The sequence below is a fragment of the Kocuria varians genome (assembly GCF_006539885.1).
Classification (GTDB): Bacteria; Actinomycetota; Actinomycetes; order Actinomycetales; family Micrococcaceae; genus Kocuria; species Kocuria varians.
Genome location: NZ_BJNW01000004.1, coordinates 1 through 57,671 on the forward strand (window position 1 = coordinate 1; position 57,671 = coordinate 57,671).

A 57,671-nucleotide genomic window follows, 5' to 3' on the forward strand; every position below is an offset into this window, starting at 1 on the left:
ACATCGAAACCGACGACTCACACACCGTCCGGACCGAATAACGGGGGCGGCCCAACGGCGGATGCGACTCAGCTGCACGCCCATTACTTGAAGGGGACGATCTACTGCGGCGCGTGCGGTTCGCGATTCATCATCGTGAACGCGAACAACGTCAAGGGGCGGATCTACCCGTACTTCGTGTGCAACGGCCGCCACTCGAAAGCGACGTCCTGCACCCGCCAGGCGATCCTCATCGAGGACGTCGAGCGCCTGGTCGAGAAGTATTACGAGTCGATCCAGATCTCAGGCGAAATGCGCCAGTCGCTCGCGGGCATGGTCCACGCTGAGTTCGATCATCTTCTGGCCGAGGACTCGGGTGAGCTGGAGTCGTTGGCGAAGGAGCGTTTCGGTCTGGAGGAGGAGCGGCTCGTCGTGCTGCGTGCTCATTACTCGGGTGCGATCTCGTTGGAACTACTCAAGGAAGAGCAGATGCGAATTGAAGCCAGGCTTGATGACATCAAGGGGAGGCTGTCTGCCCATCACGACGAGTACGCGGCAGCCCGAGAGAACTTGGATGATTGCTTGACGTTGCTGGCAAACGTCTCGCTGATCTACAGCCGGTGCGATAACCAGAACAGGAGGCTGTGCAACCAGGCGTTCTTCCGGAAGATCTTCATCGACCAGGATCGGGAAGTGCGGGTCGAGTACCAGCCGTCCTACGAAGCGCTCTGCGATATCGAGATCCAGGGCAACGCACTCAACTGGGCCGAGCAGGCAAAGAAAAAGGACGAGGTTCAGACTTTCTCAAGAGTGGAAACTCTTGTCGAAGGTTTGAACCTCGCCCATATGGGGTGAGCGACGGGGGTTGAACCCGCGACCTCCTGGACCACAACCAGGCGCTCTGCCGACTGAGCTACGCCCACCATGTAACCCGCGACGGGACCGTTCGATCCCTCCGGGCAACGACGACCACTATAGCGCACGTGGGCGCCGTTGCGCGCATCGGGGTTCGCCGCACGGCGGCGTGCACGAGCGCGGACCGTGGCACGGACGGCACCCCGCGCCCGTCGGGAGCCGCTAGTGCCGCGTGGCCGTGCGCGTGGGGGAGGCGGAGATGAGCGCGGCAACCCGCCGGGCGTCGTCGGACGTGGGGCCGGGATCGCCGGGGAAGAGGACGTGGCGGTAGTAGCGCAGCTCGTCGATCGAGTCCTCGATGTCCCCGAGCGCACGGTGGTTGCCGGTCTTCTCCGGTGCCTGGAAGTAGGCGCGCGGGTACCAGCGGCGTGCGAGCTCCTTGAGGGTGGAGACGTCGATGATCCGGTAGTGCAGGTGGTCCACGAGCTCGGGCATGTCCCGGGAGAGGAACGTCTTGTCCGTGCCCACCGAGTTGCCGCCCAGGGGAGCCTTGCCGGGCTCCGGCACCCACTCGCGAATGTAGTCGAGGACCTGCTTCTGGGCGGTGGCTATGTCCGTGCCGCGCTCCAGCTCGGGCAACAGACCCGAGGTCTCGTGCATGTTCCGCACGAAGTCGTTCATCTGCTCCAGGGCGGCCTGCGGGGGCTTGATCACCACGTCCACGCCGTCACCCAGCACGTTGAGCTCGTCGTCCGTCACGAGCGCGGCCACCTCGATCAACGCGTCCTCGGACAGGGAGAGCCCCGTCATCTCGCAGTCGATCCACACAATTCTCCGGTTTCCAGTCGTCACGCCCCCCAATCTATCGTGTCGTTCCCGGCGGGCTCCCACGGCGGCACCGCGCGCGCTGCCCCGGCCCGGGCGAGGTCGCGCGATAGGATCGGGGCCCGACGTCGCCCCCGCGCCCCGAGCGCGGGCGGCACCCTCGCGGCGCGTTCCCACCGCGACCGGCCCGACAACCACCGGGAGGCCCCCGCAGTGCGTACCCCGTCCAGGACGGCTCGAGTCCCCGGTCCGCCACAAGCCGCAGGCCACGGCCGGAACCTGCTGCTCCGCGACGACGCCATGACCTCCTCCCTGCTGCGGACCGTGCTCATGGGGGCCCTGGGCTCGCTCATGCTCGCGTTCGGCTCGCTGGGTGTCGGCTGGCTCGCCAACGTCTCCGCGCTGCGCCGCACCCCGCTGATCATCTGGATGCGCTTCGAGACCGTGGGTGTGGTGGTCTCCGTGGTCGCCCTGGCCCTGGGTGCCATGCTGCTCGTGCGGCAGTGGCTGCGACTCGGCCAGAAGCTCACGCCCTGGGGGCCCTCCAGCGCCCGCTGGGTGCTCGTGGCGATCGGAGCGTGGGCGGCGCCCATGCTCGTGAGCATCCCGCTGTTCAGCCGGGACGTGTACTCGTACATCGGCCAGGGGCGGGTGATGCTCAACGGGCTGAACCCCTACGAGTCCGGCGTCTCCGCGATCGACAACTTCTTCCAGCTCGGGGCGGACCAGCTCTGGGCCCAGTCGCCGCCCCCCTACGGGCCGGTGTTCCTGTGGCTTGAGGAGCTCGTGGTCGTCCTCACGGGCGCGGATCCGGACGCCTCGGCGCTGCTGTTCCGGGCCATGTGCGTGCTTGCGGTGATCGCGTGCATGTGGGTGATCCCGCGCCTGGCGCGGCTGCACGGCGTGAACCCGCGCCGTGCGCTGTGGCTGTCCGTGGCCAACCCGCTGTTCCTCACGAACTTCGTGGTGGCGGCCCACAACGACGCCATCATGCTGGCCCTCGCGCTGCTCGGCACCTATGCGGCGGCGGTGCAGCGCAACTGGAAGGGCGGGCTGATCGGCACCACGCTGGTGACGCTGTCCGTGGCCATCAAGCCCATCACCCTCGTGTTCCTGCCCTTCGTGGGGCTGCTGTGGGCCGGAAAGAACGCCTCGTGGCCCCGCCGCTTCGTGGTGTGGGTGCTGACCCTCGCGTACTCCCTGGCCCTGCTGGGGCTCATGGGTGCGGTCAACGGCTTCGGCTTCGGCTGGGTCTCCGCCGTCTCCACCCCGGGCACCGTCTATATCTGGTACGCGCCCATCGGTCTGCTGGGACTCTTCGCGCAGCTCGTGGCCAGCTCGTGGGGCCTCAACGGCTCCGCGTGGATGCACGCCGTCCACTCGGCAGGTACGGCACTTGCCGCCCTCACCACGGTGGTCCTGATGTTCGTGGGCCGCGACTCCAGGATCTTTCGGCGCCTCGCGTGGTCCCTCGCGGCCTTCGTGCTGTTGTCCCCGATCATCCAGGCCTGGTACGTGGTGTGGCTGATCCCGCTCTTCGCGGTCACGGGCATCCGCGACGACTGGCAGGTGGACGTGCTGTTCTTCATCACCGTGTTCTTCACGGTCTACGCGGTGGCGGACCAGCTGGACATCTTCCCCTACCTGGACCTCAACCTCATCGCCGCGCGCGTGATTGCCGCGCTCGTGGCCTTCACCTACGGCGTCTACCTGTGGGTGCTCGATCCTGCGACCAGACGCATCGCGCGCAACCAGGCGCTGCACCGGGGCCGGGAAGCGGTGCTGTAGCGGGCGACGCCGTCGGCCCCGGCCGTGCTGCGGCCCGCACCGCAGCGGCGGCTGGGCGCCCGCTCGACGCCGTGCCCCAGCGCCCCGCGCGGGCGAAAGACCCGCGCCTCAGGCGGACCGAGGGCCCCGCTCGTGACGAGCGGGGCCCTCGGTGTGCCGCGTGGGATCACACGCCGTAGTACAGCTGGAACTCCAGGGGGTGGGGGACCAGGGAGAGCGGCTTGAGCTCGTTCTCGCGCTTGTACTCGATCCAGGACTCGATCAGGTCCTCGGTGAACACGTCACCGGCGAGCAGGAACTCGTGGTCCTCCTCGAGCGCCTTCAGGGCCTCATCGAGGCTGCCCGGGGCCGTCTTGATGTCCTTGGCCTCCTCCGGGGGAAGCTCGTAGAGGTCCTTGTCGATCGGGTCCGCCGGCTCGATGCGGTTGCGGATGCCGTCCAGGCCGGCCATCAGCTGCGCGGCGAACGCCAGGTACGGGTTGCACGAGGGGTCCGGGGCGCGGAACTCGAGGCGCTTGGCCTTGGGGTTCGTACCGGTGATCGGGATGCGGATGCCCGCGGAGCGGTTGCCCTGCGAGTACACCATGTTCACCGGGGCCTCGAAGCCCTTCACCAGGCGGCGGTAGGAGTTCACGGTCGGGTTGGTGAACGCCAGCACGGCCGAGGAGTGCTCGAGCAGGCCGCCGATGTACCAGCGGGCGAGGTCCGAGAGACCCGCGTAGCCCTTCTCGTCGTAGAACAGCGGCTCGCCGCCCTTCCACAGCGACTGGTGGCAGTGCATGCCGGAGCCGTTGTCGTTGAAGACCGGCTTGGGCATGAACGTGGCGGTCTTGCCGAACGCGTCCGCGGTGTTCTTGATGACGTACTTGAACTTCAGCAGGTCGTCCGCGGCAGCGGTGAGGGTGGAGAACTTGTAGTTGATCTCCGCCTGGCCCGAGGCGCCGACCTCGTGGTGGGAGCGCTCGACCTCGAGGCCGATCTCGTCCAGCGCCACGCACATGGCGTCACGCAGGTCCGCCTGCTTGTCCACGGGGGACACGGGGAAGTAGCCGCCCTTGACCGCGGTCTTGTTCGCGAGGTTGCCGCCCTCCTCCTTGCGACCGCTGTTCCAGGGGGCTTCCTCGGAGTCGATCTTGTAGAACGTGGACTGCGGCTCCACCTGGAAGCGGGCGTCGTCGAAGATGAAGAACTCGGCCTCGGACGCGAAGTTCGCGGTGTCCGCGATACCCGTGGACGCCAGGTACGCCTCGGCGCGCTCGGCCACACCGCGCGGGTCGCGGTGGTAGGGCTCACCCGTGCGGGGGTTCACGATGGAGCACGTGACCACCAGGGTCTTCTCCACGCGGAACGGGTCCACGAACGCGGACTGCGGGTCCGGGATGAGCTGCATGTCGGACTCGGCGATGCCCTGGAAGCCGCGGATGGAGGAGCCGTCGAACAGCTGTCCGTCAGTGAAGAAGTCCGCGTCCACCGCCTTGGCCGGCAGGTTGAAGTGCTGCTGCACGCCGGGCATGTCCGTGAAACGGAGGTCGACGAACACGACCTCTTCGTCCTTGATGTACGACAGCACTTCGTCGGCTGATTGGAACATGGACCTGTTCTCCTTCTCTGTGGGCGTCCGATCGACGCCGCGGCGGCTGGAACCGCCGTGGCCGTCCGGTTCTGGTGTCCAGCGTAGGAACCTGGCGTTGCCCGGCCGTGTCACCGGTGTTTCGAGCGTGTAACACGGGAGGAACGTGGGGCGGGGCTCCGCCGATCGGTCAGTACACGTGCCATTCTACCGGCGTCCCGGGGAGGTGCAGGGCACACAGGACCCGCGCGGCTGCCGGGCGAGCCCCGGCTGTGGGGCCGATAGGCTGGGGGCATGGTTTCACGGCAGGACATGGGCTCGTGGCTGGACGGCCCGCCCCGCGACGGCTCCCAGTACCCCGGACAGCGCTGGGGACGCCCCGAACGCGGCCCGGGCTCCATCGCGCGCTTCGCGCCGCGGCTGATCGCGCTGGTGATGGACTGGTTCCTGGCCATGGTGCTCGCCGGGCTCTTCTTCTCGCGCTGGAACGGCTCCGGGCTGATGACGCTCGCGGTCTTCTTCGTGCTCACCGCGCTCATGGTCGGCTTCTTCGGGCGCTCCCCGGGCCACTGGCTCCTGGGCCTGCAGGTGCAGACGATGGACGGCCGTCCCGCCGGATTCGGCAGAGCGGTCCTCCGCACGCTGCTGCTGTGCCTGCTGATCCCCCCGCTCGTGGCGGACGAGGACCAGCGGGGGCTGCACGACCGCGCGGTGGACACCGTGCTCGTGCGGGTGCGCTGAACACGCCCGGCGACCTCCACCCCACCGCGCCGGGGACCCGGGGGGTCCGCGTACGAAAAACGGGCCGGACACACAGTGTCCGGCCCGTTCGGCGTCGTCCTCGGCTCAGCGGCCGCGCATGGACTTGCGGTCCGGGCGGCTGCGCATGGGATCCACGCCCTTGGGGATCGGCAGCTTGTTCTTCAGGGTGTTCATGCGGCGGTGGACCACCTGGACCTCCTGCTTGGTGAGGGCGTTGTCCAGGCCGCGCATCTTCTTCGCGAGCTTGTCCAGGGGCACCTGCCCCTCCCCGTTGCCGGACTTGATCACGTGGATCGGGACGTTCTGGATCACCGGGCCGATGCGGCGGCGCTCCTTCTGCACGAGCTTGTCCACCCGGTTCACGGGGCCCTCCGTGATGAAGACGACGCCGGGGCGACCGACCGCGCGGAAGAGCAGGTCCTTGGACTTGGGGTCCATCGCGGCGGGCTCCTCCTCGACGATCCACCCCCGCTTCAGCGTGGACAGCGCGGCGCCGGCGGCCCCGGGCTGCCCCTCGATCCGCGAGAACGCCGCCTTCTCGGCGCGGCGCGAGAGCAGGATCACCGCGGCCAGCACGGCGAACGGGATGCCGATCAGCAGCCACGTGATCCAGTTGCCCAGCAGGACGCCCACGATCAGGAACACCAGCAGCACACCGAGGCCGAGCAGGATCATCCACCACAGGATGTTCGGCTCCTGCTCGCGGGTCATCTGGAAGACCTGCTTCATCTGCGCGAAGACGCCGGGGCCCTTCGCGGCCTTGCGGCGGCGCTTCTCCTCGCGCTTGCGGTCGCGCTCGGCGGCCTTGGCCTGGGTGGACGTGGCTGGTGACACGGTGCTTCCTCGCAGTTGCTGGTAGGGGATTGCGGCCATTCTATCCGCTGGGCGCGCACACGCGGAGACGACGACGCCGCCCGGGTGCGCGGGCGGCGTCGTCGTCGGGTCGTGGGCCGAGCCCCGTGGGCCCGGGCAGGAACCCGCCGTGGTGTGCGACCGGTGCTCAGCCCAGCCGGGCGAGCAGGCTCGAGGCCTCCTGGGTGGCGGAGCCGGAGTCGTCGATGTGCGAGAGGTGCTCCGGGATCTCGCGGCCCATCTTCTTCATGGCGCGCGCCCACAGCTTGCCGGCGCGGTAGCTCGAACGGACCATGGGACCGGCCATGACACCCAGGAACCCGATCTCCTCCGCCTGGCGGGAGAGCTCCACGAACGTCTCCGGTTTCACCCAGCGGTCGATGGGGTGGAACGTGGGGCCGGGGCGCAGGTACTGGGTGAGGGTGATGATGTCGCAGCCCGCGTCGTGCAGGTCGCACAGTGCCTCGTAGGCCTCCTCGTCCGTCTCACCCATGCCCAGGATGAGGTTGGACTTCACGATCATCCCGTTCTCCTTGCCCTGGGTCAGGACGTCTAGGGAACGCTCGTAGGAGAAGGCCGGGCGGATCTGCTTGAAGATGCGCGGCACGGTCTCGAGGTTGTGCGCGAAGACCTCGGGCTGGGCGTCGATGACCTGCTGCAGCGCGTCCGGCTGGCCCTTGAAGTCCGGGATCAGGATCTCCACACCGGTGCTCGGGTTCATGGCGTGGATGGCGCGGATGGTCTCGGCATTGAGCCACGCCCCGCCGTCCGCGAGGTCGTCACGGGCCACGGAGGTCACGGTCGCGTAGCGCAGACCGAGGTCCCGCACGGACTCCGCGACCTTGCGGGGCTCGGCCACGTCCACCATGCCGGGCTTGCCGGTGGCGATGTCGCAGAAGTCGCAGCGGCGCGTGCACGTGTCCCCGCCGATCAGGAACGTGGCCTCACGGTCCTCCCAGCACTCGTAGATGTTGGGGCACCCGGCCTCCTCGCACACCGTGTGCAGACCGCGGCCGCGGGCCATGGACTTCAGCTCGGTGAACTGGGGGCCCATCTTGGCCGTGTTCTTCATCCACGACGGCTTCTTCTCGATGGGCACGGTCGCGTTGCGTGCCTCGACGCGCAGCAGTTTGCGGCCTTCGGGGGCGATGGTCATGGGGTCTCCTCGCTGGTGGCGCTGGCGTGGCCCTGGAGCACGCGGTGCGGTAGGCCGGGGCCGTTCTCGTCGTGTGAGTCTGGCTCGTCAGGGGGCGTCTGGCGGGTGTGTCAGGACACGGGGGTGGACCGCGGCGCCGCGGCCGTTCTGCCGTGCAGGGTCAGCGGCGGGGCGGGCGTCTCCGGCTCGAACGGGACGCAGAGGTCCGCCTCCCGGGCCGCGAGTTCCTGCTCCATACGCGCCACGACGTCCACGGGGTCGATCCGATTCCCGGTCTCCTGGCTGAGGGAGGTGACGCCGGCGTCCGTGATCCCGCACGGGATGATCTTCCCGAACGGGCGGAGGTCGTTGGAGCAGTTCAGGGCGAAGCCGTGCATGGTCGCGCGTTTGGACACCTGAACGCCGATCGCGGAGATCTTGCGGTCCGGGCCGCGCTCGTCCGCGAGCACCCAGGCCCCGGAGCGCCCGGCGACGGTGGTGGCGGGGACCCCGAAGTCGCGCACGACGGCGACGATCACCTCTTCGAGCACACGCACGAAACGGACCACGTCCAGCGGGATGGGCAGCCGGACGATCGGGTAGCCCACGAGCATCCCGGGACCGTGGTAGGTGAGTTTGCCACCGCGGCCGATGGGCACGACCTCGGTGCCGTCCCACGGGTACTCGTGCTTCTCCGTGCGGCGCCCGGCGGTGTAGACGGGGTCGTGCTCGACCATCAGGACGGTGTTCCCGCGCGTTCCGGCCACGACCTCCTGGTGGACCTCACGCTGCAGGTCCAGGCACTCCCGGTAGTTCACCAGGTCCGGTGCCAAACCGATGCGTTCGAAGTGCAGAGCCATTCGTCCAGCCTATCCCTTGGTCCGGTCTGTGGATAACCCGGGCGGACACGGTGACGGACGGGCACAGTGGTGCCATGAACGAACAGCGCGCACACGGTTCTGAGAGCCGCACGGAGCCCACGTCCGCAGCCTCGGGGGCTCGCCCCGCGCCACCCCGTGAACGCCGCGGGGTCGAGGAGCGGGTGCGGGCGGCACGCCGGACCGCCGCGCCCGCTTCCGCTCCGGCTTCCGCGTCCGATCCGGGGGAGGAGGCCGTGGGAGCAGCGGATGCCGAGCGGGACCGGGTGGAGCGTGCCACCACCGGTGAGGGGCTCCAACTCGTGGCGAAGCTCGCCGAGGGCGCGGGCACCCGGACCTGGCTCGCCCGGGAGAAGACGTCACGTGAACAGTTCACCGTCACGTTCGCCGTGTCCGAGGACCCTGCGCGACGGCACGCCGTGGAGGCGCGGTTCGCGGCCGTGGCGGAGGCCTGGTCCGTGGGCGAGCACCCGGGACTCGTGGGAGTGCGTGCCACGGTCGACGACGCCGGGCAGCCGTGCGCCCTCGTCGCTGCCCATGTGAATGCGCGCCCCCTCGCGGAGCACATGCGCGCGGACGGACGGGTCGCCCCGGAGGCGCTGCTGCCCGTGCTCGCGGACGCCGCGCGCGGCCTGTCCCAGCTGCACGACCGCGGGTGGGTGCACGGTGCACTCGCTGCGCACCACGTGCTCGTGACCCCCAAGGGTCGGGGTCTGATCGACGGGTACGGGGTCCCCGCCGGGACACCCGGCGGCCCGGCCGCGTGGGGGCAGGGGGACCGGAGCGGCCTGCCCGACGCGGTGGTGGACGGGGCCCACGGCAGCGGACGGCGCTTCGGCCATGAGACCGACGGGCACGGCGATGGCCCGGCCGACGGTGCCGACACGGGTACGACCCCCGCTGTGGCTGCGGGGGCGGTGACGAGTCCTGCGGAGGACGTCCGTGCACTGTCCGTCACGGGGTGGCTCGCTCTGACGGGCCGCTACCCGGGACCGGACTCGCACCGGGTGCCGCTGGCGCTGATGTGTCCCGCGGCGCCGCGCCACCTCGTCCTGCTGCTCGAAGCCGCCCTGTGCGACGATCCCGCCGAGCGGCCCTCCGCCCTCGAGCTGGCCACAGGTTTCGACACGCCCGTGCGCCGACCCGCACCCGCTCGTCGCCCGGCCGAGCGCATGACGCCCGAGGTGATCCGGGCGGACGGCACGGTGGTGCGGTCCCGGCGTCGGCTGGCGTTCGGTGGCGGACGCTCCCGTGGCACCGGATCTGCTGCCACGGCGGCCCTGGTGGACTCCCCGCGCCGAGGGCGCGTGCTGCTCGTCGTGGCGGCCGCCCTGTGCCTCGCCGCGCTCGCGTGGGGCGGCGTGTCCTGGGCGGGGCAGGGGAGCACGACCGCCACGAACGACGACGCCGCGGCGTCGGCCGCACCAGGGGCGGTGAGCGAACCCACGGGGAGTGCGAGGACCGGGAACGGGACGGCTGGGACCGGAGAACAGGCAGGGAGCGCCGCGGGAGCCGGCGCCACCGGGGCCTCTGACGGTGCCTCACCGAGCTCGTCCCGCGCCGGAGCAGCGGGCGGTGAAGGCGCGGGGGCGTCGGCAGCGGCGCCCGGTGAGAGCATGCAGGAGAAGGACCGTGCGGCCCGGGACGCCGTGGCAGATCTCGTGGCACGGCGAGCTCGGGCGCTCGCTGCGGGGGACGAGGCCGCTGTCGAGGCGGTCTACGTTCCGCAGTCCGGGCTCGCCGCCCGCGACCGGGACCTGATCCGCAGGGCCGCCGCGCAGAGCGGCAGCGGCTCCGGGCCCACGGCGCTGACCGGGATGAGCATGGAGGTGGCGTCCCTCGAGGAGCAGGAGCCGGACCCGGGCGCCCACCTCACTCCCACGGAGGCCGCGCGGTCCAAGACCTACGACGCGGACGTCGTCACCCGCGGCTGGAACGGCCCGCTGCCCACGGGGGCGGCCGTGGCGAAGGACGGCGACCAGGTCCGGCAGCACCTGCGGCTCACGATCGTCCGGACGTCTCAGGGCTGGCGGCTCGCGGACGTCACACCCGTGGCGCCCGACTCCCACTGACCGCGATCCCCCTGGGACACGAAGAACGCCCGGGTGCGAGCACCCGGGCGTTCGACATGGTTCCTGGACTCACCAGAAGACGGCCACCGCCGCGTTGATCAGCGCCATGCCGCCCACCGCGTGCGCAAGGCCCGTGGAGACGGGCTCGCCGCGACGGGTCTTGCGCATGCCGATGAACGCGGCCACCAGCACGATCAGCAGGATCACGATCTTCACGCCGATCTTGGCGTAGTTGATCTCGTGACCGCTCATCTCGTGGATGCCCACGAGGCCCACGCCGGTGAGGAGCATCAGTACGGCGGCCCAGAACTGGGCAACCGTCACGGTGGGACGCTTCATGGTGTAGATCCAGGTGCCGACGATGATCGCGACACCCACGATGTGCAGGAACAGCAGGAGGTTGAGCAGAAAGGTCATGCTACGAGGGTAGCCGAGTTTCGTCACGCCCATTGACAGTCGACGGTGGCAACGAGTAAAAGACTGCGGGCCCGGACCCACCGGTGCGTGCTGCACACGGTGGTCCGGGCCCGCGGGCTCCGACGGTGGTGTGGTCGGCGGCTCGAGACCGCCCGTCACACCGTCACGCGGTCAGGCTCAGAGACCCACCTCGGACTGGAACTGCCCGGCTTCCAGGCGCTTCTTCAGCGTGCTCAGGAAGCGGCCGGCGTCCGCGCCGTCCACCAGGCGGTGGTCGTAGGTCAGGGACAGGTAGCACATGTGCCGGATGGCGATGGTGTCGTTGCCGTCCGCGTCCGTGACGACCATGGGGCGCTTCACGATCGAACCGGTCCCCAGGATGCCCACCTGCGGCTGGTTGATGATCGGGGTGTCGAAGAGCGCTCCGAAGGACCCGATGTTGGTGATCGTGAACGTGCCGCCGGTCAGGGCGTCCGGGGAGATGCTGCCGTCCTTGGCCGCGCCGCCGAGCTCGGCGATCTGCTTGGCCAGGCCGCCCAGGTTCAGGTCGCCGGCGTTCTTCACGACCGGGACGAGGAGACCGCGCGGGGTGTCCACGGCGATCGCGATGTCCTCGGAGGAGTTGTAGACGATCTCCTTGGAGTCTTCCTTGAACGTGGCGTTGAGCACGGGGTGGGCCTGCAGAGCCTCCGCCACAGCCTTCGCGAAGAAGGGCATGAACGTGAGCTTGGCGCCCTCGCGCTTCTGGAACTGGTCCTTTGCCTTCTGGCGCAGCTGCGCCACGCGGGTCATGTCCACCTCAGTGACCTGCGTGAGCTGCGCGGAGACCTCGAGGGACTCGCGCATGCGCTTGGCGATGGTCATGCGGATGCGCGGGGCCTTCTCCGTGGTGCCGCGCTTCGCGTCCGCGGCCGGAGCCGGAGAGGCAGCGGGCGCACCGGAGCCCTGCGTGGACACGGCCGGAGCCATGTCCGCACCGGTGTCGGCGATTTTCGGCGCGGCCGAGGACTCGGACTTCTCCGCGGCGGCGAGGACGTCCTGCTTGCGGATGCGGCCACCCACGCCGGTGCCGGTGAGCGTGGAGAGGTCCACGTTCTTCTCGCGGGCGAGCTTGCGCACGAGCGGGGTCACGTAGCCGGAGACGTCCTTGGAGCCGGAGGCTGCGGAGTCGTTGGACGGCGCGGCCGGGGCGGGCTCGGACTTCTCGGCGGGAGCCGACGTCTCGGCGGGAGCCGGGGTGGACTCCACCTTGGCCTCGGCGGCCTGCTCGGTGTTCTCACCGGAGTCGGCGCTGGCGGCGGCGTCCTCCACGGCCTCGGCCGCGGTCTCACCGGACTGGTCCGAGGAGTCGTCGGAGCCGGAGTCGGCGGAACCGGCGGCGGCCTCGTCGCCCACGATGGCCAGCACCTGGCCGACCTCGGCGTCCTCGTCCTCCTGGACCTTGATCTCCAGCAGGGTCCCCGCCACGGGGGAGGGGACCTCGGTGTCGACCTTGTCGGTGGAGACCTCCAGCAGCGGCTCGTCCACCTCGATCTGCTCGCCGACCTCCTTGAGCCAGCGGGTGACGGTGCCCTCGGTCACGGACTCGCCCAGTGCGGGGAGGGTGACCTCCACGGAGTTGCCGGAGGACTGCTTGGTCTCGGCCTTGGGGGCCTGCTCGGGCTCGCTCTTCTCCTCGGCGGGGGCGGCCTCGGGCTCCGGCTCGGCCTCGGCCTGGGCGGGCTCGGTGGCGTCGTCGGAACCGGAGTCACCGGAACCGGAGCCGTCGCCGATGACGACCAGCGGGGCGCCGACCTCGACGTCCTCGTCCTCCTCGACCAGGATCTGCTCGACCACGCCGGCCACCGGAGAGGGGACCTCGGTGTCGACCTTGTCCGTGGAAACCTCCAGCAGCGGCTCGTCCACGGCCACTTCGTCGCCCACCTGCTTCAGCCAGCGGGTCACGGTACCTTCGGTGACAGACTCGCCCAGTGCGGGCAGGTTCACGGTTTCAGACATTGTTTCGTCCGTCCCTCTCTCAAGATCAGAAATGTTCAACGTGCCGGGTGGCGGCCCGGCTGGTGTGGCACCGGGTGCCCGCGCACGTTCGCGCGGGCACCCGGTGCCAGTGGATCAGCCGTGCAGCGGAACGCCGGCCAGTGCCATGGCCGCCTCGCCGATGGCTTCGTTCTGCGTGGGGTGCGCGTGGATGAACGCGGCGACGTCCTCCGGGTGGGCCTCCCAGTTGACCATGAGCTGGCCCTCGCCGATCTGCTCGCTGATGCGCGTGCCGATCGCGTGGAAGCCCACGATGGGTCCGTCCTTCTCGCGCACCAGCTTGATGAAGCCGCCGGTGCCGAGGATCGAACTCTTGCCGTTGCCGGCGAGGTTGTACTCGAAGGTCTCCACGTTGTCCTTGCCGAACTTCTCCTCGGCCTTGGGCTGGGAGTAGCCCACGGAGGCGATCTCCGGCTCGGTGAAGGTGACCTTGGGGACGTTGATGTCCGGGACGACCACCGGGTTCAGCCCGGCGATCTCCTCGGCCACGAAGCGGCCCTGCTGGTATCCGCGGTGGGCGAGCTGCACGCCGGGGACGATGTCGCCGATCGCGTAGATGTTGCCCACGCCGGTGTGCAGCCGCTCGTTCGGGGTCACGAAGCCGCGGTCCATGGGGATGCCCTGCTCCTCGAAGCCCATGTCCGCGGTGTTCGGTCCGCGGCCCACGGCCACGAGGACCACCTCGGCCTCGAACTCCTTGCCGTCCGCGAGGGTGACCTTGGCGCCGTCGTCGGTCTGCTCGACCTTCTCGAAGAACGTGCCGAGGTTGGACTTGATGCCGCGCTTCTTGAACTCGCGCTCCAGGGTCTTGACGACCGCGGGGTCCTCGTTGGCGACCAGGTGGGGCAGGCCCTCGATGACGGTCACGTCCACGCCGAAGGAGCGCCACATGGAGGCGAACTCGCAGCCGATAACACCGCCGCCCAGCACGATCGCGGACGTGGGGACGAAGTCGATCTCGAGGGCTTCGGTGGAGGTCATCACGCGACCGCCGATCTCGATGCCCAGGGTCTTCGAGACGGAGCCGGTGGCGAGGATGATGTGCTTGCCCGTGTAGGTGGTGCCGTCCACGTCTATGGTGTTCGGGCCGGTGAGCTTGCCGTTGCCGGCAACGACGTCCACCTTGCGCATCTTCATGAGGCCGGTGAGGCCCTTGAACTTGCCCTGCACGATCTTGTTCTTGTAGTCGCGCACCGCCCCCATGTCGATGGAGTCGAGGGTGGCCTTGATGCCGTACTTCTCGGACTCCCGGGCGCCCTCGGCGAGCTCGGCCGAGTGCAGGTACGCCTTCGTGGGGATGCAGCCCCAGTGCAGGCACGTGCCACCGAGCTTCTCCTTCTCGATCAGCGCCACGCTGAAGCCCAGCTGCACCGCACGCAGGGCGGCGGAGTATCCGGCGGATCCTCCGCCCAGTACCAGGATGTCGTATTGGTTGTCGGCCACGTTGGCTCCTCGGGGTTCGAGTGCTTGGTTCGGGATGCCCGCCAGAGGCCCGATCCTGGGTCTGCGAAGGGCGGTCACGCTTGGGTCCAGCCTAACGCCCCACGCGGGGGCCCACCATGTATTGCTCGTGGCGGGCGCCCCGCGTGTGGCGGTGCTCGCTGGGGAGAAGCCTACTTCGCGTGGTCGGCGACGAGCGCCAGCATGGTCCGCACGCCGAAGCCCGTGCCCTCCTTGGGGGTGTAGCCCCACGGCTGGGACTCGTTGAACGAGGGCCCGGCGATGTCGATGTGCGCCCACGGCACGCGGCGCCCACGGTGCTCGGGCACGAACTCCCGCAGGAACAGCCCGGCCACGAGCATTCCGCCGTGCTTGTCGCCCATGTTCTTCAGGTCGGCGACGAACGAGTCGAGCGAGGGCCGCAGGTGCTCCGGCAGGGGCATGGGCCAGGCCGGCTCGCCCGCCGTGGTGGCCGCGCTCACGACCCGGTCGCGCACCTCGTCGTCGCCCATGATGCCCGCGGTGCGCACGCCGAGGGCGGCCATCTGGGCGCCCGTGAGGGTCGCAATGTCCACGAGGGTGTCCGGCTGCTCCTGGCCGGCGGCCCACAGGCCGTCCGCGAGCACCAGACGCCCCTCGGCATCCGTGTTCAGCACCTCCACGGTGTGGCCGCTGTGCATGGTCAGGACGTCACCGGGGCGTGTGGCGGAGCCCGACGGCAGGTTCTCCGCGAGGCACAGCCAGCCCGTCACGGCTACGGGCAGCGCCAGGGCGGCGGCCGCGAGGACCGTGCTGAGCACCGCGGCGGCACCGGCCATGTCCGACTTCATGGTCATCATCGAGGCCGGCGGCTTCAGCGAGAGCCCGCCGGAGTCGAACGTGATGCCCTTGCCCACGAGGGCCACGTGCTGCTTCGCGCCGGACGGCGCCCAGCGCAGCTTCACGAGGCGTGGGCCGTTGACCGAGCCGCGCCCCACACCGAGCAGACCGCCGTAGTTGCCGCGGCTGAGCTCCTTCTCCGCGAGCACGTCCACGGTGACTTTCGTGCCCTTGGCGGCGAGCTTCGCCACGTCCGCCACGAACTCGGGGGTCGCGGTGTCGGGGGAGACGTCCACGAGCGTGCGCGTCAGGCGCACGGCGCGTGCCACGTGGGCGGCGCGTCCGACGGCGGCGTCGGCGTCCTTGCCGAGGGCCTTCGGGACCGCCACGGCCGCCGAGCCGAGCGGCGCGTCGTCGTCCGAGAGGGCGCGTGCCTTCTGCGCGGTGTAGCGGAACGCCCCCAGGGCGACGCCCTCGGCGACGGCCTGGGCGTCGTCGGCGTCCGTGACCGGCAGGGCGACGGACGCGGAGTCCGCACGGCCCTGCAGGGCGCGCGCGGCGGCACCGGCGGCGCGGCGCAGGTTCTCGCGCCGCTCGTCGCCCTCGCCACGGCCGAGGCCCACGAAGACGACCAGGTCGGTGCGGACGTCCTCGGGTGCGGGCACGACGACGACGCGCTCCAGCGCACCGCGCGCGCCGGCACGCTCGGCGAGGGTCTCCAGACGGCGCCGCGCACCGCCCTTGACGTCGGCGGGCACCGCGAGGGCGCCGTCGTGCGAGACGCCGAGGACGAGCGCGTCCGCGCCGGCGTCCCCGAGGGGCTTGGTCGTGACGGTGAGTTGCACCTCGTGGGTGTCGAGGATCTCCTGGGCAGTGGTCACGGTGTCGTCCTTTCACGGGTGGAACGGGGAACGGGAGGCGACGGCGCGTGGCCGGCACCCCGGGCGCGATGGCGCCCACGTGGCTCCGATCCTAGCGACCGGCCGCGTGCGGTGGCCGGGAATAGCCGACGCCGCCGGGTGCGTTGCACCGTCACGAGCGGTATGCGCGTGCCGAGCCCGGCGCGCGCGGCGTACGAGCCCTCGAGGAGGAAATGTGCTGGATCCCACGGCCCTGTATCTGGGCAACCCGGCGTTGCTGAGCGACGAGAGGCTGCGCGGGCTGCCCCTGATCGTGGCGCTGTCCGGCTACGTGGAGGCTGGTCACCTGGCCGGTCAGATCGAGGCGGTGATTCTCGAGTCCATGCCGAGCGAGACCGTGGTCCGCTTCGACCTGGACCAGCTCTACGACTACCGCTCCCGCCGCCCGCGCGTGAAGTTCGCCGAGGACCACTTCGAGGAGTGGGAGGCCCCCGAGCTGACCCTGAACGTGGTCACCGACGGCCTGGGCCGGCACTTCCTGCTGCTCACCGGCCCCGAGCCGGACACCCAGTGGGAGCGCTTCAGCGCTTCGGTGGTGGGTCTGGCGCAGCGGCTGGAGGTGAGCCTGGTGGCACTGGTGAGCGGGATCCCCATGCCCGTTCCCCACACGCGCCCGGTGCTCGTCTCCGCGCACGGCCCCCGCGCGGACCTGCTGCCCCGACCGGAGGGCGACCGGCCCACGTTCGAGATCAGCGCCTCCGCCTCGCACCTGCTGGAGCTGCGGCTGCAGGAGGGCGGGATCGACCACGTGGGGCTGTCCGTGCACGTGCCCCAGTACCTCGCGGAGTCGTACCTCCCGCAGGCCGCCGTGGCCGCACTGGAGCACCTGAGCGCCGTCACCGGACGCACCCTTCCCACGGACGAGCTGCGGGAGGCCTCGCGGGACGTGATCCGCCAGATCGACGAGCAGGCGGGCTCCTCCCCGGAGGTCCAGGCCGTCATCGAGAACATGGAACGGCGATACGATGACGTGGTGGATGCGTCCGCCCGCCGCTCGATCCTCGCCGGGCCCGACGACGCCGACCTCCCGGACGCGGACGACCTCGGCGCCGCTGCGGAGGCGTTCCTGGCCGCGCAGAGCGAGCCGGACGACCACCTCGAACAGTAGGGCCTGTGGCGTTCCCGCGGGCCGCCGTGAACCAGCCCGTGGAGTACTTTCCCGCATGTCGGATGCCGTGGCACCCCCTCCGTCCAGCTACAAGGACTCGCCCACCGCGTGGGCGATCCTGGCGGTGGGGGTGTTCGCGTACTTCTCCGCCGTCGCGCAGCGCACGAGTTTCGGCGTCGCCTCGGTCGAGGCCGCGGACCGCTTCCACACGGCGGCGGCCGGGCTGTCGATGTTCTCGATGATGCAGGTGCTCGTCTACGCCGTGTTGCAGGTGCCCGTGGGCGTGCTGGTGGACCGGTACGGGCCACGCATCCTCATCACCATCGGCGCGGTGGCCATGGCGGCGGGACAGTTGCAGCTCGCCGCCGCGGAGTCCGTGACCGGAGGCGTGGTGGGGCGCATCCTCGTGGGTGCCGGTGATGCCGCGACCTTCGTGTGCGTCATGCGTCTGCTTCCCGTGTGGTTCTCCGCGCTGAAGGTGCCCATGCTCACGCAGGTCGTGGGCATGACCGGCAACCTGGGGCAGCTGTTCTCCGTGATCCCGTTCGCGGTGCTGCTGCACGCCACCGGGTGGGTGCCCTCGTTCGTGGCCATGGCAGGGATGTGCGTGCTCGCCGCAGTCCTCTCCGGCCTGGTGCTGCGCAACAACCCGCCGGGGGTGCGCGTGCTCAACGACAGCATGTCCCTGGCCTCCGTGCGCGCCTCCATGGCGGAGTCCCTGAAAGAGCCGGGCACGCAGCTGGGCTTCTGGGTGCACTTCACCGTGCAGTTCGCCGGCAACACCTTCGCCCTCATGTGGGCGTACCCCTACCTGCAGAACGCCCAGGGCCTGGACCCCACGCAGGCCTCGTTCGTGATGACCGTCTACGTGGTCTTCAACGTGGTGGTCGCGCCGCTCGTGGGCAAGCTCAGCGCGCGCTTCGCCCGACGCCGCTCGGCCCTGGTCCTGACGTTCTGCCTGGTCGCGTGGTCCGGCTGGGCGGTTCTGCTGCTGTGGCCCGGCCACGCGCCGATCGCGGTGGTCTACGTGTGCGTGTGCATGATCGCCCTGTCCCTGCCGGCGTCCATGATGGCGTTCGACATCGTGCGCGCCTTCAACCCGCCCCGCCGCGGCGGCACGGCCACGGGGCTCGCGAACGTGGGCGGCTTCGCGGCCTCGCTGCTCGCGATCTACGTGACCGGGCTCGTGCTCGACCTCCTCTACGGCGCGGGGATCTCCCCGCGGCTCTACGACGGCGAGGCGTTCCGTCCCGCGATCGCGGCCCAGGGCGTCGTCGCCCTCGTGGGCACGATCGCCATCCTGCGCTGCACCCACAAGGTGCGGAAGGTCCACGGGCCGGACGCCGTCTGAGCGCGCGGCGAGCGGGCTCCACAGCCGGCTCCCGCCCACCCCGGCGCCGCGCACCATCCCGTGCACGGCTCCACACGCTGATCCTCGTGCGGGAACCCGCCACGCTGGGGCCATGACCGTCACCCACGAACCCCGCCCCGCCGTGACCCTCCGTGGCCCCGAGGACGTCCTCGCACTGATCCCGCACCAGCTCGGGCGCGCACCGCGCAACGAGGTCGTCCTCTTCCTTCCCGGAACGGACACCGGTGCCCTGTGTCTCGTGGCCGACCACCCGCCGCACGACGCGGAACCGGCCGCACTGGGCGAGACGCTCGTGGACTCCTTGGCGCACGTGCGCGTGGGACGCGACGTTCTCGTGGTGCTCTACTGCGACGACGCCCGCGACCCCGCCGAGCCGGGCCAGGCGCTGCTCGCCCGGGCGGCGCTGTGGTGGGAGGCGGCGGAGGCGGCAGGGCTCTCCCTGATGACCGTTGTCGTGGTGGGGCCCACGCACTGGTGGGACGTGCTCGCAGCGAGTGAGCCCCTGCCCGTCGAACGGATCGAGCGCAGCCCCGTCAACGCGCAGATGGTCGCCGATGGCAGCGGGGTCGAGCCGCCCCTGCTGGCGGAGGATCCGCGGTGGGCCGCCCGACTGGAGCAGCGGGCCGGCTGCCTGTCCCGGACCTGGGCGGTGCGCTCGGGACAGCCAGTGACGGTCGTGACCCAGCCCGGCCGGCCGGGACAGGCCGACCACACCGTGAGCGGGTGTCCCGCGCTCGCCGCGTGGGAGCGCGTGCTCACTCGCGTCGGCGCCTGCAAAACCGACTGGGTGGAGATCGTGCTTGACTCGACCGACGACAACCTGCTGCTCCTGCTCGACGGACTGGGCGAACGGTGCAGTCGCGATGCCCTCTACTACTCGTGGTTGTGCGGTGAGTCGAGCAGAGCCGTCCCGGCGCTGGTCGGGCTGCGGGCGGCGGTGCAGCACATGACCGGCGCGTCGTCCCGAGATGGGGCACCGCCCGCGGCGCTCCACGAGGCCCTGATGTGCGTCACGGCCGTTGCGGGGGAGTGGGACGGTCCGCCCGAATGGGAACGGGTCGAGTCCGCGCAGCGGGTCCTCCAGGTGCTGGACGGGCTGCTGAACGCCGAACACTTCGCGGCAACGGCATCCCTTTCGCCCTGCGCCCAGAGCCAGGAGGCCAGGGCCATCGTGGCCGCCGCACTGGCACAGGTCGAGTACTTCCGGGGGAGGGCACACACGGGAGCCAGGCTGCTGGAGCGCCGCGGCGTCGTCGTCCTCGAAGCAGGGCCCGGGCAGGCCGTGAGGGACGTGCTCGTGCGGCTGCACCGGCAGCCCGTCCCCTGGTGGTGCGCAGACCCTTCGACGGCGTGGCCCGGTCCGCGCTGGTGGGACCGCGGACGCACCGCCTGAGCACCGGCCGGAAAAGATTTTCCCGCACCGGGAACAATCCCGGCGCGGGGTGCGTTGGCGAATGTAGGACCCTCAGAGTCCCGGCGATCACCGCGCGCAGCGGTGCCGGACTTGACAGGGTCATAGGTGTGTTGGCCGCTGGTGCGGCACGCACCCTGTGTCTGTCCAACGAAAGGCTTTCCGTGTCACCAGCTGCCAGCAAGACCGCAACCGGATCCCAGGCCCCCGAGGCGGGGACCGACTCGGCTGAGACCGCCACCTCGAACGGCACGACCGGCGCCGCCAAGAAGCCCGCCGCGAAGAAGTCGACCGCGGCCAAGAAGACCGTGGCCCGCAAGACCACCGCCGCCAAGCGCACCACGGGGGCAGCCGCCGAAGGCGCGGCGTCCACGACCGCGGCCACCGCGCCGAAGACGAGCGCGTCCAGGTCCACGGCCACGAAGGCCACCGCGACCAAGACCACCGCCACGAAGGCGACCGCGTCGAAGGCCACCGCCTCCAAGGCGGCCGCGTCCGCTGCGGCTGAAGCGGCGTCGTCGTCCCAGGAGAGCGCCGAGGCTCCCGCGGAGACCAAGACCGCCGCGAAGAAGACCACCACCCGCAAGACGGCTGCGCCGAGGAAGACCGCTGCGCGCAAGACCGCGGCCACCAAGACGACCGGCGCGTCCAAGACGGCTGCCTCCAAGACGGCGGCGTCGAAGACCACGGCGTCCGGCACCGCCAAGCCGGCCACGCGCAAGACGGCCGCCAAGGCCGCTGCCAAGCCCGCCGGTCCCGGCCGCGGCCGCAAGAAGGCCGATCCCGTGGACGAGGTGCTGGCCGAGGACGAGCTGACCACCGAGGAGCCCCAGGAGGACGAGGACGACTCGCAGGAGTCGCAGCAGGCCTCCGCGGAGGAGTCCGCGCAGCTCATGAAGGGCCGCCAGGACAAGAGCGCCCGCGGCTTCGTGCTCACGGACAACGACGACGACGACGCCCCGGCTCAGCAGGTCGTGGTGGCCGGCGCCACCGCGGACCCCGTCAAGGACTACCTCAAGCAGATCGGCAAGGTCGCGCTGCTGAACGCGGAGCAGGAGGTGGACCTCGCCCTGCGCATCGAGGCCGGCCTCTACGCCGAGCACAAGTTCGCCGAGGAGCAGGACTCCATGGACGCGGACACCCGCCGGGCCTACCGCTGGGTGATCCACGACGGCCGCCGCGCGAAGAACCACCTGCTCGAGGCCAATCTGCGCCTGGTCGTGTCCCTGGCCAAGCGCTACACGGGCCGCGGCATGCTCTTCCTGGACCTGATCCAGGAGGGCAACCTGGGTCTGATCCGCGCGGTCGAGAAGTTCGACTACACCAAGGGCTTCAAGTTCTCCACGTACGCGACCTGGTGGATCCGCCAGGCCATCACCCGTGCGATGGCGGACCAGGCCCGCACCATCCGCATCCCGGTGCACATGGTGGAGGTCATCAACAAGCTGGCCCGCGTGCAGCGCCAGATGCTCCAGGACCTGGGCCGCGAGCCCACCCCGGAGGAGCTCGCCAACGAGCTGGACATGACGCCCGAGAAGGTCGTGGAGGTCCAGAAGTACGGCCGTGAGCCCATCTCGCTGCACACGCCGCTGGGTGAGGACGGCGACTCCGAGTTCGGAGACCTGATCGAGGACTCCGAGGCCGTGGTGCCCGCGGACGCCGTGTCCTTCACGCTGCTGCAGGAGCAGCTGCACTCGGTGCTGGACACGCTCTCCGAGCGGGAAGCCGGTGTCGTGGCCATGCGCTTCGGCCTCACGGACGGCCAGCCCAAGACCCTGGACGAGATCGGCAAGGTCTACGGCGTGACCCGCGAGCGGATCCGCCAGATAGAGTCCAAGACCATGTCCAAGCTGCGCCACCCCTCGCGGTCCCAGGTGCTGCGGGACTACCTGGACTGATCCGCCGGTGGACGAAGGAAGAACACACACGATGAGCGAGCGGGACACGCAGGTGCAGGGGCTCTTCAACCGCATCACCGCCTCCTACGACCGTATCAACGGCCTCATGACCCTCGGGCACCACGCCCGGTGGTGCCGCGAGGTGGCGGCCCGGGCAGGTGTGCCGCCCCGCGGTCGGTTGCTCGACATCGCCACCGGAACGGGCGAGATCGCCCTGGCCGCGCGGCGTCGAGAGCCGCGTGCGGAGATCGTGGGTGTGGACTTCTCCGAGAAGATGCTCGAGGAGGCTCGCACCAAGCCGGGCGCCAAGAGCATCACGTGGGAGTTCGCGGACGCGCACAGCCTGCGCTTCGAGGACGCCTCGTTCGACGCCGTGACGCACGGCTACCTGCTGCGCAACGTGAGCGACGTGCCCCGTGTGCTCGCGGAGCAGGCGCGTGTGCTCAAGCCGGGTGGGCGCGTGGTGGTCCTGGAGACCGCGCCGCCGCGCGGTGTGCTGCGGCTGGCCGTCTCGGCGGGCATGGGCGTGGTGCTGCCGCTGCTCGGCCGCCTGGTGGCGGGGGACCGGGACGCCTACAGCTACCTCAAGGACTCCACGCTGGGCTTCGTCCCGCCGGAGCGGGTGGCCGAGCTCGTGCGCGAGGCCGGTTTCGAGGACGTGGGCTACGAGCGCAAGTACCTCGGCACCAACGTGATCCTGTGGGGTCGAAAGCCGGCCGCCACGAACTGACCGGCCCCGGTCCGGCTTCGTCGGTGCGAGGAACCGGACACGAGAGACCGGGCACGGGACGCCGGACACGAGACGCCGGACACGAGAAGAGGCACGCATCCGCGGATGCGTGCCTCTTCTCGTTTCCCCGAAGGTCGAGTGCCTCGGTGCGGCGCTCGCCCCGGGTGTCGGCCCCTCACACACGGGGGACCACTGCTCGACGGATTCCGAAGTCCAGGGCGGTGCCCCGGATCGTGTGGCGCCAGGTCAGGCGCCGATGTGCTGCGTCTCGTCCTGCCACTCGGAGGCCAGGGGACGCAGCTTGTCCTCGTTGACGCGGGCGTGGTGGGCGCAGAAGAGCAGCTCACCGCCGGTGGACTCGAGGACCACGCGCACGTATGCCTGGGCACCGCAGGCGTCGCAACGGTGGGTTGCGTTCAGTTCACGCGCTTCGACGGTCGCGTTCATGGGATCCTCCTCACAAGTACGGGATGCGGCCTCGCACGCTGGTGCGGCCGCAGCGCGCACCCGGGGCACCCCGGGTCGCACGTACCAGTACAACCCACCGGCACCCGGTTTGCTTCCCCGGTTCCCGCGGTTTCGCCCACCGCGCACAAACGTCGGGGGCTCCGTCTAGAGTGAGACCGACCCGCGCCAGCCCCCAACCTCCGGGAGAAGCTCCACCGTGACACCGTCTCGCTCCGAATACAACGCCCGTCACCTCTCCGTGCTGGAGGGGCTCGAGGCGGTGCGCAAGCGCCCGGGCATGTACATCGGCTCCACGGACTCGCGCGGTCTGATGCACTGCCTGTGGGAGATCATCGACAACTCCGTGGACGAGGCGCTGGCCGGCTACGGGCAGGACATCGCCGTGATCCTGCACAGGGACGGCTGCGTGGAGGTCCACGACGACGGCCGCGGCATCCCCATCGACACCGAACCGCGCACCGGGCTGACCGGCGTGGAGGTCGTGTTCACCAAGCTGCACGCCGGCGGCAAGTTCGGCGGCGGCTCCTACTCGGCGTCGGGCGGTCTGCACGGTGTGGGCGCGTCGGTGGTCAACGCGCTCTCCGCGCGCCTGGACGTCCAGGTGGACCGGGGCGGCAAGACCTACCAGATGTCCTTCAAGCGCGGTGAGCCGGGCACGTTCGCGGACAAGGGCGCGCCCTCGCCGAACGCCCCCTTCGAGCCGTTCACCACGGACTCGCACCTGCAGGTGGTGGGCAGGGCCAAGCGGGGCGTCACGGGCACACGGATCCGCTACTGGGCGGACGACCAGATCTTCACCCCGGACGCCAAGTTCTCCACGGAGGAACTGGTCCGCCGTGCCCGTCAGACCGCGTTCCTGATCCCCGGGCTGCGCATCACCGTCACGGACGAGCGTCGGCTGCCCGGCACCCCGGGCGCGGACGGCCCGGTCGAGGAGGTCTTCCAGTACGACGGCGGCATCTCCGAGTTCGCCGAGTTCCTGGCCCCGGACGCCCCGGTCACGGACGTGTGGCGGCTGCAGGGGCAGGGCACGTTCAGCGAGCGGGTGCCGGTGCTGGACGGCTCCGGCCACGCGCGGCTGCAGGACGTGGAGCGCACGTGCGAGGTGGACGTCGCCCTGCGCTGGGGCGTGGGCTACGACACCGCGGTGCGCTCGTTCGTGAACATCATCGCCACGCCCAAGGGCGGCACACACCTGAGCGGTTTCGAGAACGCGCTGCTGAAGACCCTGCGCAAGCAGGTGGAGACGAACGCGCGCAAGCTCAAGACGGGCAACGACAAGCTCGAGAAGGACGACGTCCTCGCCGGGCTCACGGCCGTGCTCACCGTGCGCCTCGCGGAGCCCCAGTTCGAGGGTCAGACCAAGGAGGTGCTAGGCACCCCGGCGGTGCGCCAGATCGTCGCCAAGGTGATCGAGGCGGAGCTGACCAAGCAGCTGACCTCCAAGAAGCGCGACGACAAGACCCAGGCCAACCAGCTGCTGGAGAAGGTCGTCGCGGAGATGAAGTCGCGCATCTCCGCGCGCGTGCACAAGGAGACGCAGCGGCGCAAGAACGCGCTCGAGACCTCGTCCATGCCCACCAAGCTCGTGGAGTGCCGCTCGGCGGACGTCGCCCGCTCGGAGCTGTTCATCGTGGAGGGCGACTCCGCCCTGGGCACCGCCCGGCTGGCGCGCAACTCCAACCACCAGGCCCTGCTGCCGATCCGCGGCAAGATCCTCAACGTCCAGAAGGCGTCCATCACGGACATGCTGGCCAACGCGGAGTGCGCCGCGCTGATCCAGGTCATCGGCGCGGGCTCGGGCCGCAGCTTCGACCTCGACGCCGCCCGCTACGGCAAGGTCATCATGATGACGGACGCGGACGTGGACGGCGCCCACATCCGCACGCTGCTGCTCACGCTTTTCTACCGCTACATGCGCCCGCTCGTGGAGGCCGGCCGGGTCTACGCGGCTGTGCCGCCGCTGCACCGCGTGCAGATCGTGAACCCCGGTTCCAAGGCGAACGAGATGGTCTACACCTACTCGGAGCGCGAGCTCGAGACCCTGCTGGACAGCCTCGAGGAGCAGGGCAGGCGCTACAAGGAGCCCATCCAGCGCTACAAGGGCCTGGGCGAGATGGACGCGGACCAGCTGGCGGAGACGACCATGGACATCCGCCACCGGCTGCTGCGCCGCGTGCGCGTGGCGGACGCCGAGGCCGCGGAGCACGCGTTCTCCCTGCTCATGGGTTCGCAGGTGGCCCCGCGCAAGGACTTCATCGTCGCGGGAGCCTCGCACCTGAACCAGGACCAGATCGACGTCTGAGCCGCGCCGGGCCCGACGACGCCTACCTTCACCGCGCACCACCGTTGTGCGGCGGCGTCGGGCCCGGCACCCAACGGTGCGCGTGACCGGGTGCCGCCGCCTACGGGGCCTCGGGGGCGTCGTCGTCGGACGACGCCGCGGCGCCGGGTGCCGCACCGAGCGGCAGCCCCGTGAGCGCCGGGCCCACCGCGGCGACGGCGCGGTCGATCCCCACGCCGGAACCGTCGCGGCGGCCGTACTCCGTGGGCAGCGAGCGAGCCACACCGGCGGCGGAGACCGCCTTGGCCGGACCGTGGCCCACCCACGCGAGCGTGAGGGCGTCCTCGCCGGTGAGCAGCCGCTGGGCCCGCACACCGGCCGTGGCGCGGCCCTTCGCGGGGAACTCCGTCAACGGCGTCACCTTGATCGAGGCCTCACCCATCTCGGGCAGCTGCCCGTCGCTGCGGGCCTGCGTGACCACCACGGTGGACTCCTGCACGGGCACCGCGGCGAAGAAGATCACGCGCTCGCCGTCGGCCAGTTTCATGCCCGCCACACCGCCGGCGGTGCGTCCCTGGGGGCGCACGGCGGAGGCCGGGAAGCGCAGCAGCTTGGCGTCCGAGGAGACGAGCACGAGCTCGGCGCCGTCCGGGGCCGGGCTGACGCCCACCACCCGGTCCTTGTCCTTGAGCTTGATGGCGGGCCACTGGTCCAGGTTCAACGGGTAGTCCGGGTTCACACGCTTGACCACGCCCTGGGCGGTGCCGATCGCGACGACCTCGTTGAGGGGCACGAGACCCACGAGCTCCTCGTTCTTCTCCAGTCCCAGGAAGTCCGCGGCGGGCACGCCGTCCGCGAGGCGGGGAACGCCGTCGAAGTCCTGCAGCACGGGGATGTCCACGCACGAGACCCGCAGCATCCGCCCGGTCGAGGTGATCGCGGCGATCTCGCCGCGCGCGGTCGCGGGCAGCACGCTCGTGAGAGCGTCGTGCTTGAAGCGCCGGGAGGCGTTTGCGAACGGGGCGCGCACCGCGCTGCGAGCGATCCGTCCGGTGGTCGAGAGGAAGACCCAGCACGGGTCGTCGCTGATCTCCAGCGCCACGGAGGTCGCGGCGGCCTTCTTGCCGCCGGTCTGCGCGGCGGTCACAGCGGGCAGGTCCTCGGCCTCGAGCAGGACCGTGCGGCGGTCGTCCCCGTACTTCTTTGCGGTCTCCGCGAGCTCGTCCGCGACGACGCCGCGCAGCGTCTCCTCGGAGCCCAGGATCGCCTCCAGCTCCGCGATCTCCTTCTGCAGCTGGTCGCGCTCGGCCTCGAGCTCGATCCGCGAGAACTTGGTCAGCTGCCGCAGCCGCAGCTCCAGGATGTGCTCGGCCTGCGCGCGGGAGAGGTCGAACACGGCGATCAGCCGGTCGCGGGCCTGAGCGGTCTCCTCCGAGGAGCGGATGATCTGGATGACCTCGTCGATGTCCACGATCGCGATCAGCAGACCCTCGACCAGGTGCAGCCGGTCCTGGCGCTTGGCCAGGCGGAAGGTGGTGCGCCGGCGCACCACCGTGATCCGGTGGTCCGTGTAGACCCGCAGCAGCTCGAGCAGCCCCATGGTGCGGGGCTGACCCTCGACGAGCGCCACGTTGTTGATCCCGAAGGACTCCTCCAGCGGGGTGTGCTTGTAGAGCTGGGCGAGCACGGCCTGCGGGTTGAACCCGTTCTTGAGCTCGATGACCAGGCGCAGCCCGTTGGTGCGGTCCGTGAGGTCCACGACGTCCGAGATGCCGGTGAGCTTCTTGGCCTGGACGGCGTCCTTGATCTTCTGGGTGACCTTCTCGGGGCCCACCATGTAGGGAAGCTCGGTGACCACGATGCCCTGCTTGCGGGCCGAGACCTGCTCGATGGCCACCGTGGCCCGGGTGCGGAAGGAGCCGCGACCGGTGCGGTAGGCGTCCCGGATGCCCTCGAGGCCCACGATCCGCCCGCCCGAGGGCAGGTCCGGACCCGGGATGAACTTCATCAGCTCCTCGAGCGTGGTCTCCGGGTGGAGCACGAGCTGGCGGGCGCCCGCCGCGACCTCCCGCATGTTGTGCGGCGCCATGTTCGTGGCCATGCCCACCGCGATGCCTGTGGCGCCGTTGACGAGCAGGTTGGGGTAGGCGGCCGGGAGCACGGCCGGCTGCTGGAACTGGTTGTCGTAGTTGGGCACGAAGTCCACGACGTCCTCGTCGAGGTCCCCGGTCAGGGTGCGCGCGGCGGCGGCCATGCGGGCCTCGGTGTAGCGCGGGGCGGCGGGGCCGTCGTCGAGCGATCCGAAGTTGCCGTGCCCGTCCACCAGGGGCACACGCATGGCGAAGGACTGTGCCATGCGCACCATGGCGTCGTAGATCGCCGCGTCCCCGTGCGGGTGCAGCTTGCCCATGACCTCGCCCACCACGCGGGCGCTCTTCACGTGGCCGCGGTCCGGGCGAAGTCCCATCTGGTCCATCATGAACAGGATGCGGCGCTGCACGGGCTTCAGCCCGTCCCGCGCGTCCGGGAGGGCGCGCGAGTAGATCACCGAGTAGGAGTACTCCAGGAAGCTGGTCTCCATCTCGTCGGTGACGTCCACGTCCACGATGTGCTCGACGAAGTCCTCGGGCAGGTCGTCCTGGGGGGAACGGGTGGCTGAGCGGCGGCGAGCCATCGAGAGGCAACTCCTTGAAATCGGTGCGTGCTCCTGTGACCGGGGCAGGCGGTTGACTACTCTGAAGTCTATGGGTTCCACCGACGAAGCTCCGCAGCCGCAGGCCTACCCCGAGTACTGGGAGGCGGACGTGATCCTGCGCGACGGCGCGACCGCCCACCTGCGCCCCATCAGCCCGCAGGACCAGGACCTGCTGCAGCAGCTGCACTCCTCCCAGTCGGAGGACAGTATCTACCTGCGCTTCTTCTCCTACAAGCCCAAGCTCTCGCAGCGGGAGCTCGAGCGCTTCACCACTGTGGACCACAAGGACCGCGTGTGCTTCGTGCTGATCCTGGGCGGGCGGATGATCGGCGTGGGCCGCTACGACCGCGTCACGCCGCGCGTGGCCGAGGTCGCGTTCATGATCTCCGACCACCACCAGGGCCGCGGCATCGGCTCCATCCTGCTGGAGCACCTGGCCGCCGCCGCCCGGGAGAACGGGATCGACCGCTTCACCGCGGAGGTGCTGCCGGAGAACCGCAAGATGCTGCACGTCTTCGTGGAGGCAGGCTACGACGTCTCCCGCCAGTTCGAGGACGGCGTGGTCATGGTGGACTTCGACATCGATCCCACGGAGCGGTCCCTCGCCGTGATGGCGGCGCGCGAGCACCGCGCGGAGGCCCGGTCGCTGCAGCAGCTGCTGACCCCGGGGACCGTGGCGGTCGTGGGGGCCTCGGCGAACGAGGACCACGCGGGTCACCACGCCGTAGAGGCGATCCTGGCAGGCGGCTTCACCGGCGCGCTCTACGGCGTGGGTCACTCGCCCTACGAGCGGGAGGGGCTCACGTTCGTCTCGTCCCTGGAGGAGATCGAGCAGACGGTGGACCTCGCCGTGATCGCGGTGCCGCGGGAGGCCGTGGAGGAGGCCGTGACCCAGTGCGGGCGGGCCGGCGTGCGCGCCGTCGTCGTCATGACCGGGGGCTACGCCGAGGACGGCACCGCCGGTGCCGCGGACCAGCGCAGGCTCGTGCGGATCGCCCGCGCGGCGGGAATGCGCGTGGTGGGCCCCGCGAGCCTCGGGCTGATGAACACGGACCCGGGGGTCTCGCTCAACGCGTCCGTGCTGCGGCAGATGCCGCGCCGGGGCGGGCTGGGGCTGTTCTCGCAGTCCGGGGCCGTGGGCTCCATGCTCTACGGCGCGGCCATGCGCCACGGAGTGGGGCTGTCCAGCTACCTCTCCGCGGGCAACCGCGCGGACGTCTCCGGCAACGACCTCATGCAGTACTGGGAGGACGACCCCGCCACCACGGTGTGCGGGCTCTACCTGCAGTCCGTGGGCAACCCGCGCAAGTTCTCGCGCATCGCCCGCCGGCTCTCGCTCAGCAAGCCGGTGATCGTCGCGAAGTCCGAGGTCACCGGGCTGCGCCTGCCCCCGGGACACACCGGGCGCGTGACCCAGGCCCCGGCGGGCGCGCTGGACGCCATGTTCCGCCAGGCCGGGGTGATCCGAGCGGCCACCGCCGAGGAGCTCATGGACATCGCCGCGATCACCGAGAGCCAGCCGCTGCCGGGCTCCGCGCGGATCGCCGTGGTCTCCAACGCGCTCGCCCTCGCGCAGCTCACCGAGGACCTCGCGCTGCGCCTCGAGCTCGAGCCCACCGCGGTGGACGGCACCGTGGACACCACGCGCGGCGCGGCGGAAGCGCACGACGCCGTCGTGGCCGCCGTGCGCGCGCAGCTCGCCTCCGAGGACGTCGACAGCGTGGTGCTCGTTCTGATGCCCGTCCCGGGCCTCGACCAGGACGCGCTGCTGGGCGCCGTCGCGGAGGAGGCCCGCGCGGCGGGACGCACCACCGTGGCCGTGTTCACCGGACAGCACGGGGCCGACGCCGTCACCACCTCCGTGCGCGCGGAGGGCCACGCAGCCCTGCCGTGCTTCGACTCCCCGGGCGCGGCCATGCACGCGCTGGCCCGGGTGATCGGCTACACCGCGTGGCGCTCGCAGGACCAGGGCGTGCTCGTGGAACCGGAGGAGTTCGACTTCGACGGCGTGGAGAAGTTCCTGGAGCGCGAGCGCGGGAAGGTCACGGGGGACTCCCTCTACGAGCTGGGCATCGCCGAGCGCAACGAGCTGCTCGCCCTGGCCGGGATCCGGGTGCTCGACGCCGTGCGCTTCCACGACATCGAGGAGGGCGTGGCGGCCGCCGCCCGGCTGGGCTACCCCGTGGCCCTGAAGACCACGGACCCGTTCCTGCGCCACCGCCTGGACCTGGGCGGAGTGGTCCTCAACATCCAGGACGAGGCACAGCTGCGCGCCACCATGGACACCATGCGGCGCACGCTCTCGGGCTGGGACGTCACGGACTTCGAGGTCCAGCCCATGGCTCCGACCGGCCAGACGGTGGTGCTGCGCGCCGCCGAGGACCCGCTGATCGGCCCGGTGCTCTCCTTCGGCATGGCCGGCGACGCCGTGAACCTGCTCGACGACTGGGCCCACCGCGTCCCGCCGCTCACGGACCGCGACATCACCCGCGTGGTGCGCGCCCCCAAGGCGGCCCGCAAGCTCTTCGGCTACCAGGGCGTGGCACCCGTGGACACGACCGGTCTGGAGCAGCTCGTCAACCGCGTGGCGTTCCTCAAGGACCGCTTCCCGGAGATCGCGTTTCTGGAGCTGAACCCCGTGATCCTCTCCGGCTCGGTGCTCACGGTGCTCTCCGCCACGGTCAAGCTCGGCAACCCCGGGCAGCGCACGGACAGCGCGCGCCGCGCGATGCTCGGATAGGCGCCCGCCCAGAGTGCGGGACACGATCGCCGGGCGCTTCGAACTGCTCACACCCATTGCGGAGGGTGGCAGCGGTGCGGTCTGGCGCGCCCAGGACCTGCGGCTGGGGAAGGTCTGCGCCGCCAAGGTGCTGCGCCAGCGGGACTCCGCGGACCTGCTGAGGTTCGTGCGCGAGCAGTCCGTGCACCTGGAGCACCCGCACGTGGTGGCTCCCTACGGGTGGGCCGCGGAGGACGAGCACGTGGCCATCGCCATGGAGCTCGTCTCCGGCGGCACCCTGGAGGCCGCGCTGCAGGACAACGGCCCGGTCTCGGACGCGCTCGCGGAGGAGTTCGTCTACCAGCTGCTGGAGGCCCTGCAGTTCGTCCACGCCCGCGGCTGGGTGCACCGGGACGTCAAGCCCGCGAACGTGCTGCTCGAGCCCACGGGCTCCGCGCCCCCGGTGTCCCGGCTCGCAGACTTCGGGATCGCGGTGCGCACGAGCGATGCCCGGCTCACCCACACGGGCACCGTGGTGGGCACCCCGGGCTACCTCCCGCACGAGGCGTACGCCCCGGGCAACCCCTCGCCCGCCCTGGACCTCTACGCCGCCGGGGTCACGGCCGTGCGGCTGGTGCTTCCCGAGGTGGACCTCAGCGGGGACCCGCTGGGCCCGGACGACGTCGCCCGGCTGGGCCTGTTCGAGCACTCCCCGGTGCTGCGCTCGGGTGTCGCAGGACTGCTCAGCCGCGACCCGGAGGAGCGCGTCCGGGCGTCGGAGGAACTGGTCACCGCGCTGCTGGAGACGGCTCCGGAGCGCGAGGGACGCGAGAGCGAGACGGCGGACGGCGAGCCCTTCGAGGTCTTCGACGTCCTGGAGCCCACCACCGAGCGGGAGCTGTCCCCGGTGGCCGACGCCGCCCGGCTGCCCTCGGCCGCGGGGGCGCCGGAGGGGCCGATCGCGTGGCACGCCGTGCACCGCAAGGCCCTGCTGAGTGCGGAGCACCCCGTCCTCGCGGAGCGCTCGGGGGACCCGCTGCGACCGTTCGGCCCCGCCGATCCCACCGAGGAGATCGGTGCCGTGCCCGGGGAGCTGACGGTGGCGGAGCCCGTGGCGGCCACCGCGCTGGCGGACGATCGCACGGACCCGCCCGCCGTCACCCCGCTGGGGGGCGCTTCGGACGACGCCGCGTCCGGTCTGGACGGAACCCTCATCGACACCTCCGCACCGGGAGCCGCCGGGCTGGGCGGCGCCGGACTCACGGACGCCCATCTCGTCGGCTCCGCCCGTGGCGGGTCTGGCGGGGGCTTCGATGCCGCGGCGCCCGGCGCCGGGCCGGGAGCCACCCGCGAGATCGACACGGGGGTTCCGGGGCAGCCGGCACCCCCCGGAACCGGGACGGACGCGGCCGAGGCGCGCGTGCGGCGTCGTCGTCCGGCGCGGTGGTCCTGGTGGCTGCTCGCCCTCATGCTCGCCGTCCTTGCCGTGGTCGCGGGCTACGTGTGGCTCGGGCCCGTGCTCTCCCGGTGGGGCGGGGGCGCGGACCCGGCCGGGAGTACGCCGTCCCCCACGGCCCCGGCGGGGTCGACCACCCCCGCCACCGAGGAGCCGGGCACGCAGAGCACCGAACCGCAGCCGACGACGGACGCAACGTCAGTGTGCACGGAGCTGGACGACGGCACGGTCTCGTGCGTGGTGACCCCGTGAATGTGCTCGTACCCCGACCGTGGAGGACAATGACGCCATGACTTACTCAGCACCCGATGGTTCACGGCTGATCCAGGACATCGAGAAGGCGGGGTTCTACCCCCAGCTCGTCACGGACGTGGTCAGGGACTCCCTGGACGGCAGGCGCCCGGTCTCCCACCTGGTGCAGCTGGAGACGCACTTCACCAACACCGAGCTGCACCGCCACATCACGGCGCTCGTGCTCGCGGAGGACGTCCTGCACATCACGCACGTGGACGACCAGCAGTACGACGAGGCGGGCGCGGAGACCGTGGCCCGCGTGTCCACCGAGACGGTCCCGATCTCGCAGATCCGCTCCGTGACGCTGAGCTACGCATACCACCAGCCGGAGAAGTACACCCCGGGGACGCCCATCATGGAGCTGAACCTCGCGGTGAGCTGGACCGGCACGCAACAGCTGGAGCTGTACCCGGCCATGTGCGAGGACCCGGACTGCCAGGCTGACCACGGCTACACGGGCACGGCCGCGAGCGAGGACGTGGTGATGCGCATCAGCTCGGAGGCGGACGGCCAGGACGCCGTGGAGGGCGCGCGGGAGTTCGCCCGCACGCTGCGCCGCGCGAACGTCGCCCCGCTCACGGACTCCGGGGCCCAGCTCGCGCAGGCACCCCAGCACCAGGGGAGTGCGCGCCCGGAGGCCCCGGCGCCGCGCACGCGCTTCGGCCACCGGCACAACGGGCGGGACACGGGGCGCACCTCGTGACGGGGCAGGACTCCGTGGCGGTGCGGGGGAGCGGCGAACCCGTGGAGCTCCCCGCGGCCCCGCGCTACGGCAGCCGCAGCGTGGGTGAGGTCATGACCTCGGCGGCCGCGGCCCTCGGCGTGCCCGGCTTCGAGAACGCGCTGAGTCTGCCCGCAGCGCAGCGCTTCGTCGTGGTGCTCGTGGACGGTCTCGGCTCCCGGCTGCTCTCGCAGGTCCGCGGCTACGCGCCCACCCTGCGCTCGGCGCAGTCCCTGGGCGAGCTCGACGCCGCCTTCCCCTCCACCACGTCCGTGTCCCTCTCGTGCCTGGGCACCGGACGCACGCCCGGACGCCACGGCATGCTCGGCTACGACGTCCTGGACCCGGACACGGACCGCGTGGTCAACATGCTCGGGAACTGGCCGGCCTCGCTCGACCCGCTGGCGTGGCAACCCGGTGCCACGGTGCTGGAGCGCACCGCGCAGCACGTGGACACGGTGACCGTGAGCTCCCCGCGCTTCGAGTCCTCCGCGCTGACGCGTGCGGTGCTGCGCGGCGGCCGGTTCGTGGGTGCCCAGGGGGTGCACGCGCGCACGGCACGGGCGCTGGAGCAGCTGAAGGAGGGCCGCCGCGGGCTCGTCTACTTCTACTGGGACGACCTCGACAAGACGGGGCACAAGCAGGGCTGGCGCTCGGACGCCTGGCTGCACGCGCTCGAGGAGCTGGACTCGGCGCTCAAGCGGCTCGTGACCAGGCTGCCCGCCAACACTCGAGTGGTGCTCACCGCGGACCACGGCATGGTGGACGTGGCACTCGAGGGGCGGATCGACGTCTCCGCGGTGCCGGAGCTGATGCGCGGGGTGCGGAACACCGCCGGGGAACCGCGCGCCGTGCAGCTGCACCTGGAACCCGGGGTCTCGCCCGAGGACGTGGTGGGGCGGTGGCGTGAGCACTTCGGCGACGCCGTGTGGCTCGCCACGCGGGACGAGCTCGTGGGCTCCGGCCACTTCGGCCCGGATCCGGAGCCCGCCATGCTCGCCCGTGCCGGGGACGTGTGGGTGCTGGGACGGGAGGACATCGCGCTCTACGACGTCGCCCGCCAGGGCACCCGCCCGCTGGCCATGGTCGGTCAGCACGGCTCCCTCACGGAGCAGGAACGGGCCGTCCCCGCACTGCTGTGGTGATGACGTCGCTGCGGTGACGCAGTCGGGGCGCCGTCGCAGGGAACTCCGTCTCGTGGGGCAGCGGTGACGCCTTGTAGCGGAGGCCGGGGGTACGGCTCAGCGCGAACCGCCGACACCCTGCGTCGCCCTGCCACCGGCCCCACCCCCGGAACTGCCCTTCTGCGAGCCCTGTCCCGCGCCGTTGCCGGAGGTGCCTCCGCCGGTGTTCCCGGCGCCCGCGCCGCCACCCGTGGAGCCCTGGCCCGTGCCACCGTTGGCAGGCGGTGTGGCCGGTGCCTTCGCGGGCGGTGGGGTGGGCTTCGGAGCCTGGGTCTTCGCCGGCGTGGGAGCGGGGGTCGGCTGCGCCGTGGTGGGCGCGGGCGCCGGCACGACCGGCTGCGGCACCGCGGGCTGGACGGGCGCCACCGGCTCGGGTGCGGGCACGAAGTACTGCTCCGCCGGCTGGGTGGGCTCGGGGACCACGCTCGGCGTGGGTGAAGGCGTGGCCGACGGCGTGGGCGAGACGCTGGGCGTCGAACTGGGCGAGTCAGACGTGAAGGTGGCCGGCCCCTGGTCGTCGCGGTGCCCCGTCAGGCCGGTGAACGCCACGGCGCCGACCCCGGCCAGGACGAGCAGTGCCGCGCCGCCGAGGGCCACTGGCGCGAGGTACTTGCGCACCCCGGACGGCGAGGCTTCTGCCGCGCCGTCCCCGGCCGCGGCGTCATCGCCGAACAGATCGTCCTGGATGGAGTTGCTCATGCAAGAATTCCCTAAAGATCGCCCGAGAGTGCGCGTGACCGGGGCGTCTCTCCCCTGGACCCGGTCCGCTCCCGTGACCTTACCGCGTGCCGTGCGCTTCGCGCATCACCGCACGTGAGAGCCGGGGAGGGGAGTCACGGGCGGTTGCCGAAGACGATGTCGTCCCAGCTCGGCACGGAGGACCGCTTGGCGCGCGGGGTCCGGCCACGGGGCCCCGGTGCCCGCTGCTCCTCGGAAGGGGTCTCCTCGTTCCCGGCGCGGGAGGTCTCCTCGGTCTCGTCGTCGCCCTCGGCCGTGACGGCACCGTCCGAGCGGCTGCCACCGGCCTCGGCCGGGGGGGCAGGGGTCTCGTTGCCGGCGCCGTGCTGGTTTGCACCGGGCAGCCGGTGCACGACCGCCTCGGACTCCGGGGCGGGGGCGGACGTCGTCTCCCGAGCTTCGGTGTCGCGGTCGGGTGCGTCGGCGGCGAGGTGATCCGGTGCCGACGACTCCGGAGCGGCTGCCGCGGCGTCGTCGCCCTCCGATTCCGCGCCGGAAGCACTGTGTGAGTCCGGGGCGTGGTGCTCCGGTCCGCGGTGCTCGGTCTCGTCCCGTCCGCTTGGGGGGGTGTCCTCGCCGTAGGTCGAGGAGTCGTCGAGGATCTCGATGCCCTCACCCTGCAGGGCCTGCTCCTCCGCAACGCGGGACGCGGCGGGCTGGATGGGGCGGTCGAACACGGGGGAGTCGTCCGGGGCGTCGATGGGCCGGGGCCGCTGCTCGACGCCGCCCATGCCGCGCCCGAGGATCTCGGCGAGGCGGTCGTCGGCGTCCTCGTCCGTTCCGAGGCGCCGCCCGCGGCGGGACTGCAGGACGTCCAGGAGGTCGTCCGCCTGGCTGGCCTCGTGCTGCAGGTGGCGCAGCTGCGCGGCGGGGGAGACCGCTGCCGGGGGGGAGGTGACGGGCGCGGCCGGGGCGGTCACGCCGAGCGGGCCGGACTCACGGGGCTCCTCGCCGAGCGCCCGGGCCCAGTCGTTCTCCGGGCGCACGGTCTGGCTGACCGGGTTGTAGCTCCAGCGCGCGGGGCCCTCGCCCTGGGGCCCGGCCGCCGGGTCCGTGACGGTGAAGCTCAGCTGCAGGTTCCACAGCTGGTCCTCGCGCAGCCACGCGTCCCAGTCGAAGCTGTGGCGGTCCACGCCGAGCTGCGCGGCGCGGTCCGTGACGGTCTCCTCGAGCGTCTTGGGCTCGCCCTCGAACACGGAGCGGTAGCCGTCGTGGGACGGGTTCGTCCCGGAGACCTTCACGCGGCACGCGGCGGTGACCATGTGGGAGCGCTCGGCGAGGATGGGCCACTCGTAGCGGCGCACCCGTTCCGCTTCCCAGCCGGACTCCGCGACGATGTCCTCCACGCTCGCCCCGGCGCGGAAGCGCGCCTGGATGTCGCGGGGACCGAAGGACGAGCCGCCGCGGCCGCGTGCGGGGGGCTTGCGGCGGGCGTGCTGGATGGTCTGACGCAACTGCTGGTCGATCTTCACCCGGTACCGGGTCGAGTCGGGGGTCTCCACGATGAGGTGCTCACCGTCGTCGTGCACTCCTACCAGGCGCAACTGCTCCATGCTGTCCTTCCCTCACGGGTGTCTGCGCCCCGCGTTCGGTGGTGCGCTCGGCGCGTTCGTGCGCCAGTCTAGTGGCAGCCCGCTGCCGCGGGCCGAGCGGTGGAGACCGGGCGCGGCGCAGGGGCGACGTCGACGCCGCGCGAGAGGGTCGGCAAGGGGCGTCCGGGCCACCCTCCAGGCGCGTTCCAGGCCCCGTCAGGACACGAATCTTGCTCTGCGAGAAACGCTTGCCACGGCCACTGGCTTTTTACGGCACCATGGTGAACAATCTACGCGACACGGACCCGGGGGAGATCGCCCGGGAAACCGTTTCACACAGCGATCTCGTGAAGAACGGTTGGAGAGCGGACAGACACATGGCCACAGACTACGACGCGCCGCGCAAGCAGGACGAGGACCTCAAGGAAGACTCCATCGAGGAGTTGCAGTCCCGGCGGTCGGACCACCAGTCCGGAAGCGTTGACGAGGACGAGGCTACGGCGGCGGAGAGCTTCGAGCTCCCCGGCGCGGACCTCTCCAACGAGGAGCTCTCCGTGGTGGTCCTCCCGGCCCAGGACGACGAGTTCACGTGCGGCTCGTGCTTCCTCGTGCGCCACCATTCGCAGCTCGCGGAGGAGCGCAACGGTGTGAAGTACTGCCACGAGTGCGTGGGCTGACCACACACCTTCCACCCCGGTGCGGACACCGGGAACCCCGGCCCCGCGACGGCCAGGACGGCGCCGGGCACGAGAACGGGCGGTCACCGACACGGTGACCGCCCGTCGTCGTGATCGGGGCGTTTCTCAGGAGCGGATCTGGTCCGCTCCGTGGTTGATCGCGCGGGCCAGCTCGTCCGGGTGCCGCGTGGCGGTCAGCCAGTAGGGGGTGGGGTCCACCGGGTCCACGATGCTGATCCGGCACAGGTCCGGGATCGAGACCCGGAAGTTCATGAACGCGCGCCCGTCAAGGCCCGGGCCGCGTGCGGTGCGGGCGGCGTCGCCGCGCAGAGCCTCCGCCCCGCCCACGTAGCGGCGCTCGATGTAGGCGCGTCCCACGCGCAGGTCCTCGTCCGTGAGCACGATGGTGGGCGTGCCCAGCTGCACGACCACCGCGATCACCACCACGAGCACGAGCCCCACGACCACACCCATCGCAATGCTGATGGGAGCCAGTGCCACGAAACCTGCCCCGCCCACGAACAGCACGATGAGCCACACCCACCACGCCACGGACAGCCGCTCCTGGTAGCGGACCTGGGATGCCTCCGCGGGGGAGGCGTGCTGCGAGGAGGGCTCCGGGGTCTCCGGGGCGGTGTGCTGGGAACTCATGGCACCACCTTGGCACACTCCGGCTGGGGATTGCCTGCCGCGTGCCGGACCCCGGTGCGCTCGGAGCGGTGGCGGTGGGCCGGGGCCTGGGCGGCCGTGCGGACCTCGGCGCCGTCCCGGGGCGGGCGCGTTAGAGTGGAGGACTGTGACTGACGTGAGGGAACCCGCCACCGTGGCCGTGCCGCTGCAGCTGCTGGACGCCGAGCTGCCCGCCCCCGCCTACGCCCGCGCGGGCGACGCTGGAGCGGACCTGCGCGCCCGGCACGAGGTCCATCTGGCTCCCGGTGAGCGCGCGCTCGTGGACACCGGTGTGGCCGTGGCCGTGCCCGAGGGGCACGTGGGGCTCGTGCACCCCCGCTCGGGGCTGGCCGCCAAGCACGGCATCACCGTGCTCAACGCCCCGGGGACCGTGGACAGCGGCTACCGCGGCGAGCTCAAGGTGTGCCTGCTGAACACGGACGCGCGCGAGGCCTACACCGTGCAGCGCGGTGAGCGGATCGCGCAGCTCGTGGTCCAGGAGGTGGTCACCGCCCGCTTCGAGACCGTGGCTGAGCTGCCGCCGAGCGAGCGCGGCGACCGCGGGTTCGGCTCCTCCGGGACGCACTGATTCCTCCGCGGTGGGCGGAGCCGGTCGGGACGCGCCGGACCCCCGCGCCGGACCCCCGCCCGCCGAGACGCACCGGTACCCCTCTCGACCTTCCCCAGACGATTTCCAGACGACACCTTCCGGGAGCCAATGATGTTCGGACGCAAGAAACGCAACCGCGCGGACGCGGAGGAGACCACCGGGGCCGCGGCACAGCCCGACGGCACGGCGGGAGAGCGGGACGCCGCCGCGGCGTCGGCCGAGGACCGCGAGAACCACCGCGCGCGCGGGCCGTGGGACGAGAGCGAGCTGCCCGGTGAGCGCGGCGAGTACCTGGACCTCGGGGCGCTGCTCGTCAAGCCGGTGGCCGGCGTGAGCGTGCGTCTGGAGGTGGACCAGCAGACGCAGGAGCCGCGCGCGGTGAACCTGGACTTCCAGGACGGTTCCGTGCAGCTGCAGGCCTTCAGCGCCCCCAAGTCCAGCGGTCTGTGGGACGAGGTGCGCGCCGAGCTGATCGCCGGTCTGCGCAACGACAACGGGGACCCGAGCGTCTCCCGCGGCTCCTTCGGCCTGCAGGTGGACGCCAGGTTCCCCGCGACCACGCAGGACGGTCGGCCGGGCTACCGGCTGGCCCGCTTCGTGGGCATCGACGGCCCGCGCTGGTTCCTGCGCGCCGTCTACACGGGCGGCGGGGCGCTGCCCGGGCCCACCGCGGAGGTGCTCGACGACGCCGTCCGGGCGCTCGTCGTCGTCCGCGGCCAGGATCCCCATCCGCCCCGCGACCTGCTGACGCTCAGCGTGCCCGAGAACGCCACCGTGCGCCGCGTGGACGAGAACGGTGCGGAGCCGGAGTCCGCTCCCGCCGCGGACGACGCCCCCGCCGTGCAGCCGCCGCGCCGCGGCCCCGAGATCACCGAGATCGGCTAGTGGCGCCCCCGAACAACCCGCTGACCGGGTCGATCGACGTCCTGGGCGAGCCCGGGGCGGTCGCCGCTGACCTCGATCCCGCGCACCGCGAACGGCACCGCCGCCGGGCGGTCGTCGAGGGCGTCGTCGTGGAGGTCACGATCACTCCCGTGACGCAGTGCCCGCACTTCCGCGCGCTGCTGAAGGTGCCGCGCGTGGATTCGGCCGTGCCGTGCTCCCTGGAGCTGCTGTGGAACGGCCAGCGCACGGTGCCGGGCGTGATTGCCGGCACCAAGCTGCGCTGCCTGGGCGTGGTGTCCTTCCCGGACGGGATCCCCACCATGTACAACCCGCGCTACGAGATCATCACGCCCAAGAAGGTGCAGCGGTGAGCGCGCCGGGCACGCCGGTGCCCGGGGACGGCCGCGAGTCCGCCGCGGACCGCACCGCCGGGGACCTCGCGCGCCGCTCCGGGCTGCGCCGGGACGAGACCGGGCGCCTGGACGTGCTCTCCGCCGTGGGCGGGTGGCGCGGGGTCCTCGAGTCCGTGCTGCCGGGACTCGTCTACCTGGTGTGCGTGGTCCTCACGGGCCGGCTGGGACCGGCCCTGACGGCCTCCCTGGCCGTGGCCGCCATTTTCACCCTGGTGCGGCTGCTCCAGCGTCAGAGCGTGACGCAGGCGGTGTCCGGGCTGGTGGGCGTGGGCATCTGCGCACTGTTCGCCCGGGCGGGCGGGGACGCGCTGGACTACTACGTGCCGGGACTGCTCACCAACGCCGTGTGGCTCGTGGGGCTGACCGTCTCCGCACTCGTGGGCTGGCCGCTGCTGGGCGTGCTCTACGGCTACGTGCGCGGCGAGGGCACCGACTGGCGCCGGGACCCCGTGCGGCGTGGTGCCTACCAGCGCGTCAATGCCGTGCTGCTCGCCATGTTCGCGGCGCGACTGGTCGTCCAGGTGCCGCTCTACCTCGCCGGGGACGTGGCCGCCCTGGGGATCACACGGCTGGTGATGGGGGCTCCGCTGTACGCCGCAGTGCTGTGGCTGGCATGGCTGTGGAGCCGCCCTCGCCCCGCGCCGCCTGCAGGTTGACGTCCCGGGCCGTGGTGAACATGGCCCGCAGCTGCTCCTCGCCCTCCGCGGTGGTGATGAAGAACAGCTCGTCACCGCCCTCCATGACGTCGTCCCCGGACGGGGCGATCGGCACGCCGTCCCGCAGGATGGCCACGAGCGCGACGTCCGGCGGCCACGGCACCTGGGTCACGGTGCTCGCGACCACGGGGTGCTCGCGGGGCACCGTGTAGGCGGACAGCGTGGCCGTGCCGGTCTGGAAGCTCAGCAGCCGCACGACGTCGCCCACCTCCACCGCCTCCTCCACGAGCGCCGTCATCAGCCGCGGGGTGGAGACGGCGACGTCCACGCCCCAGGCGTCGTCGAAGAGCCACTCGTTCTTGGGGTTGTTGACACGCCCCACGGTGCGCGGCACCCCGAACTCGCTGCGGGCGAGCAGCGAGACCACGAGGTTCGCCTTGTCGTCGCCGGTCGCGGCCACGACGACGTCGGCCTCCTCCGCCCGCGCGCGCTGCAGGACGTCCAGGTCGCACGCGTCCCCGACCACCCACTGCGCCCCGCGCAGGTTCGAGCGCCCGATCACCTCGGAGGTCGCGTCCACGACCACTACGTCGTGACCGTGCGAGAGCAGCTCCCGGGCGATCGAGGACCCCACGGAGCCTCCGCCCACGATGACCACGTGCATCAGCGCCGCCCCCGTGACTGCTCGGTGGCGGCCAGGGCCACGGCCTCCATGACCTCGTCCGACGGCGGGCGCGAGAGCACCCGCGCCACCTGTTCGACGTCCTCGACGCGCATCATGGCGTGCACGATGTCCCCCTGCTGGTAGCTCGTGTCGCTCGCGGGCAGGATGCCCTCCCCGAAGCGGGTGATGAAGGCGATCCGCACCCCGGCGGCCTCCTCGATGCGGTCCAGGTGCAGCCCCGACCAGGACTCGTCCAGGGGCAGCTCACCGAGCTGCAGACGGCCCGAGGCCTCCCGGAAGTCCCCGGTGATCGCGTGCTCCGGCAGGATCCGTCGCAGCACCTGGTCCGCGCTCCAGCGCACGGACGCCACGGTGGGGATGCCCATCCGCTGGTAGAACTCGGCGCGCGTGGGGTCGTAGATGCGGGCCACGACGTGCTTGACCTTGAACGTCTCGCGCGCCACGCGGGCGGCGATGATGTTGGAGTTGTCCCCGCTGGAGACCGCCGCGAAGGCGTACGCGTCCGTGATCCCGGCGCGGCGCAGCACGTCCCGGTCGAAGCCGTGCCCGGTGACCTTCTTGCCCGCGAACGTGGGGCGCAGCTTCCGGAACGAGCGGTCGTCCTGGTCGATCACCGCCACGGTGTGTCCTGAGTCCTCGAGGGCGTGCGCGAGAGTGATTCCCACCCGGCCCACGCCCATGATCACGAAATGCGCCATGGGGCACAGCATAGGACGCCGCGCCGCGGGACAAGGCCCCGCCGAGGGACTAGCGTGTTCCCTCGTGTATGTGTCCCAGATGCTCCGCCGCGCGCTGGTGGGCAAGCCGATCCACAACGAGCGCGCCGCGGGCACCGTGCTCTCCAAGGGAACGGCCCTGCCCGTCTTCGCCTCCGATGCGCTGTCCTCCGTGGCCTACGCACCGGACGAGATCGTCCTGACGCTCGCGCTCGCGGGAAGTGCCGCGATCGCCGTGTCCCCGTGGGTCGGGCTCGTGGTGCTGGTCGTGCTCGCGGTCATCATCACGGCGTACCGCCAGAACGTCCAGGCGTACCCGTCCGGCGGAGCGGACTTCGAGATCGCGTCCAAGAACCTGGGGCGTCCCGCCGGTGCCGCCGTGGGTGCGGCGCTGATGGTGGACTACACGCTCGTGGTCGCCGTGTCGATGGCTGCGGCCGCCCAGTACCTCGCCGCGGCCGTGCCGTGGCTCGTGGGACGCCAGACCTACGTGGCCGTCGCGGGCATCGCGCTCGTGGGTCTGCTGAACCTGCGCGGCCTGAAGTTCATGGGCCGTGCCTCCTCCGTGCCCACGTACGCGTTCGTGGCCGTGGTGCTCGTGCTGGTCGTCACCGGGATCGTGCAGGACGTCACGGGCACCCTCGACGCCGCGCCGTCGGCAGGCTACGACGTGCTGCCCACCACCGGGACCGACGCCGGGCTCACGGGGCTGGCCGGCGCGATGCTCGTGCTGCGCGCGTTCTCCTCCGGCGCCGTCGCCGTGACCGGCGTGGAGACGATCACCCACTCCGTGCCCTACTTCCGCAAGCCCAAGGCGCTGAACGCGGCCCGGACCCTTGCGGTGCTGGGGGCGCTGTCCGCGGCCCTGCTGCTCGGCGTCATGTACCTCACGTGGCGCACCGGTGCGGTGGTGGTGATGGACCCGGCCCGCCAGCTGCTGATCCACGGCCACGCCCCGGGCCGCGACTTCTACCAGGTGCCGATCCTCGGCCAGATCGCGCAGGCGGTCACTGGCGCCGACTCCGTGGGCTTCGCCGTGCTCGTGGTCGTGACCGTGGGCGTGCTGTTCATGGCCGCCAACACCGCCTACTCGGGCTTCCCCGTGCTGGCCTCGCGGCTGGCGTCCTCCGGGCTGCTGCCCCGCCAGTTGCAGAGCCGCGGGGACCGCTTCGCCTTCACCAACGGCATCATCCTGCTCTCGGTGGTGGCCGCGGCGTTCACCGTGGTCTTCCACGCGAACGTCAACGGGCTGATCCAGCTCTACGTGGTGGGCGCGTTCTTCGCGTTCACGCTCACCCAGGCCGGAATGGTGCGGCACTGGTTGCGCGGGCGCCGGCTGCACACCGTGAAAGCCACGCAGCGGGAGTTCGTGCTGCGCCTCGCCGTGGCCGTGGTGGCGCTCATGGCGTGCGCCGCGGTGTTCGTCGTCGTGCTCGTGACCAAGTTCGTGCAGGGGGCGTGGCTCACCATCGTGGCCATTGCCCTCACCACCGTGTTCATGCGCGCGATCGCCCACCACTACCGTGCCGTGGACGCCGAGCTGGAGGTGCGCCCGGACACCCCGATCCGCGCACTGCCCTCGCGCGTGCACTCGATCATCGTGGTCACCTCCGTGCGCAAGCCCGTGGTGCGTGCCCTGAGCTACGCCCGGGCGTCCCGGCCCTCCACGCTGGAGGCCGTGGTGGTGGACACGGACCGCTCCCGCACGGAGCAGATCGCGCGGCAGTGGGAGGAGCTCGAGATCCCGGTGTCGCTCACGGTGCTGGCCTCCCCCTACCGCGACACCGTGGGCCCCGTGATCAAGCACATCCGCGGCATCCGCCGCAAGTCCCCGCGCGACCTCGTGATCGTCTACCTGCCCGAGTACGTGGTGGGCCGCGGATGGGAGCGCTTCCTGCACAACCAGGCCATCCGCCCGCTGCGGACGCGCCTGCACTACGAACGCGGAGTCATGATCGCCTCCGTGCCTTGGCACCTGGAATCAGTGCGCGAACGCCAACTCACGGAGAACAGCAGATGACCGACGCTCCCGAACCCCTCGTGCTGCGCCTCGGCGCGCCCGCCCACGGCGGACACGTGGTCGCCCGCACGGACGAGGGCCGGGTGGTCTTCGTGCGCCACGGCCTGCCCGGCGAGCTCGTGCGGGTGCGGCTGAGCGACCACGAGCCGGACGCCTCCTTCTGGCGCGGCGACGCGGTGGAGGTGCTGGAAGCGGCCTCCGGGCGCCGCGCGGAGCACGTGTGGCCCGAGGCCGACGCCGTCCTGGCCGCCGCCGCGGGCCGCGCGCCCCTGGGCGGGGCGGAGTTCGGCCACGCGGAGCTCGAGACGCAGCGCGGCATGAAGACCGCGGTGGTGGCGGAGCAGCTCTCCCACTTGGCGGGCGTCGAGTGGGACGGCGCGGTGCGACCCGTCGCGGGGGAGACCCCGGACGGCACCGGCTGGCGCACGCGGCTGCACCTGGACGTGGGCGCGGACGGCACCGCGGGCATGTACCCGCACCGCTCGGGTGAGCTGAGCACGCTCGGGGACATGCCCCTGGCCACGGACGCCATCCGTGCGCTGGCCCCGTGGTCGCGGCGCTACCGGGGCGCTGAGCGCGTGGACGTTGCCGCCCCGGAGGGCGGCACACCGCTCGTGCACGTGAACGTGCGTCCGGACGCCTCCGACGACGACGTCGCGGCCCTGCGGGCGGAACTCACGGAGTGGGGTGCGGAGCACGGCCTGGGCGTCACCGCGCACATCCCGGGCCGTCGGGAAACGCAGGTGTGGACCGGCGCCGGGGAGCTGCGCGAGACCCTCGCGCTGCCCGGACAGGACGAGTTTTCGTGGCGCGTGAGCCCCACCGGCTTCTGGCAGGTCCACCGGCGGGCCCCGGAGACCCTCGTGTCCGCAGTGCTCGACGCCGCGCAGTTCGCCCCCGGCGACGCCGTGTGGGACCTCTACAGCGGCGCCGGTCTGTTCACCGCCGTGGCGGCGCGGGCCGTGGGGGAGAAGGGCAGCGTGCTCGCCGTCGAGGGTTCCCCGGTGACCTCCGCCGACGCCGCCCACAACCTCGCGGACGCGCCACACGTGCGCACCGTGCGCGGCGACGTCGCCCGAGTGCTGACCGGACGCGCACCCCGCGGGGGGCAGCGCCGCGGACGCTCGCGGGCGGCGGCGTCGTCCCGGGCGCGCAACGGCCAGTGGGGACCGCGCCCCGGGCGCCCGGACGTCGTGGTGCTCGACCCGCCGCGGGCGGGGGCAGCCAAGGACGTCCTGGGGGCCGTGGACCACGCGGACCCGCGGCGCATCGTCTACGTCGCGTGCGACCCGGCGGCGCTGGGCCGCGACCTCGGCAGGCTGCGCCGCCGCGGCTGGCGCGTGGACGGCGTGGAGGCCTTCGACCTCTACCCCAACACCCACCACGTGGAGGCCGTCGCTGCCCTGAGCCGCGACAGGTGACTCGCCGGTAGCACCGGGCCGTTCCGCGCCGTGCACCGGTCGTGGCGCGGTCACCGTGGGCGAAGCGGGGCGTGGCACGGGCTACACTGGCAGGGACCGTTCCACGCGCGCGGGACACTGCGGTGTGCCGTGGGTATCGAACGAAACCGACGGTGGCGAGAGGAGTCCCACACCATGACTGTGGACAGCTTTGGAGCCAAGGGCGTTCTCAACGTCAAGGGCACCGACTACGAAATTTTCCGACTGAACGCCGTGGAGGGAGCCGAGAAGCTCCCCTACAGCCTGAAGGTCCTGCTCGAGAACCTGCTGCGCACCGAGGACGGTGCCAACGTCACGAGCAAGCACATCGAGGCCCTGGGGTCCTGGGACCCCAGCGCCCAGCCCGACACGGAGATCCAGTTCACCCCTGGTCGCGTGATCATGCAGGACTTCACCGGCGTCCCCTGCATCGTGGACCTGGCCACCATGCGTGAGGCCGTGGCAGATCTCGGCGGCGACCCCTCCCGCGTGAACCCGCTCGCCCCGGCCGAGCTGGTCATCGACCACTCCGTGCAGATCGACGCGTTCGGTTCCGCGGACGCAATCGAGCGCAACATGGACATCGAGTACCAGCGCAACGGCGAGCGCTACCAGTTCCTGCGCTGGGGCCAGACCGCGTTCGATGACTTCAAGGTGGTCCCGCCCGGGATGGGCATCGTCCACCAGGTCAACATCGAGAACCTGGCCCGCGTGGTCATGACCCGCGAGGTTGACGGCACACTGCGCGCCTACCCGGACACCTGTGTGGGCACCGACTCCCACACCACCATGGAGAACGGCATCGGCGTGCTCGGTTGGGGTGTGGGCGGCATCGAGGCCGAGGCCGCGATGCTCGGTCAGCCCATCTCCATGCTGATCCCGCGCGTGGTGGGCTTCAAGCTCACCGGCGAGATCCCCTCCGGTGCGACCGCCACGGACGTGGTGCTGACCATCACGGAGATGCTGCGTGAGCACGGTGTCGTGGGCAAGTTCGTGGAGTTCTACGGTGAGGGCGTGGCAGCGGTGCCGCTGGCCAACCGCGCCACGATCGGCAACATGTCCCCGGAGTTCGGTTCCACCGCGGCGATCTTCCCGATCGACCAGGTGACCCTGGACTACCTGGCGCTCACGGGCCGCTCTGAGGAGCAGATCGCCCTGATCGAGGCGTACACCAAGGAACAGGGCATGTGGCACGACCCCGAGCACGAGGTCGCCTACTCCGAGTACCTCGAGTTGGACCTGTCCACCGTGGTCCCCTCGATCTCCGGGCCCAAGCGTCCCCAGGACCGCATCGAGCTGACCCGCGCCAAGGAACAGTTCCGCGACGACCTCGTGAACTACGTGGCCGAGGACAAGTCCGTGGACGTGGACCCGGACGTCGTCGAGTCCTTCCCGGCCTCCGACGCCCCCTCCCACGACGCGACCGACGAGCAGGACCCCCAGGACGCGCCGCGCGAGAGCTCCGCGAACGACATGAGGGAGCGCCCCGAGCACCGAGTGGAGGTCTCCATGGAGGACGGCCGTCACTTCGAGCTGGACCACGGTGCCGTGGCGATCGCCTCGATCACGTCCTGCACCAACACGTCCAACCCCTCGGTCATGATGGCCGCGGCCGTGCTCGCGCGCAACGCCACGGAGAAGGGCCTCAAGGCCAAGCCGTGGGTCAAGACCTCGATCGCCCCGGGCTCGCGCGTGGTCACCGAGTACTACGAGAAGTCCGGTCTGCTCCCGGCCCTCGAGGAGCTCGGCTTCTACATCGTGGGTTACGGCTGCACCACGTGCATCGGTAACTCCGGGCCCCTGGAACCCGAGATCTCCCAGGCCGTGCAGGACAACGACCTCGCGGTGACCTCGGTGCTCTCCGGTAACCGCAACTTCGAGGGCCGGATCAACCCGGACGTGAAGATGAACTACCTCGCGTCCCCGCCGCTGGTCATCGCGTACGCGCTGGCCGGGACCATGGACTTCGACTTCGAGAACGAGCCCCTGGGCCAGGACTCGAACGGTCAGGACGTGTTCCTCAAGGACATCTGGCCGGACCCCACCGAGGTCCAGAAGATTATCGACGCCTCGATCGACACGGGCATGTTCGACCGCGAGTACGGCACCATCTTCGACGGTGACGAGCGTTGGCAGAACCTGGACACCCCCACGGGTGACGTGTTCGAATGGGACCCCGAGTCCACCTACGTGCGCAAGCCACCGTACTTCGACGGCATGACCATGGAGACCATCCCGGTGGAGGACATTGAGGGCGCGCGCGTGCTGCTCAAGCTGGGAGATTCCGTGACCACGGACCACATCTCCCCGGCCGGCTCGTTCAACTCCGACACTCCCGCGGGTAAGTACCTCATCGAGCACGGCGTGCAGCGCAAGGACTTCAACTCCTACGGTTCCCGCCGTGGTAACCACGAGGTCATGATCCGCGGCACGTTCGCGAACATCCGCATCAAGAACCAGCTCTTGGACGGCGTCGAGGGGGGCTTCACCCGCGACTTCACCCAGGAGGGTGGACCGCAGGCCACTGTGTACGACGCCGCCATGAACTACCAAAAGGCCGGCGTGCCCCTGGTGGTGCTCGGTGGCAAGGAGTACGGCTCCGGTTCCTCGCGCGACTGGGCCGCGAAGGGCACGGCCCTGCTGGGCGTGCGCGCCGTCATCGCGCAGTCCTACGAGCGCATCCACCGCTCCAACCTGATCGGCATGGGTGTGCTGCCGCTGCAGTTCCCCGAGGGTGAGTCCGCGGACTCCCTGGGCCTGGACGGCACGGAGACCTTCTCCATCGCGGGGGTGACCGCTCTCAACGAGGGCAGGACTCCCAAGACGCTGAAGGTCACCGCGGCCAAGGAGGACGGCTCCACCGTGGAGTTCGATGCCGTGCTGCGCATCGACACCCCGGGTGAGGCGGACTACTACCGCAACGGCGGCATCCTGCAGTACGTGCTGCGTCAGATCGCCAAGTAGTCGCGTTCCGCGACCGAACGCCACCGGCCGGTGACCCTCGGGGTCGCCGGCCGGTGGCGTTCCTGCGTTGAGGCACCACCGGGCCGGGCGAGTAGGATCGGACGGAGCATTCGGGCCCGTGGTGAGCCCCGAACGGGCCCTTTCGCCCGGTCCCACGGGCCCGAGGACCACGAGAGACCCACGGAGAGCAGACCATGACGCTTCTGGAGAGCATCGAGGGACCCGAGGACCTGAAGGGTCTGGACGCAGCGGCCATGGCGCAGCTGGCCGAGGAGGTGCGGGCGTTCCTCATCACCCACGTGTCCGCGACCGGCGGGCACCTGGGCCCCAACCTGGGCGTCGTCGAGCTCACGCTCGCGGTGCACCGCGTGTTCTCCTCGCCGCGGGACTCGATCGTCTTCGACACGGGCCACCAGTCCTACGTGCACAAGCTCGTCACGGGCCGCCAGGACTTCAGCACGCTGCGCCAGCAGGGCGGGCTGGCGGGCTACCCGTCCCGCGAGGAGTCGGAGCACGACATCGTGGAGTCCTCGCACGCGTCGTCCTCGCTGTCCTGGGCGGACGGGATCTCACGCGGCTACGCGCTCACGGGCCAGGACGACCGCCACACCGTCGCGGTGATCGGTGACGGGGCGCTGACCGGCGGGATGGCCTGGGAAGCCGTCAACAACATCGCCTCGGACCGGGACCGCAAGGTCGTGATCGTGGTCAACGACAACGGCCGCTCGTACGCCCCCACCGTGGGCGGTTTCGCAAACCACCTCAAGGAGCTGCAGGCCAGCGTGCAGCAGGGCGTGGACGCCGTGCGCACGGACCGCCGCTACGAGCAGACGCTCGACAAGGCCCGGCAGCTGCTCACGGGCTCGGGCCACCTGGGCCAGGCCGTGTACCGCGGGCTGCACGGGATGAAGCAGGGCATCAAGGACGTCGTGGTGCAGCAGGGGATCTTCGAGGACCTGGGTATGAAGTACGTGGGTCCGGTGGACGGCCACGATCAGCAGGCCATGGAGCAGGCGCTCACGAACGCGCGCAACTACGGCGGTCCCGTGATCGTGCACGCCATCACGGAGAAGGGCCACGGCTACCTGCCGGCCCGGCTGGACGAGGACGACCAGTTCCACTCGGTACCCGTGATCGACCCCGCCACGGGCAAGCCCGCCGGCACCGCGTCCGCGCGCACGTGGACCCACGTGTTCCGGGACGAGATCGCGGCCATCGCGGACGAGCGCGAGGACGTCGTGGGCATCACCGGCGCCATGCTCATCCCCATGGGGCTGCAGAAGATGCAGGCGGCCCACCCGGAGCGGGTCGTGGACGTGGGGATCGCCGAGCAGCACGCACTCACCATGGCCGCCGGCATGGCGTTCAGCGGACTGCACCCGGTGGTCGGCCTCTACGCCACCTTCCTCAACCGCGGCTTCGACCAGCTGCTCATGGACGTGGCCCTGCACCGCGCCGGCGTGACGGTGGTGCTGGACCGTGCGGGTCTCACGGGTCCGGACGGCCCCAGCCACCACGGCATGTGGGACCTCGCGCTGCTGCAGATCATCCCGGGCCTGCACCTCGCGGCCCCGCGGGACGAGGCCACGATGGTCGAGGAGCTGCGCGAGGCGGTCGACGTGTCGGACGCGCCCACGGTGGTGCGCTATCCCAAGGGCGCGGTGGGGGAGCCCCTGCCGGCCCTGGAGCGGCTCGAGGACGGCGTGGACGTCCTCGCACGCACGGGCGAGGGAACCGGACCGGACGGCACCTGCCGGGACGTGCTGATCGTGGGCGTGGGTGCCATGTGCGTGATGGCCCTGGAGGTCTCGGAGCGCCTCGCCGCGCACGGGGTCACCTCCACCGTGCTCGACCCGCGCTGGGTGCTGCCCGTGGCCGGGTCCGTGGTGGAGATCGCGGCGGCGCACCGCATCGTCGTCGTCATCGAGGACGGCGTGCGCGCAGGTGGCATCGGCTCGCTGATCCGCCAGGAGATGCGCGCCCACGGCGTGGACACGGCCCTGAACGAGGTGGGACTGCCCACCGAGTTCCTGGACCACGCCAGCCGCGCCCAGATCCTGGAGCGCACCGGGGTCACGGCCCGGCGGATCGCGCAGGACACCCTCGCGTCCGTGCTCGGCACCAAGGTGCCCTACGCACGCCCGGTGGCCGACGACGACGCCCCGGGCACCGACGACGCGACCGCCGGCCCCGCGGGTGCGGACCAGAAGCACTCCCGCTGACCGGCCCAGGTTCGCTGCCCAGACCCGGCGGCTAGCCACCCGGGGACCGCGGGGCCGTCCGGTGTGCTCCGCGGTCCCCGGGAGGGGTGTGTGCTGGGCGGGCTCAGCCGACGATCACCCGGCCGCCCTTGACCGTCACGGGGTAGGACGTGAGCCCGCTGGCTGCCGGGCCGCCGGTGACGTCTCCGGTGGTCATGTCGAACACCGAGTTGTGGCACGGGCACACGTAGGTCTTCCCGGACGGGTTGACCTGGCAGCCCTGGTGCGGACACACCGGGGAGAAGGCCGTGAACGTGCCCGCCGTGGGCTGGCCGACCACCGCCTGGACCCCTCCGGTGTCGACCTTCACTCCCGAGCCCACGGGAACGTCCGCCGCTGCGGCGACGTCCGTGGGGCTGGCCGGTGCCTGCGGGGCCGATGCGGCGCCGGAGCCCGATCCCGAGCCGCACGCGGCGAGGCCCACCGCGCCCGCCGCGGCCAGACCCGCGGTGCCGACCACGCGGCGTCGGGACGGGGCGGGTGTCGAGGCCGGGGCGCCTGCGCGGGCGTCCTGCGAGGAGTGCGCGGTGGTGTGCTGCGGGGTGGGTGTCGTCATGGTGGGGTTCCTTCCTCGTGCGCGGACCCGTCCATCGTAGGACCGACACGCCCGGCGGATCCGGTGCCGCGCGGGGTCGATCCGCCGCGAATCCTCAGTACCATGGGGGCAACACCGGGCGGAGTTCCCTCGGCCCGTACTGACGGAAAGGTAGGCACCATGATCAAGCGTCTTGCATTCGTGGCCGGTTTCGGGATCGGTTTCGTCGTCGGCTCCGCGTCCGGCCGGAAGAGCTACGAGTCCCTGCGCGAGAGCGCCATCAACACCTGGAACGACCCCAAGGTGCAGTCCAAGGTTGCCGAGGGCACCGACTGGGTCAAGGCCGAGGTCCCCGTGGTGGGCGAGAAGATCGCCGAGAGCGCCCAGAAGGCCGCCGAGACCGTGGGGGACAAGGCCTCCGAGGGTGCCGCCGCCGTCAAGGACAGGGCCCAGGACGGTGCCGCGACGGTGAACGACAAGGCTGCCCAGGGTGGCCAGGCCGCGCAGCAGAAGGCCCAGGAGGTCAAGGAGAAGGCCTCCAAGGACTCCGACGCCGAGCTGCCCGAGCCCGCGACCACCGAGGACGAGGTGGACATGAAGCCGGCGCACCCGGGCCCGGACGCCAAGGACATGAAGAACTGACCCCGTCCACGGGACCATGAACCACCGGTCCCCGGACACGACCGTGGCCGCGCACCCGATGGGTGCGCGGCCACGGTCGTGTTCCGGATGGTGAACCGGGTGCGCCCCGGTCAGTCCTCTGCGCCGTCCGTCTCCTCGGAGCGCTCCGAGCGGCGTCGGGAGCGCAGCTCGCGCCACGCCGCACCGATCACGGGCGCCGTGTGCTCGACCTGCCACCGGCGGGCGCCGAGCTCACGCAACCGCTGGGCCACGGCGTCGTCGGACGTGGAGCGCGGGGGCTGCCAGCAGAATCGGCGCAGGTGCTCGGGTGTCAGCAGGTTCTCGGTGGGCAGCCCCAGCTCCTCGGCCAGCTCAGCGACGGCCGGCTTGAGGGCCTTCAGCCTCGCCGCAGCCTCCGGACGCTTGGTCTCCCACGCCTTCACCGGGGGCAGCGTGGTGGAGGGGACCGTGGCGGGCACGGGCTCCTCCGTGAGCCGGGCATCCTGGACGGCGGTGAGCCAGCGGGTGGCCTCGCGCTCGGCGAGCCTGCCGTGGAAGCCGGGGGTCGCCAGCAGCTGCGGCACGGTGCGGGGCATGGCGTTGGCGGCGGCCACGAGCGCCGAGTCCGGGAGCAGCCGGGTGGGGGCGAGGTCCTTGTGGCGCGCGAGCGTCTCGCGGGCCTGCCACAGGTTGCGCAGTGCCGTGAGCTTGCGCCGTCCCCGCACGTTGCCCATGCCGTGGGTGCGCCGCCACGGGTCCTGGCGCGGTGCCGCCGGGGGAGCGGTGCGGACGTGCTCGAACTCCTCGAGCGCCCACTCCAGTTTCCCCGCCTGCGCGAGGCGCTCCTCCGTGGCCCAGCGCAGCTGCACGAGCACCTCCACGTCCAGCGCGGCGTAGTTGAGCCAGTCCACCGGCAGCGGGCGCCGGGACCAGTCCACCGCGGAGTGCTCCTTGGACAGCGTGAAGCCCAGCAGGTCCTCCGTCATGGAGGCCAGGCCCACCTTGCGAAGCCCCAGCAGGCGGCCGCCGAGCTCGGTGTCGAAGAGCCGGTCCGGGTGCATGTCTAGCTCGGCCAGGCACGGCATGTCCTGGGTGGCCGCGTGCAGCACCCACTCGACGCCGCGCAGGGCCTCGTCCACGGAGGCGAGCGAGCCGACCGCCTCCGGGTCGATCAGGATGGTGCCCGCACCCTCGCGGCGCAGCTGCACGAGGAACGCGCGCTGGCCGTAGCGGAAGCCGGAGGCCCGCTCGGTGTCCACAGCCACGGGGCCGGTGGCCTCCGCGAGCTGCTCGGCCGCGCGGGCGAGGCCGCGGGCGGTGTCGACCACGCGCGGCAGACCCTCCGCAGGGCCGTTGAGGTGCACGGTCTCGGGGATGTCGAAGTTCTCGAACCCTGGCACCAGGACCCGGGGAGGTCCCGGTTCGCGGGCGGGTGAGGGATCGGCGGAGATGTTGCTGATGGGTGGTTCCTCGAACGGCGGATCGGTGGTCGGGCGGCGGCGCCGCGACCGGGACGGATGGTGACGGGCACGTCTACAGGTAGGCGATGCCCTCGTGCCGCGGGGGCAGCCCCGCGGCGGTGCACAGCACCTGCGCCCAGGCGTCCAGGTGCGTGAGCGCCCAGTGCTGGGGACCGCCGTGCGGAACGGGCGTCCAGGAGGCCCTGACCTCCACCTGCGCCACGTCCGCCTGGTCGGTCAGGCTGCCGTAGTGGCGTTCCACGATGCGCGAGGCGGTGCCGCCCTCGGCGGTGAACCGTGCCCCGTGCTCTCCCAGGGTGTCCGTGAGCCAGGACCAGCTCACGTCCGGCAGGAGCTCGTCGCGGCCCATGTCCGGATCCAGTCGGGACCGGAACCAGCTCACGATCCGGAAGGGGCCCTGCCACGGCTGGGGGCAGGACTCGTCGTAGAGCACCACGAAGCGACCTGAGGCGGGTGCCTCGCGTGCCGCGCGGGGTTCGTCCGGGTCCGTGTCCTGGGGACGCGGCCCGCGGCCGACCTCGGCGGCGAAGGAGATGGAGTGGGGCGCGAGGCCGCGTGGCGCTGCGATGCGGCTGAGCGCGATCTCCGGGCGGAAGCTGGCGCTCTCGAGCGCCTGCACGACCGCACGGAACACGTCCGGAGTGCTCTTCAACTCGGTCACCGCTCCCACAACGTCACAGTAACCACAGCGTCATGAAACCCCGGGTCATTGGCGTCGTGTCGCGCCCGCATGTCCTGCGCGTGTCCCGCGTGGGCGGTCTCAGTCACGGGACGCGGAGGATGGGACCAGGCGCAGCGACACGGAGTTCATGCAGTAGCGCAGGTCCGTGGGGGTGCCGTAGCCCTCGCCCTCGAACACGTGGCCCAGGTGGGAGTCGCACGTGGCGCAACGGACCTCCACGCGCTTCATGCCCATGGTGGTGTCCTCGATGTAGCGCACGCGGTCCTCGGCGAGCGGGGCGAAGAACGAGGGCCAGCCGCAGTGCGAGGGGAACTTGGTCTCGGAGCGGAAGAGCTCCGCCCCGCACGCGCGGCACTCGTAGACGCCCTCGGTGGTGGTGTCCACGTACTCGCCGGTGCCCGGGCGCTCGGTGCCGGCCTGGCGCAGCACCTGGTACTCGAGCGGGCTCAGCGCCTCGCGCCACTGGGCGTCCGTGCGTGCGGCCGCGGCCTCCGGGCTCAGCGCGCGGGTGGTGCCGCCTGCGGGACTCTCCTCATGCGTCTGCGGGTTCACGGTGCTGCCTCCTGGTGGGGTGGATCGGTGGGTCTCGTGGGTTCCAACGACGACGCCGCCGCGGTTATGCCCGCGCGCCGACCACCCTGCGGCGGGGCGAGGGCCACGTGCCAGAATGGGCGCATGGCTGCTGAGACCTCCCCCCGCCCCGGTTCGGTCGCGCGTGCGTGGCGCCACGGTGCGCTGGTGGGTGCTGCGGCGAGCGTGGGGGCGGCGTCGGTGACGTTCGCCGTGTCCAGCGGGGTGGCCGCGCTGGTGGCCCGCCACGTGGTCACGCCCTCGCGGCGCCCGGGCAACGTCACGGTGCTCAAGCTCGAGAAGGACCCGAACTCCGGCCAGGACCTGGTGACCCTGCCCGCCACACCGGACACGCGCGTCGCGGGCACCTACGCGTTGCGCTTCGACAACGGCGGCGGTGTGGCCCGGATCGGTTTCATCGTGCGCCAGACCGGTGCCACGGTGACCCGCCTGGTCGAGAGCGTGCACGGCAGCGAGCTGACGGAGGGCGCACGGGGCTGGTGGACCGGCACGGTCTACGCGGTGCCCTCGGACGCCGGACTGCCGTTCGAGGAGGTCTTGATCCCCACGGTCCTGGGGTCCGCGCCGGCGTGGTTCGTCCCGGCCGAGGAGACGCCGGCCGATGTCACCGAGGCCCACGGTGACGCGACCACCGGCGCCGGCCCGCGCGCGGCGTCGACCGGAACGCCCGACGACGCCGCCGCGGGTGGCGTTCCTGCCGAGGCCGGGTCTGCCCCGGATCCCGGTTCCGAGGACGGCCCACGGGCCACCGGAACGTGGGCCGTGATGGTGCACGGGCGCGGCGCCCAGCGCACGGAGTGCATCCGCGGTGCGCGCGTGGCCCGGCGGCTCGGGCTGAACTCGCTGCTGCTGTCCTACCGCAACGACGGCGAGGCCCCGGCCACGGCGGACGGCCGCTACGGGCTGGGCTTCACCGAGTGGGAGGACGTCCAGGCCGGGATCCGCTGGGCGCTGGAGCACGGCGCGGAGCAGATCGTGCTCTTCGGCTGGTCCATGGGCGGGGCGATCGTGCTGCGCACCGCCGAGCTGACGCAGTACCGGGACCGCGTGCGTGCGCTCGTGCTCACGGGTCCGGTCGTGGACTGGTACGAGCTGCTCGCGCACCAGACGAAGGTGCACCGCGTGCCCCGCCGGATCGGGCGGCTCGCGGCGGACATGATCTCCCACAAGCTCGGGCCCCGCATCACGGGACTCGCCGCACCGTTGGACCTGCACGCCCTGGACTGGCTCTCCCGCTGGGAGGACGTGGACACGCCCACCCTGATCCTGCACTCCACCGACGACGAGGTGGTCCCCGTGGCCGGATCGGTCAAGCTCGCGGACCTCAGCCCGCTCGTGGACTTCGTGGGATTCACGGGTGCGCGGCACACCAAGGAGTGGAACATCGACCGCACGCGCTACGAGCGGGCGATCGAGGACTGGCTGCCCCGGCACCTCGGCCCGCACTCCTGAGGCCCCCGCCAGGCGGCGTCGTCGTCCCCCGGGCCGCCCACGAGCGGGCGGCTCCCCGGAAGCGCCGGTCACGGCGCCGCGCGTGCGGGCCGCTCCCGAAAGACACGCGGGGGAAGGAGCCCGCAGACGAACGCGCGGGGCGCGGAACCCAGTGGTTCCGCGCACCGCGCGTGTGTGCTGTCCGCCGGCCTCGGGCCGAGCTGCCCCGGATCAGACCGCCTGGCGGGCCTGGATCTGGCGCTTGATGCGCCCGAGCATCGCGGACATGCCCCGCATCCGCAAGGGGGAGACCAGCCTGGTCAGCCCGAACCGCTCGGGCAGGTCGTCCGGCACGGAGAGCACCTGGGAAGCCGGCAGGCCGTTGAGCCCCTCGTGCAGGATCGAGGCAAAGCCGCGGGTGGTGGGCGCCTCCGCCGGGGCCGAGAAGAACAGGTTCACCGGGGCGTCGTCGCCGGTGCCGTCGAGCTCGACCGTGAGGAACAGCGGCGACTGGCACTCGGTGACCTGCTCCAGCTCCTCCGGGTGCTCACCCAGCCGGGCGGGCAGCTCCGGGAGCGAGCGGGAGAACTCGAGCAGCAGCTGCAGCTTGTCCGGCTCGGGGACCTCGTTGAACTCGGTCACGAGCTCGCCGAGCTGGTCGGGAAGGTCCTGGGTGCTCACCGGGCGGCTCCCGGTGCCTCGCCGCGGTCCTCGCCCTGCGCCACGGGAACGCGCACGGCGTTGCCCCACTCGGTCCAGGAGCCGTCGTAGTTGCGCACATTCTCGTAGCCCAGCAGGTGGGTCAGCACGAACCACGTGTGGGAGGAGCGCTCGCCGATCCGGCAGTACGCGATGACCTCGTCCCCGGGCTGCAGGCCCACCTCGTCGTGGTAGATCGCCTCGAGGTCCTCGCGGGACTTGAAGGTGCCGTCCTCGGCCGCGGCGCGCGCCCACGGGACGGAGGCCGCGGTGGGGATGTGCCCGCCGCGCAGCGTGCCCTCCTGGGGGTAGTCGGGCATGTGCGTGCGCTCGCCGGTGTACTCCTGGGGGGAGCGCACGTCGATCAGCGGGGTGGTGCCGAGCGCGGCCAGCACGTCCTCGCGGTACGCGCGGATCGGGGCGTCCTCGCGCTCGACCACGGGGTACTCGGCCGGGGTGACCTCGGTGGCGTCCGTGGTCAGTTCGCGGCCCTCGGCGATCCACTTGTCGCGGCCGCCGTTCATCAGGCGGACGTCCGGGTGGCCGAAGAGCGTGAAGACCCACAGGGCGTAGGCGGCCCACCAGTTGGACTTGTCCCCGTAGATCACCACGGTGTCCTCGCGGCCGATGCCCTTGCGGGCCATGAGCTGCGCGAACTGCTCGCCGTCCACGTAGTC

Annotated in this window: 47 protein-coding genes and 1 tRNA gene (1 of these 48 running past the window's edge); 25 read left to right on the top strand and 23 right to left on the bottom strand. The window is 71.5% G+C overall.

What is annotated here, in order from left to right:
* On the top strand, positions 1-834 hold an 834-nt coding region (locus KVA01_RS03005; protein WP_218023596.1), incomplete at its 5' end, for a recombinase zinc beta ribbon domain-containing protein.
* Here KVA01_RS03005 and KVA01_RS03010 read toward each other — a convergent pair.
* Both KVA01_RS03010 and orn read right to left on the bottom strand, forming a co-directional pair.
* Positions 827-902: transfer RNA gene (locus KVA01_RS03010), tRNA-His, on the bottom strand. The genes KVA01_RS03005 and KVA01_RS03010 overlap by 8 nt on opposite strands.
* A 154-nt stretch (positions 903-1,056) precedes the next feature.
* Positions 1,057-1,686, bottom strand: a complete 630-nt coding sequence (gene orn / locus KVA01_RS03015; RefSeq protein WP_267899921.1) for an oligoribonuclease — start codon at positions 1,684-1,686, stop codon at positions 1,057-1,059.
* A 273-nt stretch (positions 1,687-1,959) separates the two neighbouring features.
* On the opposite strand from orn, the gene mptB reads away from it, so the two are divergent.
* Positions 1,960-3,447: a polyprenol phosphomannose-dependent alpha 1,6 mannosyltransferase MptB gene (gene mptB, locus KVA01_RS03020; protein ID WP_170221113.1), complete on the top strand. Its 1,488-nt coding sequence runs from the start codon at positions 1,960-1,962 to the stop codon at positions 3,445-3,447.
* Between the two features lie 166 nt (positions 3,448-3,613).
* Here mptB and glnA read toward each other — a convergent pair whose 3' ends face one another.
* Positions 3,614-5,038, bottom strand: coding sequence for a type I glutamate--ammonia ligase (gene glnA, locus KVA01_RS03025; RefSeq protein WP_141268873.1), 1,425 nt, complete (start codon positions 5,036-5,038; stop codon positions 3,614-3,616).
* A 273-nt stretch (positions 5,039-5,311) separates the two neighbouring features.
* On the opposite strand from glnA, the gene KVA01_RS03030 reads away from it, so the two are divergent.
* Entirely contained in the window at positions 5,312-5,758 is a 447-nt protein-coding gene (locus KVA01_RS03030) for an RDD family protein (RefSeq protein ID WP_068467343.1), read from the top strand.
* A 105-nt stretch (positions 5,759-5,863) separates the two neighbouring features.
* On the opposite strand, the gene KVA01_RS03035 is transcribed toward KVA01_RS03030, so the two are convergent.
* The 3 genes from KVA01_RS03035 to lipB all read right to left on the bottom strand — a co-directional run bounded on the left by KVA01_RS03035 (position 5,864) and on the right by lipB (position 8,626).
* Positions 5,864-6,613, bottom strand: coding sequence for a DUF4191 domain-containing protein (locus KVA01_RS03035; RefSeq protein WP_082810194.1), 750 nt, complete (start codon positions 6,611-6,613; stop codon positions 5,864-5,866).
* Positions 6,614-6,779: 166 nt separating this feature from the next.
* On the bottom strand, positions 6,780-7,787 hold the full coding sequence (gene lipA, locus KVA01_RS03040) for a lipoyl synthase (RefSeq protein WP_141268875.1): 1,008 nt from the start codon (positions 7,785-7,787) through the stop codon (positions 6,780-6,782).
* 110 nt (positions 7,788-7,897) lie between these two features.
* The gene (gene lipB, locus KVA01_RS03045; RefSeq protein ID WP_068467349.1) at positions 7,898-8,626 is read right to left on the bottom strand and encodes a lipoyl(octanoyl) transferase LipB; all 729 of its coding nucleotides are present in this window, start codon (positions 8,624-8,626) and stop codon (positions 7,898-7,900) included.
* A 254-nt stretch (positions 8,627-8,880) separates the two neighbouring features.
* On the opposite strand from lipB, the gene KVA01_RS03050 reads away from it, so the two are divergent.
* On the top strand, positions 8,881-10,716 hold the full coding sequence (locus tag KVA01_RS03050) for a protein kinase (protein ID WP_170221114.1): 1,836 nt from the start codon (positions 8,881-8,883) through the stop codon (positions 10,714-10,716).
* 69 nt (positions 10,717-10,785) lie between these two features.
* On the opposite strand, the gene KVA01_RS03055 is transcribed toward KVA01_RS03050, so the two are convergent.
* From KVA01_RS03055 to KVA01_RS03070, 4 genes are all read right to left on the bottom strand, one after another.
* Complete coding sequence (locus tag KVA01_RS03055; RefSeq protein ID WP_068467352.1) at positions 10,786-11,133, bottom strand: hypothetical protein; 348 nt, start codon at positions 11,131-11,133, stop codon at positions 10,786-10,788.
* A 177-nt stretch (positions 11,134-11,310) separates the two neighbouring features.
* Positions 11,311-13,131: a 2-oxoglutarate dehydrogenase, E2 component, dihydrolipoamide succinyltransferase gene (gene sucB / locus KVA01_RS03060; RefSeq protein WP_068467355.1), complete on the bottom strand. Its 1,821-nt coding sequence runs from the start codon at positions 13,129-13,131 to the stop codon at positions 11,311-11,313.
* A 114-nt stretch (positions 13,132-13,245) separates the two neighbouring features.
* On the bottom strand, positions 13,246-14,613 hold the full coding sequence (gene lpdA / locus KVA01_RS03065; protein WP_141268879.1) for a dihydrolipoyl dehydrogenase: 1,368 nt from the start codon (positions 14,611-14,613) through the stop codon (positions 13,246-13,248).
* A 170-nt stretch (positions 14,614-14,783) separates the two neighbouring features.
* Positions 14,784-16,310, bottom strand: coding sequence for a leucyl aminopeptidase (locus tag KVA01_RS03070; protein WP_141268881.1), 1,527 nt, complete (start codon positions 16,308-16,310; stop codon positions 14,784-14,786).
* A 214-nt stretch (positions 16,311-16,524) separates the two neighbouring features.
* Here KVA01_RS03070 and KVA01_RS03075 point away from each other — a divergent pair, with 214 nt between their 5' ends.
* The 5 genes from KVA01_RS03075 (at position 16,525) to KVA01_RS03095 (ending at position 22,868) form a co-directional block, all read left to right on the top strand.
* Entirely contained in the window at positions 16,525-17,457 is a 933-nt protein-coding gene (locus KVA01_RS03075; protein WP_068467358.1) for a proteasome assembly chaperone family protein, read from the top strand.
* Between the two features lie 67 nt (positions 17,458-17,524).
* Positions 17,525-18,808 carry an MFS transporter gene (locus KVA01_RS03080; protein ID WP_233438735.1) on the top strand — a complete coding sequence of 428 codons (1,284 nt, stop codon included), beginning with the start codon at positions 17,525-17,527 and terminating at the stop codon, positions 18,806-18,808.
* 112 nt (positions 18,809-18,920) lie between these two features.
* Positions 18,921-20,222 (top strand): hypothetical protein, encoded by a 1,302-nt coding sequence (locus KVA01_RS03085; protein WP_068467362.1) that lies wholly within the window; start codon positions 18,921-18,923, stop codon positions 20,220-20,222.
* Between the two features lie 182 nt (positions 20,223-20,404).
* Positions 20,405-22,138: an RNA polymerase sigma factor gene (locus tag KVA01_RS03090; protein WP_233438736.1), complete on the top strand. Its 1,734-nt coding sequence runs from the start codon at positions 20,405-20,407 to the stop codon at positions 22,136-22,138.
* A gap of 31 nt (positions 22,139-22,169) precedes the next feature.
* Positions 22,170-22,868 carry a ubiquinone/menaquinone biosynthesis methyltransferase gene (locus tag KVA01_RS03095; protein WP_068467365.1) on the top strand — a complete coding sequence of 233 codons (699 nt, stop codon included), beginning with the start codon at positions 22,170-22,172 and terminating at the stop codon, positions 22,866-22,868.
* A 246-nt stretch (positions 22,869-23,114) separates the two neighbouring features.
* On the opposite strand, the gene KVA01_RS03100 is transcribed toward KVA01_RS03095, so the two are convergent.
* Positions 23,115-23,315 carry a DUF7455 domain-containing protein gene (locus KVA01_RS03100; RefSeq protein ID WP_068467367.1) on the bottom strand — a complete coding sequence of 67 codons (201 nt, stop codon included), beginning with the start codon at positions 23,313-23,315 and terminating at the stop codon, positions 23,115-23,117.
* A gap of 217 nt (positions 23,316-23,532) precedes the next feature.
* Between KVA01_RS03100 and KVA01_RS03105 the strand changes: the two genes are divergently transcribed.
* Positions 23,533-25,641 carry a DNA gyrase/topoisomerase IV subunit B gene (locus KVA01_RS03105; RefSeq protein ID WP_141268883.1) on the top strand — a complete coding sequence of 703 codons (2,109 nt, stop codon included), beginning with the start codon at positions 23,533-23,535 and terminating at the stop codon, positions 25,639-25,641.
* 100 nt (positions 25,642-25,741) lie between these two features.
* Here KVA01_RS03105 and KVA01_RS03110 read toward each other — a convergent pair whose 3' ends face one another.
* Positions 25,742-28,294, bottom strand: coding sequence for a DNA gyrase/topoisomerase IV subunit A (locus KVA01_RS03110; protein ID WP_141268885.1), 2,553 nt, complete (start codon positions 28,292-28,294; stop codon positions 25,742-25,744).
* A gap of 70 nt (positions 28,295-28,364) precedes the next feature.
* On the opposite strand from KVA01_RS03110, the gene KVA01_RS03115 reads away from it, so the two are divergent.
* The 4 genes from KVA01_RS03115 (at position 28,365) to KVA01_RS03130 (ending at position 34,650) form a co-directional block, all read left to right on the top strand.
* Entirely contained in the window at positions 28,365-31,055 is a 2,691-nt protein-coding gene (locus KVA01_RS03115; RefSeq protein ID WP_141268887.1) for a bifunctional acetate--CoA ligase family protein/GNAT family N-acetyltransferase, read from the top strand.
* 13 nt (positions 31,056-31,068) lie between these two features.
* Positions 31,069-32,742, top strand: a complete 1,674-nt coding sequence (locus KVA01_RS03120; protein WP_068467375.1) for a serine/threonine-protein kinase — start codon at positions 31,069-31,071, stop codon at positions 32,740-32,742.
* A gap of 37 nt (positions 32,743-32,779) precedes the next feature.
* A complete protein-coding gene (locus KVA01_RS03125; RefSeq protein WP_068467377.1) occupies positions 32,780-33,487 on the top strand; it encodes a DUF5998 family protein in 708 nt (235 codons plus the stop codon).
* Between the two features lie 92 nt (positions 33,488-33,579).
* Positions 33,580-34,650, top strand: coding sequence for an alkaline phosphatase family protein (locus KVA01_RS03130; RefSeq protein ID WP_141268965.1), 1,071 nt, complete (start codon positions 33,580-33,582; stop codon positions 34,648-34,650).
* A gap of 96 nt (positions 34,651-34,746) precedes the next feature.
* On the opposite strand, the gene KVA01_RS03135 is transcribed toward KVA01_RS03130, so the two are convergent.
* Positions 34,747-35,388, bottom strand: coding sequence for a hypothetical protein (locus tag KVA01_RS03135; RefSeq protein ID WP_141268889.1), 642 nt, complete (start codon positions 35,386-35,388; stop codon positions 34,747-34,749).
* 134 nt (positions 35,389-35,522) lie between these two features.
* Entirely contained in the window at positions 35,523-36,980 is a 1,458-nt protein-coding gene (sepH, locus tag KVA01_RS03140; protein ID WP_141268891.1) for a septation protein SepH, read from the bottom strand.
* A 356-nt stretch (positions 36,981-37,336) separates the two neighbouring features.
* Between sepH and KVA01_RS03145 the strand changes: the two genes are divergently transcribed.
* On the top strand, positions 37,337-37,636 hold the full coding sequence (locus KVA01_RS03145; RefSeq protein ID WP_068467384.1) for a DUF4193 domain-containing protein: 300 nt from the start codon (positions 37,337-37,339) through the stop codon (positions 37,634-37,636).
* Positions 37,637-37,762: 126 nt separating this feature from the next.
* Here the strand turns inward: KVA01_RS03145 and KVA01_RS03150 are convergent, their stop codons facing one another.
* Complete coding sequence (locus KVA01_RS03150; RefSeq protein ID WP_141268893.1) at positions 37,763-38,287, bottom strand: DUF3093 domain-containing protein; 525 nt, start codon at positions 38,285-38,287, stop codon at positions 37,763-37,765.
* Positions 38,288-38,432: 145 nt separating this feature from the next.
* Here KVA01_RS03150 and dut point away from each other — a divergent pair, with 145 nt between their 5' ends.
* The 4 genes from dut to KVA01_RS03170 all read left to right on the top strand — a co-directional run bounded on the left by dut (position 38,433) and on the right by KVA01_RS03170 (position 40,869).
* The gene (dut, locus tag KVA01_RS03155) at positions 38,433-38,894 is read left to right on the top strand and encodes a dUTP diphosphatase (RefSeq protein WP_231860541.1); all 462 of its coding nucleotides are present in this window, start codon (positions 38,433-38,435) and stop codon (positions 38,892-38,894) included.
* A gap of 132 nt (positions 38,895-39,026) precedes the next feature.
* Positions 39,027-39,800 carry a DUF3710 domain-containing protein gene (locus KVA01_RS03160; RefSeq protein WP_141268897.1) on the top strand — a complete coding sequence of 258 codons (774 nt, stop codon included), beginning with the start codon at positions 39,027-39,029 and terminating at the stop codon, positions 39,798-39,800.
* The gene (locus KVA01_RS03165; RefSeq protein ID WP_082810198.1) at positions 39,800-40,171 is read left to right on the top strand and encodes a hypothetical protein; all 372 of its coding nucleotides are present in this window, start codon (positions 39,800-39,802) and stop codon (positions 40,169-40,171) included. Before KVA01_RS03160 ends, KVA01_RS03165 begins: the two co-directional genes overlap by 1 nt.
* The gene (locus tag KVA01_RS03170; RefSeq protein ID WP_068467387.1) at positions 40,168-40,869 is read left to right on the top strand and encodes a DUF3159 domain-containing protein; all 702 of its coding nucleotides are present in this window, start codon (positions 40,168-40,170) and stop codon (positions 40,867-40,869) included. Before KVA01_RS03165 ends, KVA01_RS03170 begins: the two co-directional genes overlap by 4 nt.
* On the opposite strand, the gene KVA01_RS03175 is transcribed toward KVA01_RS03170, so the two are convergent.
* Positions 40,775-41,533 (bottom strand): potassium channel family protein, encoded by a 759-nt coding sequence (locus KVA01_RS03175; RefSeq protein WP_068467389.1) that lies wholly within the window; start codon positions 41,531-41,533, stop codon positions 40,775-40,777. The genes KVA01_RS03170 and KVA01_RS03175 overlap by 95 nt on opposite strands.
* The gene (locus tag KVA01_RS03180) at positions 41,533-42,252 is read right to left on the bottom strand and encodes a potassium channel family protein (protein ID WP_068467392.1); all 720 of its coding nucleotides are present in this window, start codon (positions 42,250-42,252) and stop codon (positions 41,533-41,535) included. The genes KVA01_RS03175 and KVA01_RS03180 overlap by 1 nt, the downstream gene beginning before the upstream one ends.
* Positions 42,253-42,331: 79 nt before the next feature.
* Here KVA01_RS03180 and KVA01_RS03185 point away from each other — a divergent pair, with 79 nt between their 5' ends.
* From KVA01_RS03185 to dxs, 4 genes are all read left to right on the top strand, one after another.
* Complete coding sequence (locus KVA01_RS03185) at positions 42,332-44,290, top strand: APC family permease (protein WP_141268967.1); 1,959 nt, start codon at positions 42,332-42,334, stop codon at positions 44,288-44,290.
* Complete coding sequence (locus KVA01_RS03190) at positions 44,287-45,711, top strand: class I SAM-dependent RNA methyltransferase (RefSeq protein ID WP_068467396.1); 1,425 nt, start codon at positions 44,287-44,289, stop codon at positions 45,709-45,711. Before KVA01_RS03185 ends, KVA01_RS03190 begins: the two co-directional genes overlap by 4 nt.
* Positions 45,712-45,885: 174 nt before the next feature.
* Entirely contained in the window at positions 45,886-48,693 is a 2,808-nt protein-coding gene (gene acnA, locus KVA01_RS03195) for an aconitate hydratase AcnA (protein ID WP_068467399.1), read from the top strand.
* Positions 48,694-48,887: 194 nt separating this feature from the next.
* Complete coding sequence (dxs, locus tag KVA01_RS03200) at positions 48,888-50,915, top strand: 1-deoxy-D-xylulose-5-phosphate synthase (protein ID WP_068467401.1); 2,028 nt, start codon at positions 48,888-48,890, stop codon at positions 50,913-50,915.
* A gap of 103 nt (positions 50,916-51,018) precedes the next feature.
* Here dxs and KVA01_RS03205 read toward each other — a convergent pair whose 3' ends face one another.
* Positions 51,019-51,510 (bottom strand): Rieske (2Fe-2S) protein, encoded by a 492-nt coding sequence (locus tag KVA01_RS03205; RefSeq protein WP_068467403.1) that lies wholly within the window; start codon positions 51,508-51,510, stop codon positions 51,019-51,021.
* Positions 51,511-51,669: 159 nt separating this feature from the next.
* Between KVA01_RS03205 and KVA01_RS03210 the strand changes: the two genes are divergently transcribed.
* Positions 51,670-52,131, top strand: coding sequence for a hypothetical protein (locus tag KVA01_RS03210; protein ID WP_068467405.1), 462 nt, complete (start codon positions 51,670-51,672; stop codon positions 52,129-52,131).
* A gap of 110 nt (positions 52,132-52,241) precedes the next feature.
* On the opposite strand, the gene KVA01_RS03215 is transcribed toward KVA01_RS03210, so the two are convergent.
* From KVA01_RS03215 to msrB, 3 genes are all read right to left on the bottom strand, one after another.
* Positions 52,242-53,513, bottom strand: a complete 1,272-nt coding sequence (locus tag KVA01_RS03215; RefSeq protein ID WP_141268899.1) for an HRDC domain-containing protein — start codon at positions 53,511-53,513, stop codon at positions 52,242-52,244.
* A 130-nt stretch (positions 53,514-53,643) separates the two neighbouring features.
* The gene (locus KVA01_RS03220; RefSeq protein ID WP_141268901.1) at positions 53,644-54,252 is read right to left on the bottom strand and encodes a DUF3000 domain-containing protein; all 609 of its coding nucleotides are present in this window, start codon (positions 54,250-54,252) and stop codon (positions 53,644-53,646) included.
* A gap of 99 nt (positions 54,253-54,351) precedes the next feature.
* Positions 54,352-54,774 carry a peptide-methionine (R)-S-oxide reductase MsrB gene (gene msrB, locus KVA01_RS03225; protein WP_068467603.1) on the bottom strand — a complete coding sequence of 141 codons (423 nt, stop codon included), beginning with the start codon at positions 54,772-54,774 and terminating at the stop codon, positions 54,352-54,354.
* A 174-nt stretch (positions 54,775-54,948) separates the two neighbouring features.
* Here msrB and KVA01_RS12835 point away from each other — a divergent pair, with 174 nt between their 5' ends.
* Entirely contained in the window at positions 54,949-56,316 is a 1,368-nt protein-coding gene (locus KVA01_RS12835; RefSeq protein WP_068467410.1) for an alpha/beta hydrolase family protein, read from the top strand.
* Positions 56,317-56,526: 210 nt separating this feature from the next.
* Here KVA01_RS12835 and KVA01_RS03240 read toward each other — a convergent pair whose 3' ends face one another.
* Together KVA01_RS03240 and KVA01_RS03245 are read right to left on the bottom strand one after the other, a co-directional pair.
* The gene (locus KVA01_RS03240) at positions 56,527-56,976 is read right to left on the bottom strand and encodes a SufE family protein (RefSeq protein WP_068467412.1); all 450 of its coding nucleotides are present in this window, start codon (positions 56,974-56,976) and stop codon (positions 56,527-56,529) included.
* Positions 56,973-57,671: the 3' portion of a sulfurtransferase gene (locus tag KVA01_RS03245; RefSeq protein ID WP_068467415.1), read on the bottom strand. The gene runs 210 nt beyond the window's last position; only the last 699 of its 909 coding nucleotides appear in the window; its start codon lies beyond the right edge, outside the window; the stop codon is at positions 56,973-56,975. The genes KVA01_RS03240 and KVA01_RS03245 overlap by 4 nt, the downstream gene beginning before the upstream one ends.

Bases quoted from the DNA above. Each gene is read 5' to 3' on its own strand.
- mptB (WP_170221113.1), top strand. From the start codon at position 1,960: ATGACCTCCTCCCTGCTGCGGACCGTGCTCATGGGGGCCCTGGGCTCG.
- glnA (WP_141268873.1), bottom strand. From the start codon at position 5,038: ATGTTCCAATCAGCCGACGAAGTGCTGTCGTACATCAAGGACGAAGAG.
- KVA01_RS03030 (WP_068467343.1), top strand. From the start codon at position 5,312: ATGGTTTCACGGCAGGACATGGGCTCGTGGCTGGACGGCCCGCCCCGC.
- lipA (WP_141268875.1), bottom strand. From the start codon at position 7,787: ATGACCATCGCCCCCGAAGGCCGCAAACTGCTGCGCGTCGAGGCACGC.
- lipB (WP_068467349.1), bottom strand. From the start codon at position 8,626: ATGGCTCTGCACTTCGAACGCATCGGTTTGGCACCGGACCTGGTGAAC.
- KVA01_RS03055 (WP_068467352.1), bottom strand. From the start codon at position 11,133: ATGACCTTTCTGCTCAACCTCCTGCTGTTCCTGCACATCGTGGGTGTC.
- sucB (WP_068467355.1), bottom strand. From the start codon at position 13,131: ATGTCTGAAACCGTGAACCTGCCCGCACTGGGCGAGTCTGTCACCGAA.
- KVA01_RS03085 (WP_068467362.1), top strand. From the start codon at position 18,921: ATGACCGTCACCCACGAACCCCGCCCCGCCGTGACCCTCCGTGGCCCC.
- KVA01_RS03095 (WP_068467365.1), top strand. From the start codon at position 22,170: ATGAGCGAGCGGGACACGCAGGTGCAGGGGCTCTTCAACCGCATCACC.
- KVA01_RS03100 (WP_068467367.1), bottom strand. From the start codon at position 23,315: ATGAACGCGACCGTCGAAGCGCGTGAACTGAACGCAACCCACCGTTGC.
- KVA01_RS03110 (WP_141268885.1), bottom strand. From the start codon at position 28,294: ATGGCTCGCCGCCGCTCAGCCACCCGTTCCCCCCAGGACGACCTGCCC.
- KVA01_RS03115 (WP_141268887.1), top strand. From the start codon at position 28,365: ATGGGTTCCACCGACGAAGCTCCGCAGCCGCAGGCCTACCCCGAGTAC.
- KVA01_RS03125 (WP_068467377.1), top strand. From the start codon at position 32,780: ATGACTTACTCAGCACCCGATGGTTCACGGCTGATCCAGGACATCGAG.
- KVA01_RS03130 (WP_141268965.1), top strand. From the start codon at position 33,580: ATGACCTCGGCGGCCGCGGCCCTCGGCGTGCCCGGCTTCGAGAACGCG.
- KVA01_RS03135 (WP_141268889.1), bottom strand. From the start codon at position 35,388: ATGAGCAACTCCATCCAGGACGATCTGTTCGGCGATGACGCCGCGGCC.
- sepH (WP_141268891.1), bottom strand. From the start codon at position 36,980: ATGGAGCAGTTGCGCCTGGTAGGAGTGCACGACGACGGTGAGCACCTC.
- KVA01_RS03145 (WP_068467384.1), top strand. From the start codon at position 37,337: ATGGCCACAGACTACGACGCGCCGCGCAAGCAGGACGAGGACCTCAAG.
- KVA01_RS03150 (WP_141268893.1), bottom strand. From the start codon at position 38,287: ATGAGTTCCCAGCACACCGCCCCGGAGACCCCGGAGCCCTCCTCGCAG.
- KVA01_RS03160 (WP_141268897.1), top strand. From the start codon at position 39,027: ATGTTCGGACGCAAGAAACGCAACCGCGCGGACGCGGAGGAGACCACC.
- KVA01_RS03175 (WP_068467389.1), bottom strand. From the start codon at position 41,533: ATGCACGTGGTCATCGTGGGCGGAGGCTCCGTGGGGTCCTCGATCGCC.
- KVA01_RS03180 (WP_068467392.1), bottom strand. From the start codon at position 42,252: ATGGCGCATTTCGTGATCATGGGCGTGGGCCGGGTGGGAATCACTCTC.
- KVA01_RS03185 (WP_141268967.1), top strand. From the start codon at position 42,332: ATGCTCCGCCGCGCGCTGGTGGGCAAGCCGATCCACAACGAGCGCGCC.
- KVA01_RS03190 (WP_068467396.1), top strand. From the start codon at position 44,287: ATGACCGACGCTCCCGAACCCCTCGTGCTGCGCCTCGGCGCGCCCGCC.
- acnA (WP_068467399.1), top strand. From the start codon at position 45,886: ATGACTGTGGACAGCTTTGGAGCCAAGGGCGTTCTCAACGTCAAGGGC.
- dxs (WP_068467401.1), top strand. From the start codon at position 48,888: ATGACGCTTCTGGAGAGCATCGAGGGACCCGAGGACCTGAAGGGTCTG.
- KVA01_RS03205 (WP_068467403.1), bottom strand. From the start codon at position 51,510: ATGACGACACCCACCCCGCAGCACACCACCGCGCACTCCTCGCAGGAC.
- KVA01_RS03210 (WP_068467405.1), top strand. From the start codon at position 51,670: ATGATCAAGCGTCTTGCATTCGTGGCCGGTTTCGGGATCGGTTTCGTC.
- KVA01_RS12835 (WP_068467410.1), top strand. From the start codon at position 54,949: ATGGCTGCTGAGACCTCCCCCCGCCCCGGTTCGGTCGCGCGTGCGTGG.